Annotated in this window: 49 protein-coding genes (2 of these 49 running past the window's edge); 17 read left to right on the top strand and 32 right to left on the bottom strand. The window is 68.3% G+C overall.

What is annotated here, in order from left to right; translation table 11 throughout:
• From bcsA to HLH27_RS10915, 10 genes are all read right to left on the bottom strand, one after another.
• On the bottom strand, positions 1-4115 hold the 5' portion of the coding sequence (bcsA, locus tag HLH27_RS10960; protein ID WP_182950057.1) for a UDP-forming cellulose synthase catalytic subunit. The gene continues 571 nt to the left of window position 1, outside the view; 4115 of the gene's 4686 nt are visible here — the first part of the coding sequence; its start codon is at positions 4113-4115; its stop codon lies beyond the left edge, outside the window.
• Complete coding sequence (bcsQ, locus tag HLH27_RS10955; protein WP_182950056.1) at positions 4115-4867, bottom strand: cellulose biosynthesis protein BcsQ; 753 nt, start codon at positions 4865-4867, stop codon at positions 4115-4117. The genes bcsA and bcsQ overlap by 1 nt, the downstream gene beginning before the upstream one ends.
• 62 nt (positions 4868-4929) lie before the next feature.
• A complete protein-coding gene (locus HLH27_RS10950; RefSeq protein ID WP_182950055.1) occupies positions 4930-5472 on the bottom strand; it encodes a hypothetical protein in 543 nt (180 codons plus the stop codon).
• A 243-nt stretch (positions 5473-5715) separates the two neighbouring features.
• Positions 5716-6813, bottom strand: a complete 1098-nt coding sequence (locus tag HLH27_RS10945) for a glycosyl hydrolase family 8 (protein WP_182950054.1) — start codon at positions 6811-6813, stop codon at positions 5716-5718.
• 95 nt (positions 6814-6908) lie between these two features.
• A complete protein-coding gene (locus HLH27_RS10940; protein WP_182950053.1) occupies positions 6909-7859 on the bottom strand; it encodes an AAA family ATPase in 951 nt (316 codons plus the stop codon).
• 100 nt (positions 7860-7959) lie between these two features.
• On the bottom strand, positions 7960-8967 hold the full coding sequence (locus HLH27_RS10935) for a 4-hydroxyproline epimerase (protein WP_182950052.1): 1008 nt from the start codon (positions 8965-8967) through the stop codon (positions 7960-7962).
• 26 nt (positions 8968-8993) lie between these two features.
• Positions 8994-9881 carry a dihydrodipicolinate synthase family protein gene (locus tag HLH27_RS10930; RefSeq protein WP_182950051.1) on the bottom strand — a complete coding sequence of 296 codons (888 nt, stop codon included), beginning with the start codon at positions 9879-9881 and terminating at the stop codon, positions 8994-8996.
• 160 nt (positions 9882-10041) lie between these two features.
• The gene (locus HLH27_RS10925; RefSeq protein WP_182950050.1) at positions 10042-12393 is read right to left on the bottom strand and encodes a beta-L-arabinofuranosidase domain-containing protein; all 2352 of its coding nucleotides are present in this window, start codon (positions 12391-12393) and stop codon (positions 10042-10044) included.
• Positions 12394-12506: 113 nt separating this feature from the next.
• Complete coding sequence (locus tag HLH27_RS10920; protein WP_182950049.1) at positions 12507-14174, bottom strand: DUF885 domain-containing protein; 1668 nt, start codon at positions 14172-14174, stop codon at positions 12507-12509.
• Between the two features lie 15 nt (positions 14175-14189).
• Positions 14190-16649, bottom strand: coding sequence for a TonB-dependent receptor domain-containing protein (locus HLH27_RS10915; RefSeq protein WP_246375766.1), 2460 nt, complete (start codon positions 16647-16649; stop codon positions 14190-14192).
• 476 nt (positions 16650-17125) lie between these two features.
• Here HLH27_RS10915 and HLH27_RS10910 point away from each other — a divergent pair, with 476 nt between their 5' ends.
• Positions 17126-17791, top strand: coding sequence for a GntR family transcriptional regulator (locus HLH27_RS10910; RefSeq protein ID WP_182950048.1), 666 nt, complete (start codon positions 17126-17128; stop codon positions 17789-17791).
• 13 nt (positions 17792-17804) lie between these two features.
• On the opposite strand, the gene HLH27_RS10905 is transcribed toward HLH27_RS10910, so the two are convergent.
• From HLH27_RS10905 to HLH27_RS10880, 6 genes are all read right to left on the bottom strand, one after another.
• Positions 17805-19424 carry an APC family permease gene (locus HLH27_RS10905; protein ID WP_182950047.1) on the bottom strand — a complete coding sequence of 540 codons (1620 nt, stop codon included), beginning with the start codon at positions 19422-19424 and terminating at the stop codon, positions 17805-17807.
• Positions 19421-21013, bottom strand: a complete 1593-nt coding sequence (locus HLH27_RS10900; RefSeq protein WP_182950046.1) for an aldehyde dehydrogenase (NADP(+)) — start codon at positions 21011-21013, stop codon at positions 19421-19423. Before HLH27_RS10900 ends, HLH27_RS10905 begins: the two co-directional genes overlap by 4 nt.
• Before the next feature lie 17 nt (positions 21014-21030).
• Positions 21031-22275 (bottom strand): NAD(P)/FAD-dependent oxidoreductase, encoded by a 1245-nt coding sequence (locus tag HLH27_RS10895; RefSeq protein WP_220790375.1) that lies wholly within the window; start codon positions 22273-22275, stop codon positions 21031-21033.
• A gap of 843 nt (positions 22276-23118) precedes the next feature.
• Positions 23119-23688: a type 1 glutamine amidotransferase domain-containing protein gene (locus tag HLH27_RS10890; RefSeq protein ID WP_182950045.1), complete on the bottom strand. Its 570-nt coding sequence runs from the start codon at positions 23686-23688 to the stop codon at positions 23119-23121.
• Positions 23689-23734: 46 nt separating this feature from the next.
• Positions 23735-24295, bottom strand: a complete 561-nt coding sequence (locus tag HLH27_RS10885) for a DUF4142 domain-containing protein (protein ID WP_246375764.1) — start codon at positions 24293-24295, stop codon at positions 23735-23737.
• A gap of 326 nt (positions 24296-24621) precedes the next feature.
• Positions 24622-25023, bottom strand: a complete 402-nt coding sequence (locus HLH27_RS10880; protein ID WP_182950044.1) for a con-10 family general stress protein — start codon at positions 25021-25023, stop codon at positions 24622-24624.
• Between the two features lie 369 nt (positions 25024-25392).
• On the opposite strand from HLH27_RS10880, the gene HLH27_RS10875 reads away from it, so the two are divergent.
• Entirely contained in the window at positions 25393-25731 is a 339-nt protein-coding gene (locus HLH27_RS10875; RefSeq protein ID WP_182950043.1) for a hypothetical protein, read from the top strand.
• A gap of 63 nt (positions 25732-25794) precedes the next feature.
• On the opposite strand, the gene poxB is transcribed toward HLH27_RS10875, so the two are convergent.
• Complete coding sequence (gene poxB, locus HLH27_RS10870) at positions 25795-27531, bottom strand: ubiquinone-dependent pyruvate dehydrogenase (RefSeq protein WP_182950042.1); 1737 nt, start codon at positions 27529-27531, stop codon at positions 25795-25797.
• Positions 27532-27693: 162 nt separating this feature from the next.
• A complete protein-coding gene (locus HLH27_RS10865; RefSeq protein WP_246375762.1) occupies positions 27694-27960 on the bottom strand; it encodes a hypothetical protein in 267 nt (88 codons plus the stop codon).
• A 196-nt stretch (positions 27961-28156) separates the two neighbouring features.
• Between HLH27_RS10865 and HLH27_RS10860 the strand changes: the two genes are divergently transcribed.
• Positions 28157-29401: an MFS transporter gene (locus HLH27_RS10860; RefSeq protein WP_182950041.1), complete on the top strand. Its 1245-nt coding sequence runs from the start codon at positions 28157-28159 to the stop codon at positions 29399-29401.
• Between the two features lie 21 nt (positions 29402-29422).
• Here HLH27_RS10860 and HLH27_RS10855 read toward each other — a convergent pair whose 3' ends face one another.
• Complete coding sequence (locus HLH27_RS10855; RefSeq protein ID WP_246375760.1) at positions 29423-29872, bottom strand: Lrp/AsnC family transcriptional regulator; 450 nt, start codon at positions 29870-29872, stop codon at positions 29423-29425.
• Positions 29873-29996: 124 nt separating this feature from the next.
• On the opposite strand from HLH27_RS10855, the gene HLH27_RS10850 reads away from it, so the two are divergent.
• Together HLH27_RS10850 and HLH27_RS10845 are read left to right on the top strand one after the other, a co-directional pair.
• On the top strand, positions 29997-31085 hold the full coding sequence (locus HLH27_RS10850; protein ID WP_182950039.1) for a saccharopine dehydrogenase family protein: 1089 nt from the start codon (positions 29997-29999) through the stop codon (positions 31083-31085).
• Between the two features lie 201 nt (positions 31086-31286).
• Entirely contained in the window at positions 31287-31757 is a 471-nt protein-coding gene (locus HLH27_RS10845; protein ID WP_182950038.1) for a UrcA family protein, read from the top strand.
• 139 nt (positions 31758-31896) lie between these two features.
• On the opposite strand, the gene HLH27_RS10840 is transcribed toward HLH27_RS10845, so the two are convergent.
• Complete coding sequence (locus HLH27_RS10840) at positions 31897-33189, bottom strand: MFS transporter (protein ID WP_182950037.1); 1293 nt, start codon at positions 33187-33189, stop codon at positions 31897-31899.
• Between the two features lie 84 nt (positions 33190-33273).
• Between HLH27_RS10840 and HLH27_RS10835 the strand changes: the two genes are divergently transcribed.
• Entirely contained in the window at positions 33274-33867 is a 594-nt protein-coding gene (locus HLH27_RS10835) for a TetR/AcrR family transcriptional regulator (protein ID WP_182950036.1), read from the top strand.
• A gap of 19 nt (positions 33868-33886) precedes the next feature.
• Here HLH27_RS10835 and HLH27_RS10830 read toward each other — a convergent pair whose 3' ends face one another.
• Positions 33887-34072, bottom strand: coding sequence for a hypothetical protein (locus tag HLH27_RS10830; RefSeq protein ID WP_182950035.1), 186 nt, complete (start codon positions 34070-34072; stop codon positions 33887-33889).
• A 141-nt stretch (positions 34073-34213) separates the two neighbouring features.
• Positions 34214-34819, bottom strand: a complete 606-nt coding sequence (locus HLH27_RS10825) for a YceI family protein (RefSeq protein WP_182950034.1) — start codon at positions 34817-34819, stop codon at positions 34214-34216.
• Between the two features lie 166 nt (positions 34820-34985).
• On the opposite strand from HLH27_RS10825, the gene HLH27_RS10820 reads away from it, so the two are divergent.
• A complete protein-coding gene (locus HLH27_RS10820; protein ID WP_182950033.1) occupies positions 34986-35396 on the top strand; it encodes an NUDIX domain-containing protein in 411 nt (136 codons plus the stop codon).
• Here the strand turns inward: HLH27_RS10820 and HLH27_RS10815 are convergent.
• The 5 genes from HLH27_RS10815 to HLH27_RS10795 all read right to left on the bottom strand — a co-directional run bounded on the left by HLH27_RS10815 (position 35393) and on the right by HLH27_RS10795 (position 41343).
• On the bottom strand, positions 35393-37789 hold the full coding sequence (locus tag HLH27_RS10815) for a TonB-dependent receptor (protein ID WP_182950032.1): 2397 nt from the start codon (positions 37787-37789) through the stop codon (positions 35393-35395). The genes HLH27_RS10820 and HLH27_RS10815 overlap by 4 nt on opposite strands.
• Positions 37790-38001: 212 nt before the next feature.
• A complete protein-coding gene (locus tag HLH27_RS10810; RefSeq protein ID WP_182950031.1) occupies positions 38002-38958 on the bottom strand; it encodes an aliphatic sulfonate ABC transporter substrate-binding protein in 957 nt (318 codons plus the stop codon).
• 56 nt (positions 38959-39014) lie between these two features.
• The gene (locus HLH27_RS10805) at positions 39015-39329 is read right to left on the bottom strand and encodes an NIPSNAP family protein (protein ID WP_182950030.1); all 315 of its coding nucleotides are present in this window, start codon (positions 39327-39329) and stop codon (positions 39015-39017) included.
• On the bottom strand, positions 39326-40462 hold the full coding sequence (locus HLH27_RS10800; RefSeq protein WP_182950029.1) for an LLM class flavin-dependent oxidoreductase: 1137 nt from the start codon (positions 40460-40462) through the stop codon (positions 39326-39328). Before HLH27_RS10800 ends, HLH27_RS10805 begins: the two co-directional genes overlap by 4 nt.
• A gap of 29 nt (positions 40463-40491) precedes the next feature.
• A complete protein-coding gene (locus tag HLH27_RS10795; protein ID WP_220790374.1) occupies positions 40492-41343 on the bottom strand; it encodes an ABC transporter substrate-binding protein in 852 nt (283 codons plus the stop codon).
• Between the two features lie 180 nt (positions 41344-41523).
• On the opposite strand from HLH27_RS10795, the gene HLH27_RS10790 reads away from it, so the two are divergent.
• A complete protein-coding gene (locus tag HLH27_RS10790; protein ID WP_182950028.1) occupies positions 41524-41922 on the top strand; it encodes an ArsR/SmtB family transcription factor in 399 nt (132 codons plus the stop codon).
• A 189-nt stretch (positions 41923-42111) separates the two neighbouring features.
• A complete protein-coding gene (locus HLH27_RS10785) occupies positions 42112-42519 on the top strand; it encodes an alcohol dehydrogenase (protein WP_182950027.1) in 408 nt (135 codons plus the stop codon).
• Positions 42520-42611: 92 nt separating this feature from the next.
• Here the strand turns inward: HLH27_RS10785 and HLH27_RS17350 are convergent, their stop codons facing one another.
• The 4 genes from HLH27_RS17350 to hglS form a co-directional block, all read right to left on the bottom strand.
• On the bottom strand, positions 42612-42941 hold the full coding sequence (locus tag HLH27_RS17350) for a GNAT family N-acetyltransferase (protein ID WP_408870831.1): 330 nt from the start codon (positions 42939-42941) through the stop codon (positions 42612-42614).
• Positions 42942-43254: 313 nt separating this feature from the next.
• Positions 43255-44775, bottom strand: a complete 1521-nt coding sequence (gene amaB, locus HLH27_RS10775) for an L-piperidine-6-carboxylate dehydrogenase (RefSeq protein ID WP_182950026.1) — start codon at positions 44773-44775, stop codon at positions 43255-43257.
• Positions 44776-44852: 77 nt separating this feature from the next.
• Positions 44853-46148, bottom strand: a complete 1296-nt coding sequence (locus HLH27_RS10770) for an NAD(P)/FAD-dependent oxidoreductase (RefSeq protein ID WP_182950025.1) — start codon at positions 46146-46148, stop codon at positions 44853-44855.
• 48 nt (positions 46149-46196) lie between these two features.
• On the bottom strand, positions 46197-47576 hold the full coding sequence (hglS, locus tag HLH27_RS10765; RefSeq protein ID WP_338029888.1) for a 2-oxoadipate dioxygenase/decarboxylase HglS: 1380 nt from the start codon (positions 47574-47576) through the stop codon (positions 46197-46199).
• Between the two features lie 157 nt (positions 47577-47733).
• Between hglS and HLH27_RS10760 the strand changes: the two genes are divergently transcribed.
• The 7 genes from HLH27_RS10760 (at position 47734) to HLH27_RS10730 (ending at position 54681) form a co-directional block, all read left to right on the top strand.
• The gene (locus HLH27_RS10760) at positions 47734-48642 is read left to right on the top strand and encodes a LysR substrate-binding domain-containing protein (RefSeq protein ID WP_182950024.1); all 909 of its coding nucleotides are present in this window, start codon (positions 47734-47736) and stop codon (positions 48640-48642) included.
• A gap of 145 nt (positions 48643-48787) precedes the next feature.
• The gene (locus HLH27_RS10755) at positions 48788-49984 is read left to right on the top strand and encodes an MFS transporter (RefSeq protein ID WP_182950023.1); all 1197 of its coding nucleotides are present in this window, start codon (positions 48788-48790) and stop codon (positions 49982-49984) included.
• A gap of 899 nt (positions 49985-50883) precedes the next feature.
• Complete coding sequence (locus HLH27_RS10750; protein ID WP_182950022.1) at positions 50884-51441, top strand: hypothetical protein; 558 nt, start codon at positions 50884-50886, stop codon at positions 51439-51441.
• 136 nt (positions 51442-51577) lie between these two features.
• A complete protein-coding gene (locus tag HLH27_RS10745; RefSeq protein WP_182950021.1) occupies positions 51578-51970 on the top strand; it encodes a CidA/LrgA family protein in 393 nt (130 codons plus the stop codon).
• Positions 51967-52686, top strand: coding sequence for an LrgB family protein (locus HLH27_RS10740; RefSeq protein WP_182950020.1), 720 nt, complete (start codon positions 51967-51969; stop codon positions 52684-52686). The genes HLH27_RS10745 and HLH27_RS10740 overlap by 4 nt, the downstream gene beginning before the upstream one ends.
• Before the next feature lie 153 nt (positions 52687-52839).
• Positions 52840-53439, top strand: coding sequence for a TetR/AcrR family transcriptional regulator (locus HLH27_RS10735; RefSeq protein ID WP_182950019.1), 600 nt, complete (start codon positions 52840-52842; stop codon positions 53437-53439).
• Between the two features lie 84 nt (positions 53440-53523).
• On the top strand, positions 53524-54681 hold the full coding sequence (locus HLH27_RS10730; protein WP_182950018.1) for an iron-containing alcohol dehydrogenase: 1158 nt from the start codon (positions 53524-53526) through the stop codon (positions 54679-54681).
• Between the two features lie 105 nt (positions 54682-54786).
• Here HLH27_RS10730 and HLH27_RS10725 read toward each other — a convergent pair whose 3' ends face one another.
• Positions 54787-56277, bottom strand: coding sequence for a peptide MFS transporter (locus tag HLH27_RS10725; protein WP_182950017.1), 1491 nt, complete (start codon positions 56275-56277; stop codon positions 54787-54789).
• Positions 56278-56576: 299 nt separating this feature from the next.
• On the opposite strand from HLH27_RS10725, the gene HLH27_RS10720 reads away from it, so the two are divergent.
• A protein-coding gene (locus tag HLH27_RS10720; RefSeq protein WP_182950016.1) for an alpha/beta hydrolase family protein crosses the window boundary here: on the top strand, positions 56577-57406 show its 5' portion. The gene runs 85 nt beyond the window's last position; only the first 830 of its 915 coding nucleotides appear in the window; its start codon is at positions 56577-56579; the stop codon falls past the right edge of the window.

Below are 57406 nucleotides of genomic sequence, written 5' to 3'. Positions count from 1 at the left end.
AGGTCGTCGTCCTCGACCGCGTGGACCTGATCGGCCCCCACGACCGTGACCCGTTCGGCCGGATACCACGTATAGGACCCCAGCATGCCCATCAGGTCCAGGAACGCCGTCAGCTCGGCGCCCTGCGGACGCGGCGGGAGGACGATCGCGGTCTGCGACAGGTCGGCCATACGGGTGAACGGGAAGCCGCTATTGGCGAAATAGGCCAAATTGGGCAGCGTCGTGAAATGATAGGCCCGCCGGAAATCCAGGATGGAATCGGGGTCGATCCCCACCGAGATATCCTGAGGCATTCCGCCGCAATCGCGCCGGGCCAGCGGGCGCCCGTCGAAATAGAATTGCAGCTGGTTCTGGCCATAGATGCCCCAGATCGGCAGATGTGCCCGCTGGTGAAGCACCGGCGAGGTATCGGGGAGGAACCGGCTGATCCAGTGCGGCAGAGGTTCGGGCGAGCGCCACGAATAGCTGGTCAGGTAGACATCGTTCAGGCTGACATCGACACGGGATTGCGCCAGGTCCACGTCGTTGCCCAGCGGGGCATGGATCCTGAACTGCGCGTCGAAAGGCCGCCCCCGCCAGGTATACAGGTCGGGCGCGATGCGGAACGGTACCGCCAGCGTGCCCGGGACATATCCATGCCCCTGCAGCGCGCCCACGCTGACCAGTTCACCGAACCGCACCACGCGGTCCGTGGGCAGGAAGGCTGGTGCGTCGTACGGCTGGCGTGCGGGCACGCTGACGGGCGAGACGATCTGGGCGGACACGCTGCCCAGCGTATCGGACATGAAGGCCAGTCCGCGCGCGGCGGCGGCGAGCTCGTCGTCGCTCCGCCCCGTGACGATGAGGATGGTTCCGAACGGATCGTTGGGATTGGCGACTTCCGCCAGGGTCGGACCGCTGACCGAAACCGCCCTGGCAATGGACGCCGGCAGGCGTGCGGCCACGGCGATCGCCACCGCGTTGCCCGCTTGCGGCACATCGCCCGACACAGGGAAACTGACATGCCGGAAATCGGCGATCTTGCCGAGCCACGACGCCACCACGGCGGCAGCCTTCAGCGTCGCGACGTCGCTGGGCGACACCATGCTGACCCGGTCGGGCAGGATGACGGGCACGATCGCGCGCTCGACCGCCGCGGTGTCGAGGAACGGCGCCGGCAGCGCCGACAGCACGCGACGGGCCGGCAGGGGAGCGGTCGTCATGCTGATCGTCGACAGGCCCGAGATGTCGGCCCACAGGACGTTGCTGATCTGGTTGCCGCAGGTCTCGGTATACTGGCCGGCGAAGGTGAAATTGAGGGCGTTCTTTCCCATGAAGAAGACGGGATTGACCGCGAAGGTCAGCGGACCGAATTCGGGATGGTCGTGATTGACCGGGATAGTGCCGACATATTGGTCGTTCAGCCGGATCGTGACGCTGCTGCTCTGCGCCAGCAGCGAGGGCGACAGCGCGCCGCTCAGGGTCAGGTGGGCCGCCGTGACCAGTTGGCCGGGCGGCACGCTGAAATCGAGCCCCTGGATCGCCGCGAAGGGCGTCATGCGCAGGGATGCCGCGGCGCCGAGCTGCCGGAAGGTCCAGGTGCGCGTCGACGTGCCGGGCAGGTCGCCGTCCGCCCCGCCCGGGGTGAGCAGGGCGGACGGAGCCGGCATGCCGGTGACCGGCGCATCGGCGGTGGCCGGGCCGCCGGGCAGGCCGCCGGGCGGCACCGGTGCTGCGGTCATGTTCGGCATCGGCAGGTTGTCGTCGGGCACCGGGGGGACAGCGTTGGTGGGTAGCGCGGGCGGGGATGTTGGAGTGTGGGACACCGGGGCGGGGGCCGCGCGCGCGGATCCGGCGGCCAGGGCGAGCAGGCAGAACGCCAGCGTCATGATGCCGGTCTTGCGCGGGGTCACTGTCACGGGCTGGTACCGGTCGGCGGCGACCGATTGACTAGCCTTTTGCCGGGCAGCGATCGCGCTGGGATTATGCCGGGTGCTGGCCGGCCGGTCGCCCCGCGAGAACAGGGCGCGGATGCTGCTGATGACCATCCAGAGACTGCGCAGGGGACGATCCGGCGGATAGTCGCCCCAGTTGGTCCATGCGTCGGCGCGGCCGAAGACGAAGCGGATGATGCGGGCCTCGTCACGGATATTGGCGGGCTTCCACTCGATATTCGTCACCCCGTTCTGCACGCTCAGGACCCGGGCCGGTATCGGGGCCTCATGGTCTTCGAGAAGGACGTGGATGGGTGATCCGGCCGTGATTCCGCCGAGGTCGGCCAGGTTCAGATAGGTGCGGCAGCCGCCGCGCGAGATGTCGCTGGTCGTGCCGCGCGTGATGCGCCCGTCGGCGCCGCGCACTGTCAGCGGCAGTGCCGTATGGATGCGCGCGCCGTACCGCAGCTGCCGCGTTTCGCGGCCCACCGTGATGGCCGCCAGCACGATGATCAGGCTGACCGAGATCCACACTTCATTCATCCACAGTGCCTTGAGAACGATCGCGTCGTTATGGCCGAAAGCCAGGCGCACCGCGCCCCACAGAAGCCCGGACAACAGGAAGCCGCCGAAGACGAGCGTGGGATACAGCGCCCGCCAGTCCATGTAGGACCGGTCCAGGATGCCGCCCTTTTCAGTCACGTTGAACTTGCCGCGGCGGGGAAAGAGCATCGTCACCAGTGTGACGCGTACCAGGAACAGCGCCAGCACGGTTTCGTAGATCTCGCTCCAGAAGGAATAGCGCCAGTTCTTGTTGACCCGCGCCGAGGTCGCGATCGAATGAAAGAAATGCGGCATGGCATAGGCGAACAGTGCCTCGGGCGAGGCCGCGATCAGGGTCTGGCTGAACAGCAGGTAGGCCAGCGGCGCGGCCAGGAAAATCAGCCGCGGGATGGCGAACAGGAAGCCCGCCATGGAGGAGAAATAGCACAGCCGCTGTGCCACCGTCAGGCCCGGCCCGAGCAGCGGATTGTCCATGCGCAGGATCTGCAGCATTCCGCGCGCCCAGCGCATGCGCTGGCCGATATGCAGGATCAGACGCTCGGTCGCCAGCCCTGCCGCCAGCGGCATGCGCAGGAAGGCGGTGGACCAGCCCTTGCGCTGAAGCTTGAGCGCGGTGTGGCAGTCCTCGGTCACGGTTTCGGTGGCGATGCCGCCGACCTGGCGCAGTGCGGTGCGGCGCAGCACGGCGCACGATCCGCAGAAGAAGGCCGCGTTCCAGAAATCGTTCCCGTCCTGCAGCAGGCCGTAGAACATGTTGCCTTCGGGCGGGACGTTATGGCCGCGCGAGAGGTTCCGCTGGAACGGGTCGGGCGAATAGAAATGATGCGGCGTCTGCATCATGCCCAGGGCCGGGTCGACCAGGAACCAGCCGATCGTGACCTGGAGGAAGGCGCGGACCGGGATATGGTCGCAGTCGAAGATGGCGATATACTCGCCATGGGTCTGTTCCATGGCGTAGTTGAGGTTGCCAGCCTTGGCATGGGTATTGTCGGGGCGCGAGATGTAGCCGACGCCGGCCTGCCGGGCGAATTCCAGGAATTCCGGGCGGTGCCCGTCATCGAGGATATAGACGTTCAGCTTGTCGGCTGGCCAGTCCATCGTCGCGCAGGCCAGCACGGTGGCGCGGACGATCTGCAGGTCTTCGTTATAGGTCGGGACGTAGACGTCGATTTCCGGCCACCGCGTGGGGTCGGGGGGCATGGGCACCGGCTTGCGTTCCAGCGGCCGGATCGTCTGGAAATAGCTGAGCAGCAGCATCATCAGCGCATAGAGTTCCGCAGCGCACAGCGCGGTGCCCAGCACCGTCTGGAGGAGGGTGTTGAATTCCAGCGTTTCCGTCAGCCGCCAGGCCAGGTAGCGGAACGACACGACCAGAGACATGACCTGCAGGAACAGCGTGGCTTCGCCGCCGGGATAGCGGTTCACCACGAAGAACAGGACGATGCCCACGATCGTGACGATCATCTGCGCATCATCGGAGAGCAGGGCCATGCCGGCCATGATCGTGGCCGCGCCGCCCAGGAACACGAAGAATCCCAGGATAGCGTGGCCGTATCGCCCCTCTACCGCGCGCCGGAACGCGGCGCGCCAGGCGGCCACGGGGCCGGCCACGCCGGACGGCAGGGCGAACCGGGGCATCAGCCGCCCACCATGGCGACCAGGCGGTGGGAGATGGCGCCCAAATCGTGAGTGGCCTGCGAACGCGGGGCATAGGCGGCGACCGGCTTCTGCGCCGCCAGGGCCTCGCCCATATGTTCGTCACGATGCACGATACCGAGCAAACGCCTGCCCATCTGCGCCCCCAGACTCCGTGCGATCACCGGCCCCAGCCGGGTCATCGGGTCGAACTGATTGATGATGAAACACTGGGGCGCCGAATGGGCCGCCCCATATGTCCGCCCGGATTCGATGTCGGAAAACAGGGCCGCCGACGCCGCGTCCGCCGTCAGCACCGTTACCAGCAGGTCCACCCGGGGCAGAATGGCGTGCAGCATCGCGGACGGCCCCGGCTCGGTGTCCACGATCACCAGGGTGCGGGGATCGGCGGCAATCTGCCGCAGGGGCTCGGCCAGCAGGTCGGGGTTCTGCCGCACCCGGGCCGACATTTCGACGGATTGCGCCATGTCCATGCCGCCATAGGGCAGGATCGTGGCGCCTTCCGGCGTTTCATGGCGGATCTGGTACCAGTATTGCGGCTGGCCCAGCAGGTGGATGAAGCCCCGATTTTCGGACAATGGCACGCCCATGTGGAGCCGCAGCATGTTCTGGGGATCCAGGTCCACCGCGACGACACGATGCGACCGCAGCCGCGCCAGGTTGGCGGCGACATTGGCCACGACCGTACTCTTGCCCACGCCGCCCTTGGGAGAGACGCAGCAGATCAACGGCATCGGGCGGAATCCGCGATAACGCGGGACGTCATGAGGTCAGGCAATCAGGTATGATCCAGCGTTCAGCGAAACATGTCGCGCAGGGTGTGGTCCTTGCGGCTGGCCGGAGCGGGGCCGCGCAGCACGGCGAACATGTCCGACAGCGTCATGCGCCGCGAATCCTCGGCCGGGGCGCCACGGTCTGCTGCCGTGGGACGCGCGCGAAACGCCGCGAAATCGTCCTGGGCAGGCGCAGCCGAAGGCGGCGAGACCGGCGCGGATGGCGGGGGAGACGGCGAGACGGGCGGCGGTGATCCGGCCATGGGAAACCACGCGGGATCGGGCGCCGCTTCATGCGGGGGGAGCGGCGGAACGGCGGCCGGTGGTGGCTCGGCGCCGAGCGGCCCGGTGATATCGGGCAGCGGCATGCCCGGCGCCGGAGGGGCGCTTTCGGCCGGGATGGCGTTCACGTTATCGAACGTCCAGTAGGGCAACCCCGGCTCGCCCACCGCGGTGCGCAGTCCCGAGACATCACGGTCGTCCCCCTGCTGCGGCTGCGGCGTTGTCGCCGACATGGAGAGGGCGGCCTTGACCAGAGGGAATTCCGAACCGAGATCAGCGCTCATGATGACATTCCAACCCTGATGCCTGCGTCGAAGCGCAGTCATGGCGGCACGTGGCGTGGCCCCTCGGGACGAGGTGCAAACCAACAGTGCGCGACGAAGCCCCCACCATGATGAGCAAACACAAAGGGAACCCTAAAATCAAACACAAAGGGGTTCAAAAAAATAAAAAATCCGGGGCCGGGCGAACCGTATCCGTTTATGCCAAACGGCAACATCCGCACCGGGCAGTCCGGCGGCCGTGGATCAGAACATGCCGCCGTCATGCTGCACGATCTCGGACGCCATGCCGTCCAGCACCAGCGAGGACAGCATGGTCAGCGAGGCCGAGTAATAGTCGGGACTGGCGGCCATCGCCGGGAAATCCACGGTGGCGGTGCCCGGCATGTTGAGCAATCCGCTGGCGATGCCGACGGCGTAGAATCCCGGCGGCGCGTTGTAGGGCGATCGCTCGCCGTTGCGCAGGTTGACCCATGCCGGCATCGTGCCGGCCCCCCACGCATTCCAGTACGTGCGAAAGACCACCCGCAGGCCCGGATCGAGCAGGCCCGCCCATTGCAGGTACAGCGGCACCCGCACCGCATCGAACGAGAACCGTGGCGGTTGCGGGCGGGCGATGGAAACGGCGCCGCCTGCCGCGGCTACCTGGATCCAGTCCGGGGGCAGGTTCCACCGTCCAAAGCCGGCCTGATGGATCAGCGCCAGCCCGTCGCGGATCACCCGCAGCCATGTCTCGCGGTCATCGAGTTCCGCCGCCGCCATCAGCGAGGGCATGACGTAATAGGACAGGTTCACGGTGGCCGCGTCCGGCGTCGAGAATCCGTACAGCCCGGGCAGCAGCACCTTGCGGCCACCGATTGCCGCCACGATGCGTCCCCGGAGCGCGGCGTAGATGGCGCGGGCGGCGTCTGTCAGGTCGGGGCGATTCCATTTCCGCCCTGCCAGGGTCAGGGCCAGCGCGATCAGCAGGTCGCCGTCGGTGGCGTTGTTATGGTCGGGGACGTGGGGCATGGAGCCGGGCAGGTAATGCCAGGCATGCAGGGCATCTTCGTTGCGTTTCAGGACCTTGCAGGTCCAGGCGGCCATGGTGTCGAACATGGGCTGGTCGTTGAAGGCCTGGGCGAAGAGGAGGCCGTACCCCTGCCCTTCGCTGTGGGACGCGCCGCCGTTGCCGGTGTCGACGACCCGCCCGTCGGCGCGCACGTAACGCTGGCGATAGAGCGACCAGTCCGCCGGCGTGGCCGCCATGGCCCGGCCCCCCAGCGCGTTCGGGCCCAGCGCGCTGAGACAGAGACCGCCCGCGGTAGCGTGAAACAGGCCGCGCCTGGCGAGGAGGTGGGTCATGGTTTCGGGCCACTCGATTGGGATACGGACTTCACGCCGTGCCACGTTATCCGCCATGCGGCAACCCGCGCGCGGACGAAGCAGGGGGCGTAACCCTAACCCCGCCCCCATCTTTCCGCCTGCTCTTCCACAATGGTTTCCACCATACGCTTCAGCACACGCATATCCCCGGAGAAATGCCTCTCGAGGGCTTCGCGCTCGATACCGTCCAATCTGAACCACTTGCGGGACAGTCCGAGATCCTCGGCAATTGCGGCCATCAGGTTGTTCGCCAGCGCATGGACGTGGGAGGAATCAGGCCGGCTGACGTGAATCACCTGGCACCTGGACCGCAAGGGGGCCGACACCATCGACAGGCTGTTGGCGGTGAGAACCCAATGGATGCGGGAGACGTCGACGCCGGTGCCCAGGAATGCGTCCCTGAAGGTCCTGGCCTCTCGCATGTCCAGGAAGGGGAGCAGGGCATTTTGCACGCATCCATGCTGTCCGCCTTTCGGGGCCTTATCCACCTCGTCCAGGATGATGACTAGGTTCGCCGTCTCGGTCCGGGCCATGAATTCCACGATGGCCGAGGGCCTGGAATCCCCGAATGTCTGGTGAGTTCCGTTGAACGCGAAGCCCTCGGGCATGGAGCCGACATTCATGGCCATGACCGCGTAGCCGAGGGTCTGGGCATAGGCACGGGCGACCGTAGATTTTCCGCATCCCGGGGGCCCGACCAGCAGGATGGGGCGGGTCGGGCCCGACTGGCCCCATCTGGGCCGCCTCAGGTCGGAGGATGCCATGGCCCTGACCGCATCCACGGCATGGGGACAGCGTTCCTCAACCGCGCGGACACGCTCGGCCACGCATCCGGGCTGGTGGATTGCGATGGGGAAGCCCAGCCGTCGCACCGCTGCGTACGGGTCGGCGGTCATCCGGCGAGCCGGTTTGGGGAACTGATATTCGCGGGCCAGGACATAAGCCGTCTGGCCGGGGATGTAGGGGTATTTCTCGTGTTCAGCCGATTCGGCCAACAGATCTTCCAGATTGGATTCCGACATCATTCGCCTTCATGTGACCGTTCCCTGGTTGGAATTGGGACGGTCGTATGAGGTGAAGATTGTGGATCATGCCGCCCTTGTATCATGGGTGGCCCCCCGCCTGCTAGATAACCTGGAAACCGTGACGGAACTGGTCTTCCGGCTCGATCCAGATCGTATTGAAACCCGTCGAGATGGCCGAGCCCTCGATAAGCGGGACGATCGCGGGGATGGGGCCGGCGGGGGACGGGATCGTCGTTTCGGACTCGATCGTCCCGATGAAACGGCTGTGGATATAGCTTTCGTGGACGAAGGGTTCGCCCGGCGCCAGCAGGCCCTTGTGGTGGAGGTGCGCTAGCCTGGCGGACGTCCCGGTGCCGCAGGGGCTGCGGTCGATCGCGTTGTCGCCGTAGAACACGGCGTTGCGGCTGCCCGCGCGCGTCAGGCCGCGATCGGCCCACAGGACATGGCTGACGCCCTCGATCGCCGGATCGGCCGGGTGCACGGGGTGGAACCGGGCGCGCACGGCCTCGCGCACCTGGGGGGAGAGTTCGAGGATGCGCCGGGCCCCCAGCGCGTCCAGCCCCGTATAGGCGCCCTGGGGTTCGACGATCGCGTAGTAATTGCCGCCATAGGCCACATCGACGGTCAGTGCGTCCAGCCCCGGGACCTCGATCCCGATGCCGGTGGCGGCGACGTAGGCCGGCACGTTGCGGATGCGCACGCCGGTCACGCGACCCTGGTTTTCGGTGTATTCGATATCGATCATGCCGGCGGGCACTTCGAGACGCAGCCGGCCGGGCACGCGCGGGTGGAGCAGGCCGTGCTCCAGCCCGAACGTGACGAGGCCGATCGTGCCATGGCCGCACATCGGCAGGCAGCCGCTGGTTTCGATGAACAGGATGCCCCCGTCACTGTCCTCGCGCGAAGGGGGATAGAGGAAGCCACCGGACATCATGCTGTGGCCGCGCGGCTCGAAACACAGGCCGGTCCGGATCCAGTCGAACCGCGCCAGGAAATCCAGGCGGCGTTCGCCCATCGTGGCGCCGCGCAGCAGCGGGGCGCCGCCCGCGACCAGGCGGACCGGATTGCCAGCCGTGTGGCCATCGATGCAAAAGAACGTGTGCCGCATGCCTGCCTCCCCTACCGCCGACGGTATCAGATCGGCCGGTGGGCGGCTGCATGCTCGACCATGCGGGTCACCGCGTCGCGGCGCGCGCCGGCGAGCTTCAGGCGCGGCAGGCGCACCCGCTCGCTGCCCCGGCCCATGATCTGCTCGGCCAGCTTGATCGCCTGCACCAGGTCGTGCGCGGCGTCGAGATGGAGCAGCGGCATGAACCAGCGATAGATCCGCAGCGCGGTCACCATGTCGCCGCCCGCCAGGGCCGCGACCAGCGCCACGGATTCACGCGGGAAGGCGCTGGTCAGTCCGGAAATCCAGCCTGCCGCCCCCAGCACCAGCCCTTCGAGCGCCACGTCGTCCAGCCCCGCCATGATCACGTAGCGATCGCCGAATGCGTTGCGGATATCGGTATAGCGGCAGGTGTCGGACGTGCTTTCCTTGACGGCCTGGATGGTCGGGACGTCGGTGAGGCGCGACAGGACGTCCAGCCCGATTTCGACCCGATAGGCCGTGGGGTTGTTGTAGAGCATGATCGGCAGCCCGGTCGCGCCCCCGACCAGGCGGAAATGATGCTCGAGTTCGGCCGGAGTGGGCACGTAGACCATCGCCGGCAGCACCATCAGCCCGTCGGCGCCGATCCGTTCCGCCTGGCGGGCGAAGGCGACCGCGCGGAGGGTCGTCAGTTCCGAAACGCCGACGATCAGCGGCACGCGGCCGGCCACGACCTCGCGGGCGGCTTCCAGCACCTGGATCTTCTCGGCCGGTTCCAGCGAATTGTTTTCGCCGCATGTCCCCATGACGACCAGGCCGTGCACGCCGTCACGGATCAGGTCGTCGAGCACCCGCTGCGTCTGGGGGATGTCGATCGACAGGTCCTCGGTGAACTGGGTCGTCGCCGCCGGAAATACGCCCGTCCATTCCATGATTCTCGTTCTCCATTCGGGCGCACTGATCGTCGCCGATTTCGTCTATCGTATACGTAACACAATCGGATCGACCCGGGAAGGTCGCGCGGAATTTTACAGGTTATTCTTTAAATAGTTGAAATTTATCATGATATTCAGACCTGGGCGCCCTGCCCGCTCAGGCAGGGACGAGCGCCAGGCCGTAAATATCGCCAACGCCGCGCTCGCCGGCGGGCTGGAACGCGATGGTGACCGTCCGCCCCCGGCGGGTCAGCGCCCGGGGCAGCGCGTAGCGGCGGGTCACGAAGACACCGGGATTGCGCCTGGGCAGCGCCTCGGTCGCCACCACCTGCCCGTCGAGCAGGATGTGGAACAGGCGGCACACATCGTCGTCGTAATAATCGATCTGGAGGTCCGCCGCCCGGCCGTGCGTTTCCAGCCGCACCGACAGGCTGTCCGCCGCCCAGCCCGGCCGGCCGAGCCGGCGGATCGGTGCCAGGCCGCGCCCGGCGAGGGCGTGGCGGGCCTGGGACCCCGGGTCGTCCGGGTCGATCCGATCGAGGAGCGGGACATTGGGCGGGGGCGGCGCGAACTGCCGTTGCAGGACCTGGCGCCGGTCTTCGGTCCAGGCTTCGGGGGCCACGCAGGGCAGGCACGGGGCGCTCAGCCGGTCGTGCTGCGGCGTGAACGGGCGCAGAAGCAATGGTCCGTCGGCGCCCGGCACCTGGAAGAGCAGGCCCTCGCGGTCCAGCGGGCGTACGGCCTGCAACGGGTCGCGCGCCAGCACGACGGGCACCGGGCCCCGATAGGGAAATTCGCCGCGCGCCGGGCCGAGATCGGCGCAGAGCAGGACCGGGCCGCGCAGGAACGAGACGGTGTCCCCCTGCCGGGCCGGTGCCGCGACGCGCAGGGGAAGAGCGATCGTGTAGGCCAGGCGATCGCCGGCCCGCCAGGTGCGGCGGATGCGGACATAGCCGTCGGGGTCGGCCGTGCCATCGACCGGCTGGCCGTTGACCGCCAGCCGGTGGCCGCCGGACCAGGCGGGCAGGCGCAGGGCGATGGTCAGCGGGGAGCGGTCGCCCATCCGCTCGACCGTGACGGCGATTTCTCCGTCTCGGGGATAGCGTGTGTCCAGCGTCAGGTGGGCCCGGCGTTCCGGCCAGGCCAGGCTGGAGGGGATGAAGAGATTGATCGCCAGCTCGTCCCGGCCGCGCTGCCACCAGATGGCTTCGCCGTGCCGGGCATGGCTTTCCAGCCCCGTGCCGACGCAGCACCAGAAATCGTCGTGCGGCGTGGAATAGTTGCGCGCCGCGCCGACGCCCATCGGCATCATGTACGCGAACATGCCGGTGCGCGGATGCTGCTGGGCGAGGATGTGGTTGATATGGGCGTGTTCGTAATAGTCGAAATGGCGGCCGTGCGGCGCCCAGGCATGCACATGGCATGTCAGCTTGAGCATGTTGTAGGTGGCGCAGGTTTCGCAGGTGCGCTCGCCGGGATGCGCGGCCGCGCTGTCGGGGGCGGTGAAATATTCGCGGTCGCCCGTGCCGCCGCAGGCCTGGAGATGATGCCGCGTCACGGCCTCCCACAGCGTTTCGGCGGCGGTGCGGTAGCGGGCCTGGCCGGTGAGTTCGTACAGGCGGGCCTGCCCGATCGTCTTGGCGATCAGCGTGTTGGCGTGCTGGCCGTCCAGCGCGGCGTGGCCGCGTTGCAGCGGGCCGAGGGTGCGCGTGTCGTCGATGCGGGCCGCAAGGGCCGCCCAGCGCCGGTTGCCGGTCCGCGCGGCGAGTTCTGCCATGCTCTCGTTCAGGCCGCCATATTCGCAGCCCAGGACGGTCTGCATCCTATCATCGTCGAGTGTGGACAGGACGCCGTCGAGATAGCCGGCCAGCCCTTCGGCCACCGTGCGGGCCTGCGGGACGGCGCACAGGGATTCGGCATCCAGCAGGCCGGCGAACAGTTTGTGCCAGTTGTACAGCGGGGCCCAGCCCTCGTTGAGGGTGAAGGGACGGGCGCGGATCGTGCCGCGCCGGATTTCCTCGAAGATCAGGCGGCCGGGCTCGATCCGGCCGTCGCGGCGGCGGGTGAAGGCGCCGACATAGCCGTCGCCGGCCTGGTGCTGGCAGCGGGCGAGTTCCGCGACGATGGCCGTGACGCGGGCGCGGGCGTCGGGATCGTCGGTCTGGGCGTGGAGCAGGCTGAGTGCGCTGAGAACGTGGCCGAGCGTGTGGCCGGCGATGGAATCGGCCTCCCACCCGCCATAGGGCGGGGCCCTGGGCGGTAGGCCGGCCTGGACGTGGTAGCCGTGCAGCAGGCGGTCGGGGTCGAGCGAGAGAAGATAGGCCCGGTTGGTGTGCAGCGCATCCAGATAGGGCGAGGGCAGCAGCCGGACCTGCGACCGGGGGAAGGCGGAGCAGGTTGCGTCGGCCGGTGCGGCGCCGGCCGGCAGGGGGATGCCGAGCGACGCGGCGGCGTGCAGGAGGCGTCGCCGGGTAGTGGTGGGACGGAGGGTGGCGGGGCGGTGCGTCACGGTTCTGCATCCTTCGCGGGGATGATTGCGCCGGATGGGAGGGGGGTATGAGGGGGGTGGCGGGTTGGACGGTGGGGGGCGGCCGCGCGGTCGGCGCGACCGCCCCGGCAGGATCAGGGCACGACCTCGCCCGTGACGCCCAGCGATTCCTCCACCAGAGGCCAGGGCAGGATGCCGGCGCGATACATCGCCTGGAGCGTCTCGGGCACCACGGCCTCCACGCTGCCGGTCGTGGCCTGGGCGCGGGCGGCGATCAGGCGGTCGAGAAGCAGCTTGCCGGTGATGTAGCTGGTCCCGTATCCGGGCTGGCGCAGGTAGAGAAGCTGTTCGAAACCGACCAGGGCCGATGTGGGGTCGGAATAGTGCCTCGGCGTCCAGGATGCGTGGAACTTGCCCGCCTCGGCCAGGGTGATCCTGTTGGCCTGGACGTAGAGGGACGCGAGACCGCGGGCCGCGCGGTTGGCCGCCATGATCCAGACCAGTTCGCGCCCGCGCGGCTCGTCGTCATAGAAGCCGGAGCGCATGACGATTTCCTCGAACGCCGTGGCGAAGCCTTCCGACCGGGCGGCGTAGATATTGAACAGCGGCGCGCCCCGGCGCACCGGGTCGGGATTGGTGTCGTGCGCGATCCGCGCCAGTTCCACCCAGTGGATGTCGTGCGAATAGAGCGGCACCGGGTCGAGCGCCGTGACGTTGGTGAAGAAATCGCGCTTGTCCGGCGGGACGTAGCCGATCTTCTGCGCTTGCAAGTACGTCCGGTTATAGGGCGTATCCGCGATCAGGCCCTTCGCGACCAGGAAATCGATATATCTGGTCAGCCGGGCCTGGTCGAAGGCCGCGTAGGCTTCCGGCGAGCGGGTCTTTTCCAGCGGCGGCAGGCCGCGATTGTGGAGTTCCTCCTCCGCCAGGCCGGCCCAGGCCCGGGCCAGCTCGCGCCGCAGCAGGGCCACCTGCTCGGTCCAGTCATAGGGCACGAGCTGGACGTTTTTCATGTACCAATTGTAGTTTTCGATACCGATGCCCGAGGGGCCGGTCTTGCCGGGGGCCTGCTTGCGTACCCAGTCGCGGAAGGACTGCGTGGCCGCCAGCGCGGCCTGCGCCGCCTGGCGGGTTTCGACCGGGGCGTCGACCAGGCTGGCCGGGACATGGCCTTCATGCGTGCGCATCCGCAGCGTGCCGTCGAGCAGGCCGGACAGGGCCTTGATCTGCGCGGTCAGGGCATGGTCGCCGTAGCGCCACAGGTCGGCGGCGTTGCCTGTTGCCAGCCAGGTCCGGGCGCGATCCAGCAGGGGCGCGACCGTGCGCAGGCGCGCGGCCAGGTCTTTCGCACCCTGGTCGTCCAGCGGCCAGGACCATGCGAACAGGTCGATCTGGTCGGCCCACTGGGCCTCGTGCGCCGGGACGTCGCTTTCCTCGGCGAAGACGGTGGCGTAGAAGGACGGGTCGCGGGCCCAGGGGCGCAGGACCCGCAGGTTGAAATCCAGCCCGTTGATCTCTGCCATGATCAGCTTGAGGTCGACCGCCGAGGTGACGTCGGTATAGCGGGCCTGGTCCGCCGCCGTGCGGCGGCGGAACCGGTCGAGCCCCGCCTGCCAGCGGGCCAGGGAGGCCGGGCTGTAATCCGCCACGCCGCCATTGCGCGCCGGGGCGGCGAAAGCGCGCCATTCGTCGAAGAGGGACACGACCTCGCCGGCCGGCATCGGGTCGGCCGCCGCCGGGGCGGCCAGGGCGGCCGCGAGCAGGTATCCGCACAGGGGGGCCGCGAGCAGGTATGTCTTCATGGTTCTTGTCATGCCTCAGAATTCCGCCGAAATCGTTCCAAAATACTCGCGCGGGGCGGCCTGGTAAAGAATGGGGTTGTCGTCGCCCGACATTGCCGCCGTGCCGTACAGGCCGCCGAAATAATTCTGGTTGAACAGGTTGCTGACCGAGAACGTCGCCTTGAAATTCTTCAGGGCCCGGCCGATCTTTCCGAAATTGTAGGAAGCGTTCAGGGACGATGTCCAGAATGACGGGACGTGCACATCGTTGGTGTAGGTCATGGCCATGGCGCTGTTATACGACGTGTTGAAGCTGACATTCGCATTGCGCCAGCTGTAGCTGACATTCACCTTGTACATGAACTTTGGATAGAAAACCTGGTGTTTTCCCTTCAGGTCGATCGTCGTCCCGCCATAGGGGACGCTGCGCGACTGGTATTGCGCGTCGTTCCAGCTGAAGCCGTTGATGATCTCGAGCCCTTCGAACGGGCGGACCACGGCCATGACGTCGGCGCCGTTCATCGTCTCGCGCCCGACATTGAGATAGGCGCTGTAGCTGTTGTTGACCGGGCCGGTGCTGACGGCCGCCAGGCGGTTGTAGTAGTCGGTATGATAGAAATCGACGCTGCCGGAAAAGATCTTGGAATTGTAGCGGTAGCCGACGACGTAGTTCCAGGTTCTCTCGGGCCGGAGCTTGTTCTTGTTCTCGTCGAAGACGGTCTGTGCCGCGTTGCTGGAATTGCCCAGGCCGCCCCAGGGCGTGCCGCCGCTGGTCTGCGTGGCGTAGTCGTAGACCCGCATGTTCTCCGCGATGTCCCAATACAGCTCGTGATGATCGAGGAAGAAATAATCGAAGGCGAAATGGGGGAGGAACGCGTTGGAGGCCGTCATGCTGCCCGAGACCGGATGGGCGTAGTAGGTGCCCCATGTCGCCGCGAGCTTTTCGGTATTGTCGACCGTGGTGCCGCCGTGGGTGGTCTGGGTCAGGGACCGGAAGCCGCCCTCCAGCGTCATGTTCGGCATGATGTGCCAGACATCCTTGAGGTAGAACTGGAAGGTGTTCGTATTGAACGAATCGGCCCACCATGTCGTCGCCTGGCTGGCCTTGAAGCCGCTGAGGGTGGCGTGGGGGCTGTCGACGCCATCTTCATACAGGCGCGTGGGGTAATTGAAGCGGTCGTTCTGGTACCAGATGCCGGTCTGGATGTCGTTCTGGCGGAGCTTGATCAGGAAGCTCTGCGTGAAGCCCAGGCGCCTGACGTCCGGGTGGCCCATCTGGAGCGCCATGGGGACGCCGGATGTCGGCGAGGTGAGGAAATTGTTGGTGCCGCCGTAATCGCCGTTGGTCACATGGCCGTAGGCGACGGTGGTGGAGGTGACATTGTCGAAGAGTTTGTATTCGTTGATGAGGGAGCTGAGATAGTTGCGCTGCACCTGCGAGCCGTCCCAGAAGAAATTGCCGATTTCGTCGGGCGTGAGGATGCCCTGCACCGAGGCGGGGACCGTGCCGTTCTGCGCGGCGATCGCCCATTCCTTCGCCTTCTGGTAGTTGGGCTTGAACATGGCGACCTGGCCGATCTTCTCCCACATGTTCTTCGTCATGGTCAGGAAGTTGTACTGGGTGAAATCGGAATAATCGAAGACCGCCGTCAGCTTGCCGCGATTGCCCAGATAGGGCTGGACGAGCTTGACGTTTGCCTGCTCCTCGCGCTGGTCGCCGTAGCCTTTCCACAGATCCTGTGCCGTGCGGGCGAAGGAGACATAGAATTTGGTGCCGGTGGAATTGAGGATTCCGCTGTCGGCGCGGGCATAGGTGCGAAAGCCGTTATAGCTGCCGAAGCTCTGGTCGATCCGGCCGCCCGCGCGGTCCTTGGGGTCGGACGAGGTGAAGGTCAGCGCGCCGCCCAGCGTCTGGCCCGAGGGCATGTCGACCGCGCCGGCGCCCTGGGACACCGACATGGATTGCAGGTTCTCCTGGATTTCGATCTGGTCGATATTGAGGCCGGACCAGTTGTGGAACCCGAAGCCGCCCATGGGGATATTGTCGATCGTGCCGCCGAGCTGCGACTGGTTGAAGCCGCGGACATAGAAGGTGCTTGCCGCCGTATCGAGGCCCAGCGCATCGGACGAGCCGAAGCTGACGCCCGGCGCGGTCAGGGCCAGGATCTTCAGCGGGCTGGAGCCGGCCGTGAACTGGTCCATCATGCGCCGGCCGACCACGACGTTCGCGCCGCGCGAGATATTGCGCGAGGCGGTGACGTTGACGTCTTCATTGCTGGCGGCCGGGGCCCGCCTGGCGGGCTGCGGGCGCTGGGTGGCCCGGGCGGGCGCGGCCTTGCCGGGCGTGGCCCGGCCCGTGCCCTGCTGCGCGGGCGCCGCATGCCTGGGACGGGGATCGGCCATTGCGGTGCCGAACAGGGCGGTGGAACAGAGAAGGGAACTGCCCACCGTCATCCGAAGCAGAAAGGTCGCTTTCTTCCATTCGGCTTTTTTCATTCCGATGATCCTGCCTTTTGTCGCATCCGACTTGTCGTTTATCGTATACGTTCTGATGTGGCAAGGGATTTCGCCCCTCTTTTCCGCACCCTGGCGACGGGGCGGCCGTGCGGGGGGTGGCCGGATGGCCCGGGAACCGGGTGTGGGGGGGGCGGGGGCTGCCCCCCTGTGCCCCCCGGGTGCCTGCATGGGTGCCGCCGTCGGGTGTAGAACCCATGTTTTCGTGTATCGTATATTTTCTTCCAATCGGTCGCTTACATGCTGTATCCTGTGCGGGCGACCGGTTCTCGCTTTATAAACGCATGCCCTGTGGGACGTTATTTGAAGAATAGAAGAGATTTTCTTTCCGCAGCCCGGCGCGGCGACGATTGTATTTCGAGGCGATCTTTTGGTATTGGCTGCGGTGTGGCCGCATCACGCATGGAGGCCTGCGCGCGGGCCTGTCCGCGACGCGGGCCATGAAAGACAAACCGGGTATGAAGTTCGAATCCGCCGAAGCGACTGTTCTGGACGTCCGTTCGATCGCCGACCAGCTTTACGGCCTGCTGCGCGAGCGCATCCTGTCGGGCGAACTGGAAGCGGATTCTCCCATTCGCCAGGATGTCGTGGCGAGCGCGCTGAATATCAGCAAGATTCCGCTGCGCGAGGCGCTGGCGCGGCTGGAACAGGATGGGCTGATCCGCTCTTTTCCCAAGCGGGGCTTCTTCGTTGCGCCGCTTTCGGCGGAAGAGGCCGAGGATGTGTACCGGCTGCGCCTGAAGCTGGAGCCCGATGCCGCGTCGGCCGCGTGCATGGTGGCCGATGCGCGCGAGCAGGCGGCGGCCCGTGCCGCCCTTGCCGCGCTGGAGGATGCGCTGAAGGTCGAGGACCCGGCGCATGGGCAGTATAATCGCGGGTTTCATCTGGCGCTGGTTCGCCCCGGGGCGGCGCGCATTACCGTCCATATCATCGAGACGCTGAACGTGATCGCCGACCGGTATGTGCGCATCCACCTGCGCCCCGAGGGGCGGGACCAGCGGGCGAACCGCGAGCACCAGGCCATTCTGGACGCGTGGCTGGCGCGCGACCGCCGGACCGTGGGGACGCTGCTGAAGGCGCATATCCGCGATACCCAGCGCGACCTGCAAGGCCAGTTGAAATAGCCTGCCGGGGCGGTTACGGGGCCGCCCCCACGCCGGCCGCGCATTCTGCCGCGACGCGCGGGAGGCCCGGATGGGACAGGCCGGGGTGGGAGAGGCCGCTGCGGCGGCCCCAGCCATAGATGGCCAGGGCTAGTGCCGCCACCGCCAGGTCGTCGGCGGGCCATGCGATCCACCCCATGCCGCCGCGCGCGCCGGCGCCGGACAGGGCCAGCAGCGCGGCCAGCCAGGCCAGCAGCCACCCGGCGCCGCGCAGGGCGGGTACCGCGGCCGCCCTGCCCCGCGCGCGGGCCTGGACGACGAGGAAGGCGACCACCAGCACCAGTTGCAGCGCCAGCAGCCACGACAATGTCGCCCAGCCGGTCCAGTAGACGATCAGCGTCGCGATGACGAAGGCGGCCGGGGCGAGGAGGCCGAAGCCGCGCACGCGGAACGGGCGCGGCATGTGCGGCGCGTTGACGCGCAGCGCCGCCGCCGTGACGGGGGCGAGGGCGTAGCTCATCATCAACGCCGAGGATACGACGCCGATCAGCGCCTGCCATGACGGGAAGGGCAGCGTCCAGAACAGGCTGAGGGCGAAGGTGAGGCGCAGGGCGGGAACGGGCACGCCCGATGCCGCGTCGATGCGGGCGAACCGGCGGAAGAAGGTGCCGCCCCGTGCCCAGGCGTAGAGCACGCGCGGGTTCGACGACATGTAGATGTTGCCGGTGCCCGTGGGGGAGAGGATGGCGTCGCCCACCACCAGCGCGCCCAGCCATGCCAGCCCCAGCGCCAGGGCGATATCGTGGAACGGCAGGCCGAAATGCCGGTCGGCCGCATCCCACCCGTCTGCCAGCAGGGTGGCGGGGATGGCGCCGATGAAGGCTGTCTGCAACAGCACGTAGACGAGCGTGGAGAGCAGCACCGACGCGATCAGGGCGATGGGAATGGTGCGCTGCGGTTTGCGGACCTCGCTGGCCACCGCGATGATGGGGGTGAGGCCGAGATAGGCGAAGATGATTCCGCCGGTGGAGATGGCGCCTTCCACCCCCGCCAGGCCGTGGGTGGAAAAGCCGTGGCTGGTGAAATTGCCCGGGTCGAGATGGGCCAGCAGCAGGATCGCCACCAGGCCCGGCACGCAGAATTTGAAGAGGGTGACGATATTGTTGACCAGCGCGAAGGTCGCGATCCCCGACCGGTTGACCCGGTAGAGGCCGTACAGCACCGCCGCCTGCGCCAGCCAGCCGGCCAGGGTGGGGTCGCCCGCCGCATCGCGCGTCAGCCCCGCGACCCAGGCGCCGGCATATTGGCGGGCGGCGACGATTTCGATCGCGATCAGGCTGGAAAAGGCGATGACGGTGGTGAGGCCCATCAGGAAACCGCACGCCGCGCCATGGGAATAATCGGGATAGCGCACGACGCCGCCGGCATGCGGCAGGGCGGCCCCCAGTTCGCAATAGACCAGGCCCAGCAGCAGCACCGCCGCGCCGCCGACCACCCAGGAGAGGATGCTGGCCGGCCCCGCCATGGTCGCGACATGGGCCGCCGCGAACAGCCAGCCCGAGCCGAAGATCGAACCGAACCCGATCAGGGTGAGGTCGAGCAGGCCCAGCGACTGGCGGAAGCCTTCGTCCCCTGCCCTGCCCTGCGCGTTCATGCCGGCACCAGGGCGCCGTCGCGCAGGCAGGGCCGGCCGGACGGCGCGTCGTCACGCAGGCGTTCGGGCAGCAGCGCGCGCGGCAGGTCCTGGTAGCAGACCGGCCGCAGGAACCGTTCGATCGCCCCGGTGCCGACCGATGTCGACCTGCCGTCGGACGTTGCGGGGAACGGGCCGCCATGCACCATCGCCGGGCAGACCTCGACCCCCGTCGGCCAGCCATTGGCCAGGATGCGGCCGGCCTTGCGCTCCAGCACCGGCATCAGCGCCCGGGCGGCGGGCAGGTCGTCCTCGGCCAGCCACAGCGTGGCCGTGAGCTGGCCCTCCAGCCGTTCGGTGAGGGCCTGCATCGCCGCCATGTCGGGGCAGGCGACCAGCAGCGAGACGGCGCCGAAGACCTCCTCGGCCAGGTGGGGGTGGGCGGCGAAAGTTTGCGCGTCGGTGCGAAACAGGGCGGCGCGGCAACGATTGGGCCCGTCATTGTGCGGGCCGCGCGCCAGCAGGCTGACGCCCGGCGTGTCGGCCAGCCGCCGCACCCCGGCATCGAACGCGCGGTGGATGCCCGCCGTCAGCATCGGCGCGCCCGGGCTTTCCGCCAGCCGGGCCGCCGCCGTGGCGACGAATGCCTCCAGATCCGGGCCTTCCACGGCGACCAGCAGGCCGGGATTGGTGCAGAACTGGCCGCTGCCTGCCGTGAGGGACGCGGCGAAGCCCTGTGCGATCTCTGCCGCGCCGTTCGCCAGGGCGCCGGGCAGCAGATAGACGGGGTTGATGCTGCTCATTTCCGCAAAGACGGGGATGGGGACCGGGCGGGCGGCGGCCAGGCGCATCAGGGCCAGGCCGCCGGCGCGGGAACCCGTGAAGCCGACGGCGGCGATATGGGGATCGGCCACCAGCTGGGCGCCCGGCGCATGGTCGGGGCCGCCCAGCAGGGAAAACACGCCCTCGGGCATGTCGCATTGGCGGGCGGCGTGCAGGATGGCGCGGCCGACCAGTTCGCCGGTGCCCGGGTGGGCGGGGTGGGCGCGGGCCACGACTGGGCAGCCGGCGGCGAGGGCCGAGGCCGTGTCGCCCCCCGCCACCGAGAAGGCCAGCGGGAAATTGCCGGCGCCGAACACCGCCACCGGGCCGAGCCCGACATGCCCCTGGCGCAGGTCGGCCCGGGGCAGCGGCCGGCGGTCGGGGCGGGCGCCGTCGAGACGCGGAAGGGCGTCGAGCCCCGCGCGCACCAGGTCCGCGAACAGGCGCAGCTGGCCGGTGGTGCGGGCGGTTTCGCCCACGATGCGGGCGCGGGGCAGGCCGGTTTCGGCGCAGGCGCGGTCGGTCAGGACGTCGCCCAGTGCCGCGATAGTGTCGGCTATGGCTTCGAGAAAGGCCGCGCGGTCCGCGACGGGGCGCAGGCGGTAGGGGTCGAATGCCCGGGCCGCAAGGGCCGCGGCGCGCTGCACGTGCCCGGCGGCGGCGCAGGAGAACAGGCCGGGCAGCGGCAGGCCGGTCGCGGGATCGGTGGCGGTGAAGGTCGCATCCGTGCGGACCGTGTCGAAGCCGATCAGCAGGTCGCCGGTGATGGCGGAGGGTGCGGGAAGCATGAGGGGCGTCTCCGGTATCAGAAGCGGTCGGGGCGGAACGGGTGCAGGCGGGGCGGAAGCGGGGCGCCGGTCATGACCGGGACGAGGGCCTCGGCCGTCGCGGCCGCCAGGGTCAGGCCCAGGTGATTGTGCCCGAAGGCGGCATGGAGGCCCGGTGCCGTGCCCAGCCTGCCGATTGCCGGCAGGTAGTCGGGGAGCGTGGGGCGGGCGCCGGCCCAGCGCGCGAACGGCGAGGCGACCGGCAGGCCCAGTTGCGCGACATGCCGTTCCAGGATCTGCCATTTGCGCGGATCGAACGGGGCGTCGTCGCGGGTGAATTCGACGAACGAGGTGGCCCGCAGGCGGGGGCCGAACCGGGTGACGACGAGCGCCCGGTCCTCGAACACCACATTGGGGAGGGTCCAGACGCCGCCATGGTCCCATTCCACATGATAGCCGCGCTCGGCGATCAGGGGGACGCGCATGCCCGACCTGGCCAGCAGGGCGCGCGTGCCGATGCCGCCGCTGACCAGGACGAGATCGGGCGCCAGGATCGTGCCGTCCGCCAGGTGTACCGCCGTGCCGTGCCGCCCGGGCCGCAGGTGCGTGGCCGTGGTCGCCCGCCAGATGCCGCCGCGCGCGATGAAGCGGCTTTCCATGGCATGCAGCAGGGCCGTGATGTCGGTGACATGGGCCGTCCGGCCGTAGTGGCGGCCGGCGGCCGGCGGCACCTGCAGCGCCGCGGCGAATGCCGCCAGTTGCGCGGGCGGCAGGGGCGTGGCGGCCACGCCCGTCAGGGGGTCGGCGTGGGGCGGCGCGCCGGGCATGGTGCGCGCGTCTTCCCACAGCTTGATGGTGCCGTCGCAAGACAGCAGGTCGGGGCGGCCGAGATCGGCCGCCAGCCGCTGCCAGGCCGGCAGGGCGTCGGCCATCAGGCCGCGCAGCGCCGCCGTGCCGGCCCGCGCCCGCCCCGGCGTGCAGCACGCCAGGAAGCGCAGCGTCCACGGCAGCCAGGTGCCGACATGGCGCCAGCCGATATCCAGCGGCCCGCGCGGATACAGGCGGCGCGGCACGTCGCGCAGCGTGCCCGGGCCGGCCAGGGGGACGGTTTGTTCGCACGCGATATGACCGGCATTGCCCCATGAGGGCGGCGGCGGGTCGCATCGCGGATCGACCAGCGCGACGTCGAGTCCGCATGCCAGCAGGCGCAGCGCGCAGGCCCGGCCGACGATGCCGCCGCCGACCACGACCGCCGTGCGCGGCGGGGAAACGGAGGGTGTCATCGCCGCCGGCCCGGACACCGAAACGAGATAGGCATGAGGAAATCGCACCTTCCCGGCTGGCCAGCGTGGCTGGCGCTTCGATACGTTGCAGTTGCGCTACGTATACGATAAACGAATTTCGGGATCAGGCAAGGCGGGAGTGCGGGGCCGATCGCCGGTGGGCGCGTTTGCCAAGCCCCTGTTGTCGTTGGGTGTTGGGGAGGATGCTCAGGGCGCTGCCCTGAAACCCGCCAAAGGGCAGTCCCCTCCGTTGGCATTCCATCGGCCGGTCCGGCCGATGGAACCTTGGCCAACTCCGCCCTTTGGAAACCCGTTCGTTATCCGATGTTGGCCAGGGTTCTGTCGTTCGGACCGGCCGATGGAACGCCAATGGAGGGAGGCGCCCCGGGCGTTGGCAATAGCCGAGGACAACAGCGTCTTTGCCGGCGGGCTGCCGTGCCGTTTCACGGCCGGCTTGCCTTGTCGCGCGGGACGTTCTTTTCGGTTCGGGATTGCGATCGGACCAGCAGGACCATGATGGCGAGAACGGCGACCAGCGATGGGCCGTCATGGTGCCGAAACCAGGCGAACGCCCTGAAAAGACCTTCAGTCACGATGGGCCCCCATGAGGCCGTTCGAACCGCATGGGGGGCCGGGGTCGTCGGGCGGCAGGTCGCGGATGGCGTCGCGGAGCGTGGCCGTGTGCATGGGGTTCGACATGATGAGACCTCCCGGCCCTGAGCGCGCACGGTCCGGCGCGATCGGTCCGGTTCCGTCACGATCAGTCTGGGCGATCGTTGTCGGACAGACAAGTATCCGTCGGGATTGCGCGACCTGCGGGGGCGGATGGGGCTTGCGGCTGCGTCACGGCGATGACGGGGGCGGGACCGTGGGTGCGTTCGCGAACAGGTGGACGATGGCGGTGCAGAAAGCGGGCAGGTCGTCCGGCCTGCGGGAAGTGACCAGGGGGCCGTCGGTCACGACCTCCTCATCCACCCAGTGCGCGCCGGCGTTTGTGAGGTCGGTGCGCAGGGAGGGCCAGGAGGTCATGCGGTGTCCGGCGACGCCGCCGGCCTCGATCAGCGTCCAGGCGCCGTGGCAGATGGCCGCGATCGGTTTGCCGGCCTCGACGAAATGCCGCACGAACGCCACCGAGGCGGGGTCGATGCGCAGCTGGTCGGGGTTGGTCGTGCCGCCGGGGAGCACGAGCCCGTCGAATGCCTCGGCCCTGGCGTCCATCACCGGCCGTTCGACCGGGTAGGTGCGGGCCGGGTGGACGTCGGCCTGCATGGCCTGGATTTCCGCCCGCCCGGGCGAGACCAGGACCGTGAAGGCGCCGGCCTCGCGCAGGGCCTCGCCGGGTTTGACGAGTTCCACTTCCTCGACCCCGTCGGTCGCCAGGATCGCGATGGTTCGTCCGCTCAGTTCCGCCATGTCGTCGTCTCCCGTGCCCGCAAGGGCCTGTTCGAAAAACCCGCGATCAGTCGTGCGTGATCGGCAGGGCGCGCGCCATGCGCAGATGGTCGTTGAGGGTGGGCAGCGCGTGGGTGGCGAAGTCGCGCAGGGCCTGGTCTTCCTTGCCCTCGCCATATCGGGTGAAGAGGGATACCGCGTCTTCGTGCGCCGCGATCTGCTGGGTGCGGTAGGTGCGGTCGAAGCCCAGCCCCTTGAGGGTGCGCAACTGGTCCAGCTTGGTTTCGTGCGACTGGTCCAGCTCGGTCGGCGGGGCCGCGATGCCGCTGCGGCCGGCGATTGCGGCCTTGAGCTGGGCGGTCGTGGCCTGATGGTCCTTGAGCATGCGTTGCGCGAAGGTGCGCACCGCGGCATCGGTGCTGTTGGACAGCGCCAGCCTGGCGGACTGGATTTCGAACATGTCGCTGAGGGCCGCCGTGCGCACGAAATCGTCGGTCGAGGGGCTGACCCCCAGCAGCGAATTGACGCCCGAGCGCTCGGCCGCCGATTGGGCCTGCGCCGGGCCGCCGCCCGCCAGCGCGATGAGGATCGCCGCACCGGCCATGGTCCGGAAAGCGCGATTTGTCATGGACATGACGATTTCCTTCGACTGGATAATCGGTTTTCCGACGTCGGCAGGTGCCGAACGCCGTGCCCGGCCGCCCGGGACGGGGGCGGATGAGCACGGCGCCCCGTGCAATCGGAAAAGCCCCAGCCGCCGGCCGGTTTTCAAAAAATCTTTACACCAGTTTGTGAGAATCGTCCGGAAAGGGAGTTTTCGGCCGCGTGCGGGGTACGCGCCGAAACCCGGCCGACGCCGTGCGCCTGCCGGGTTTCGTGCCCGGGGGCCGCCGTGGCGGCCCCCCGATCGCGCATGGCGGCCGGAGCGGGGGCCCCGGCCGCCATGAAGCGGCCTTACATGCCCTTGTGGGAATGTGAGGCCTGGCCGCCCTTGCGGCCGGCTTCCGACGCCTTTGCGGGGTCGTCGGCGAAATTGCCCGATTTGTGTTCGGTGCTGCCGGTCGTGTGGCTGCCGGGGGTCTGGCCGCTGGTGCTGTGGCCGCCGTGGCTGTGTTCGCCGCCCTTGCGGCCGGCCTCGGCCGCCTTGGCGGGATCGTCGGCGAAATTGCCCGATTTGTGTTCGGCGCCGCCGGTGGTGTGGCTGGCGGCGGTGTGGCTGTGCTGGCCGCCCTTGCGGCCGGCCTCGGCTGCCCTTTCATGGTCCTGGGCGAAATTGCCCGGATTGTGGCTGGCCCCGCCGCTGCTGCGGTCGGCGGCGCGGACGAGAGAGGAATTGAATTTGTCGAAGAGGATCATGACATGCTCCTGTTGTCCAAGGTCGAGCCGTGCATCACGCTGCACCATCCCGGACGACGCGGCCCATGGGGAGTCCCATACACCCCTGCCCTGTCCGTTTCAAAATTTTCTTTTTTTCAAAAGGACATTTTCGAATTTATTGGAAATTACCCATGTCGCTGATATCGCGCGGATCATGGATGGGTGCCCTGTCGGCCTCGCTGCGCGCATTTGGAGGGCAAGGGGTTGGGAATGCGGGGAATCTTTCCATTCTTTCCACTTTCTTCATTATTTTTTTTAATTTCGGTGTCCGGGGAAAGATCGGGCGTATCGGCCGTTCCTGTCCCTGAGGCCCGCGATGCCGCGGCATCTGGCGCGATGGAGGATTCCATGACCCGTTTCGTGAACCCTGTCCTGTTTGCCATGGGACTGTCGGTCGCCGCGATTGCGGCCGGGTGGGCGCAGGAGAGCCCGTCCGCGCCGGCTCCGGCGACCTCTTCCGCGCCTTCTTCCCTTCCTGCTACCGTCCCTTCCTCCCCCTCCTCGTCCCATGCGCATGAGCGGACGTGCATGGCCATGAAGGAGCGGAGCCGGACGGGGCCCTGCCCGTTGAAGGACCCGAGCAACAAGGCGATTCCGGGCGTGAGCGGGCGGGCATCGGCCCCCGCGCCGGTGCCGGCGAAGACGCCGCCGCCGGTCGCGCCGCAGGACCGGCCCGACGGGCCGTAGCGCATGACGGTCGGGAAGGGTGGCCGGATGAGCGGGGCCCCGTGACGGACCCCGCCCGCCCGTTCAGCGTTTCAGGAGATTGGTCTTTGCGAGATCGAGGATCTCGTCCCCCCGGCCGTTCATGATGGCGCGGAGGATGTAGAGGCTGAAGCCCTTGACCTGTTCGGCCTTGATCGTCGGTGGCAAGGAGAGTTCCTGCGTCGCGGTTACGACATCCAGCAGGGCCGGGCCGTCATGGGCCATGATTTCGGCCACCGCGCCCGGCAGGTCGCCCGGGTCTTCCACCCGCAGGGCGTGGATGCCCATGGCCCGCGCCATGGCCGCGAAATCGGGATTCTGGAGGTCCACGCCGACATCGACGAAGCCGGCCGCCTTCATTTCCAGCGCCACGAAGCCCAGCACGCCGTTGTTGAAGATGACGATCTTGACCGGCAGTTTCTGCTGCGTCAGCGTGATCAGGTCGCCCATCAGCATGGTGAACCCGCCATCGCCCGAGAACGACACCACCTGCCGCCCCGGCTGCGCGGCCTGGATGCCGATCGCGTGCGCCATGGCGTTGGCCATGGAGCCGTGGACCCACGACCCGACCAGGCGGCGGCGGCCGTTCATCTTGAGGTAGCGGGCGGCCCAGATGGTGGGGGTGCCGACATCGGCGGTGAAGACCGCGTCGTCGGACGCGGCCTCGCTGACCAGGCGGGCGAGATATTGGGGGTGGATCGGCTTGCGGCCCGGCGTGCCGGTTGCCAGGTCGTCCAGCCCCTCGCGGGCCTTGGCATACTGGGCGAGGCTGGTGTCGAGATGCGTGCGGTCGGTCTTGACCGTCAGTTTCGGCAGCAATGCGGCGAGGGTGGCGCCGACATCGCCGACCAGCCCCAAATCGAGCTTGCAGCGGCGACCCAGATTTTCCGGCCGGATGTCGACCTGGGCGATGCGGGCGTCGGTCGGCAGGAACTGCTTGTAGGGGAAATCGGTGCCGAGCATCAGCAGCAGGTCGCAGGCCTGCATGGCGGCGTAGCCGGAAGAGAAGCCGATGAAGCCCGTCATGCCGACATCGTAGGGATTGTCGTATTCCACCCATTCCTTGCCGCCCAGCGCGTGCACGGTCGGGCTTTTGAGGGCTTCGGCCAGTTGCATGAGCGGCGCGTGGGCGCCGGCACAGCCGCGCCCGCAGAACAGGGTGATGCGCGCGGCACCGTTGAGCATGTCGGCCAGGGCGTCGATCTCGGCTTCCGCCGGCAGCACGCGGGGCTGCGGCGGCAGCAGGCCCCGGCGCGCGGCGTGGGCGCGCGGGGGTGCCGGGCGCAGCGCGACGTCGCCCGGGATGACCACGACCGCGACGCCGCGCTGCCCGACGGCCGCGCGGATCGCGTTTTCCAGCACGTAGGGCAGTTGGGAGGGGTCGGAGACCAGTTCGCAATAATGGCTGCATTCGCGGAACAGGTTCTGCGGATGGGTTTCCTGGAAATAGCCGCCGCCGATTTCGGCGGAGGGGATCTGCGCCGCGATGGCCAGCACCGGGGTGCGGCTGCGATGGGCGTCGAACAGGCCGTTGATGAGGTGGAGATTGCCCGGGCCGCAGGAGCCCGCGCAGACGGCCAGGCCGTTGGTGATCTGGGCCTCGCCCGATGCCGCGAAGGCCGCGACTTCCTCGTGGCGCACATGCACCCATTCGATGGCCGGGCGCAGGCGCAGGGCCTCGGTCAATCCGTTGAGGCTGTCGCCCACGATGCCGAAGATGCGGCTGACGCCGGCTTCGACGAGGGTATCGGCGATCAGGTCGGCGACGGTGCTGGCCGGCATTCACTCTCTCCCGCAAGGCATGACCAGGTCGGTGAACCGTTTAACCGGCCTATCAGTTCCGCATGAAAATGGGCAGGCCCGCATTGGGAATGTCCGCATGCGCGGTGAGCATGTCGTGCGAAGGGCGTGCGGGCGGGTGTGGCGGCGTGCCGTTGCGGGCGGTCAGCCGCGGGGTTTCTTCCTGCCCGATCGCGATGGGTGGAACATGGCGCGGCAGCGGGGGGAGAGCTGGTCGATCTTCTTCTTCATGCAGGCCGTGACCTTGTCCTCGTTGGGGATAGCGAAGGTGCACAGCTTGATCGCGTCGCCCCGGCAGGCCGCGCTCTGTTCCTCGCGCGTTGCGGCGTGGGCGGCGCCCAGGGACAGCAGGGCGAGGGCGGACAGGGTGGACAGGGCGCGGGCCGACAGGGCGCGGGCGGGAAGTTTCAAATCTCGTCTCCTCCGTGATCGGGCCCCGGGGTGGCGGTGGGGCCGGGCGTTACGGCGGCAGGGCCTGGCTTCTTCAACGCTTGCCGGGGCCGGGAGTTCGGGGGGAGCGGGGTGGCGCCGTTTGCGTTGCGGGGCGGGTTGCGGCCATAGTTCGCGGCAGTTTCAGAATGTTGACGACGGGAGCGGGGCATTGGGAGTGGGGAGTGCCGGTCCGGGGCGGATCATGCTGGTGGCCGGGGCGTGTATCGGCAATTTCCTCGAATTCTACAGTTTCCTTGCCTATGCCTATTTCGCCCCCATGATCGGGGAGGCCTTCTTTCCCGACAGCAGCGGCGGGCTGAACGGGCTGTTGCGGACCATGCTGGTGTTCGCGGCCGGGTTCGTCGCCCGGCCCGTGGGGGCGATTGCCATCGGGCGCTATGCCGCGCGGCGGGGGCGGCGGCGGGCGATGATGCTGTCCTTCCTGCTGATGGCGCTGGGGCTGGCGCTGCTGGCCGCCACGCCGCCGGCGCGGGCGATCGGGGCGTGGGCGCCGCTGCTGGTGCTGCTGGCGCGGATCGTGCAGGGATTTTCGGAAGGCGGCGAGATCGGGCCCGTGACGGCGCTGCTGTTCGATGCCGCGCCGCCGGGACAGGGCGGGCTTTATGGCTCGCTGCAATATCTGACGCAGTTGCTCGGCTCGCTCGCCGCCGTCACCGTGGGGCTGGTGCTGTCGGTGGTGCTGACGCACGACCAGCTTTACGACTGGGGCTGGCGCATTCCCTTCGCGCTGGGGCTTGTGATCGTCCCCGCCGGGTTTGCCCTGCGCTGGGTGGCCGCCGCCCTGCCGCACGGCAGGCCGCAGGTGCGCGGTGCCCGGCCGCCCGGGCTGGTGGTGGCGCTGATTGCGCTGACCGTCGCCGGGGGCACGGTTTCGACCTATCTGCGCCATTTCGGCGTCAGCTACGCGGTCTCGGTCCTGCATCTGTCGCCGCGGGTGGGGATGCTGGCCAATGTGGCGGGGATGCTGGCGGGGCTGGCCATGGTGCCGCTGGGCTGGTGGGTGGCGCTGCGGTCGCACCATCTGCGGGGGCTGATCGGGGTGCTGATGGCGCTGACGGGGGTGCTGAGCGTGCCGCTGTACCATTACGCCATCGAACGGCCCGGGCTGGCCAGCCAGCTGCTGCTGAATTGCGGCCTGTTCGCGCTGTCCAGCCTGACGCTGGTGCCGTTGTGGCAGGCCATGCTGGAATCGCTGCCCTCGGCCAGCCGGGTGCTGCTGTTCGGCTTTGTCTATGCCACCACCGTTTCGCTGTTCGGCGGGTTTACGCCCTCGGTCGTGACGTGGCTGATCGGGCGGACCGGGGATGCGATGATGGCGGGCTATCTGATGGCCCTGGCCTATGGCGTGCAGGCGGCGGCGTGGTACGGGTTGAGCCGCATGGGCTCTCGCAGGGCGTGACCGGGCCTGCGCGGCGGCGCGTCAGGCGGGCGGTGCGGGTGGGCGGCGGCGGAAGCGGGTGGAGAGGATGATGGCGGAGGTGGTGCGTTCCACCCCGTCCAGCATGCCGATCCGGTCGATGACGCGGTTGATGGTTTCGGTCGAGCCCGCGCCGACGATGGCGATCATGTCCACCATGCCGCTGACGGCGTGCAGTTCGCGGATTTCGCGGATCGGGCGCAAGGCGGCCTCGACCGACGCCGCGTGGCGGGGGGTGACCGTGATCATGACATGGGCGCGCACCGCATCGGCTTCGTGCGCCGGGGTGATGGTGGTGTAGCCCGCGATCAGGCCCGCGCGTTCCATCCGCTCGATCCGGCTTTGCACCGTCGTGCGCGACAGGCCGACGCGTCGGGCCAGGGCGACGGTGGAGAGGCGCGCATTGCCCTCCAGCAGGGCGAGCAGGGCCCTGTCGGTTTCGTCAGGTTGCATAATGCCGATCATATCCGACATTCTGCCGAAGGAAAGCGCCGATCGCGCGGCAGTCCGCCCATTGTGTCCGGCGGCGATCCTTCGTTCCATTTCCGTATCGCAATACGGTTCGGGAATGATGGGCATGAAGAAGATACTCGTGGTTGGTGCCGGCAAGATCGGTTCGACGATTGCGGATTTCCTGGATGCGACCGGCGATTATGCCGTGACGCTGATCGACCGGGACCAGCCGGGGCTGGATCGCGCCGATGTGGGGCCGCAGGTGCGCCGGGTGCGGGTGGATATCGCCCGCGAGGGGGCGCTGGGGCCGCTGATGGAGGGGCATTATGCCGTGCTCTCGGCCGCGCCGTATCATCTGACCACCGTCATCGCCACCGCCGCCGCTGCCGCCGGGATCCATTATCTGGACCTGACGGAAGACGTGGCCAGCACCCGTGCCGTGCGTGCGCTGGCGGCCGGGGCGCAATCGGCCTTTATCCCGCAATGCGGGCTGGCGCCGGGTTTCGTTTCCATCGTCGCGCACGACATCGCGCAGCGGTTCGAGCGGCTGGACACGATTCATCTGCGCGTCGGCGCGCTGCCGGAATTTCCCTCCAACGCGCTGGGCTACAACCTGACCTGGAGCACCGACGGCGTCATCAACGAATATATCGAGCCCTGCGAGGCCATCGTGGGCGGCGAGCGGCACATGGTGCCGGCGCTGGAAGGGCTGGAGACGCTGGGCGTCGACGGCGTGACCTATGAGGCGTTCAACACGTCGGGCGGCCTCGGCTCGCTCTGCGAGACCTATGCCGGGGCGGTGCGGGAGCTGAATTATCGCACCATCCGTTATCCCGGCCACGCGCAGGCGATGAAGATGCTGCTGCGCGACCTGCGGCTGGCGGAACGGCGCGATCTGTTCAAGGATATTCTGGAATATGCGCTGCCGGTCACGCAGCAGGATATCGTGCTGGTCTTCGTCACCGTTTCCGGCTGGCGCGACGGGCGGCTGACGCAGGAGAGCTTTGTCCGCCGCATCTATGGCGAGGTGGTGAACGGGCGGCCGCGCACCGCGATCCAGATCACCACCGCCGGGGCGATCTGCGCGGTGCTGGACCTGCTGAAGGACGGGCACCTGCCCGCGCAGGGGGTGATCCGGCAGGAGGATATCGCGCTGGGGGCGTTCCTGGAAAACCGGTTCGGGCGTGTGTATCAGGGCGGCCGCCACGGCTGAGTGCGCCGGCGCGCCGGGCCCCGCCCGGCGCGCGGGGGCATGCGCCCGCTGCGTGACGGGCGGCATGGCCACGCCGAATGCGATCTGGTTCCGGCGCCCGTGCGCGCCTACAGAATAGGGCGTCCAGCCGCCCGGCCGGGCGTATTTCCGGGGGGTGGCGGCACCGAATTTCTTCCAGGTCTATCTTGGAGCGCGTGTGTCATGACCAATCCCGTACGGATGATGTGTGCGGCGCCTGTCGAAGCCGTTCCGGCGAAAGCGTTTGTCGGGCAGCCGGATTTGCGCCCCGTGCCCCGCCGCCGCGCCGGGCTGCTGGGGATCGGGCTGCTGATCCTGGCCGGGCTGGCGCCGGCGGTGGCGCCGCATCCCGCATGGGCGCAGGGCGTTGCCACGCCCGAGGATATCACGGTCGAAGGCGGGGCCGAGGTGGAGCGGATTGCCGTGCCCTATCATCGGGCCGAACTGGCATATGGCACGAACGCCCGGTACCTGATGAGCCGGATCGACCAAGCGGCGCTGACGGTCTGCGGCGACAGTCCGGCCGTGGGGCTGGAAATTCGCCGGGCGATCGAGCGGTCGGACTGCCGGCGCGATGCCGTGATGCGGGCGGTCCGGGATGTGAACGACGCCAATCTGTACCAGGTCGCGGCGCGGTACGACCTGCCGCAATGAGGTGTTTCTCAGGGCTCTGCCCTGAAACCCGCCAAGGGGCAGTCCCCTCCGTTGGCATTCCATCGGCCGTTCCGGCCGACGGAACCTTGGCCAACTCCGCCCTTTGGAAACCCGTTCGTTATCAAATGATGGGGGGCGGTTACGAGCGGGCCTGTGCCGGGAGGGCGGCGGACGCGGGCGCGCGGCCGATGCCCAGTGCCATCAGCGCCGCCAGCACGCCCGCGCAGCCGGCCAGCACCAGCATGTCGCGATAGCTGCCCTGGGCCTGCCGCAGCAGCCCGGCCAGCGACGCGGCGCAGGCGGCGCCGATCTGGTGGCCGAACACCACCCAGCCGAAGACCACGGGTGCCGCGCGCTCGCCGAAGGCCGCGGTGGCCAGGCGCAGGGTCGGCGGTACGGTGGCGATCCAGTCCAGCCCGTAGAAGATTCCGAATATCGTCAGGCTGGCCGGCGAGAAATCGCAGAACGGCAGGACGACCAGCGACAGGCCGCGCAGGCCGTAATAGGAGAAGAGCAGCCAGCGTGCGTCCATCCGGTCGGTCAGCCAGCCGGAGAGGGTGGTGCCCAGCAGGTCGCACAGGCCCATCATGGCCAGGTAGCCCGCCGCCGGGACCTCGCCGATTCCGTGATCGGCGCAGATGGCGATGAAATGGGTGCCGATCAGGCCGTTGGTGGTGAAGCCGCAGACGAAAAAGGTGAGGAACAGGAACCAGAAATCGCGTCTGGGCACCGCGTCGCGCAATGCGCCCACCGCCATGTGCAGCGGGTGGCGGTCGGGCGGCGGCGGGGGCACGTAGTCGGGCGGTGCCCCGTGCGGCAGAAGGCCCAGCCGTTCGGGGTGTTCGGGCATGAACAATGCGACCAGCGGGGCCAGCACCAGGCAGGCGATGCTGACGGCCACGACCGGCGCGCGCCAGCCGTGATCGTGCGCCAGGGCCGCCAGCGCGGGCAGGAAGAACAGCGAGCCTGTCGCCGTGCTGGCCGCCAGCAGCCCCATGATGGTGCCGCGCCGGGTGACGAACCAGCGATTGACCACCGTCGCCCCCAGCACCATCGCCACCGCCCCGGTGCCCAAACCGGTGAGCACGCCCCAGGTGAGGAAGAACTGCCACGGCCGGGTCATGAACAGGGACAGGACGCTGGCGCCGCCGATCAGCAGCAATGCGCCGGACAGGGTGCGGCGGATGCCCACCGCCTGCATCAGCGCCGCCGAGAACGGGCCGACGAAACCGTAGAGGAAGATGCCGAACGCCGCCGTGGCCGAGATCGCGACGCGGTTCCAGCCCAGTTCCATCTGGAGCGGCATCATGAGCACGCCCGGCGTGGCGCGCACGCCGGCGGACACCAGCAGGGAGACGAAGGTGAGCCCGACCACCACCACGAAGGCGCGCGCGGGCCGGGAAACCTTGCCGGGGGGTGAGATCGTGCGCATATGACTGACCGGTTGGTTGCGTTGCTGGTGGCAGGTGCGTCAGGTTACGTACCGATCGGTAACATCGTCAAGCGGGTTCTGCTCATGTCCTCTTCTCCGTCCCCTGCCCGACGCCCGAGCGCGGCGGAGCGTATCCGGCAATCGGCGCGCGACCTGTTCTATCGGCAGGGGATCCGGGCCGTGGGGGTGGAGGAGATCGTGCAGACGGCGGGCGTGACCAAGCCGTCGCTCTATCGGGCCTTTCGCTCGAAGGACGGGTTGGCCGCGGCATTCCTGGCCGATTACCAGTGCTCTTTCTGGGAGCGGGTCGCCGCTGCGCGGGCGGCGCATCCCGACGATGCGCGCGCGCAGGTGCTGGCCTATTTCGACGCGCTGGCCGCGCGTTCCGCTGCCGCCGATTATCGGGGCTGCGCGCTGACCAATGCCATTCTGGACTATCCCGACCGGGCGCACCCGGTGCGGCAGGAGGCCGCGCGCCTGAAGCACGAGGTGCGGGACTGGCTGGTGGAGCGCGCCCGGCAGATGGGGGCGGCCGACGCGGACGCGCTGGCGGACGGGCTGGTCCTGCTGATGGAGGGGGCCTTTGTCGTGGGGCAGGCCTATCCGCCGCCGGGCCCGGCGGCGCGGGTGGGGGAATGCGCGCGCCTGCTGGTCGACGCGCAGTGCGGGAGGCGGTAGGCGGGCGGGACCTGGGCGCCTAGCGGCGGCTCAGGTCGCACAGTGCGTCGATCTTGTCGGCCAGGGCGGCGATGCCCTGGCGCAGGATGTCGGGTGTCTGCGGGGTGGATTGGGCGCGCCGGTTGATCTGTTCCACATCCGACTGGATTTCGGCCAGGAGCAGGCTGGCTTCCGACATAATGCCATCTTCGTCACCACGTCGCATGTCCGGTATCCCTCTGTCCTGAACGGATCGCCATCCTAGGGGGGAGAGCGGGAGATGGCGATACCCGTGCATCGCCATCATACCACAATCGAAACGTACCGTGGCAGGTTTTCATGCCGCGCGGTGCATGGGGGCCGAGGGTCAGTCCTGCTTTTCGAAGGCGCCGGCGATGCGCAGGGTGACCTCGTCGCTGACATAGGGCACGTATTTGCTGACGCCGAAATCGCTGCGCCTGACGGTGCCCGTGGCCTCGAAGCCCGTCGTGTATTTCTTGTCCAGCGGGTTCACGCCGGCGCCGATGAAATGGACCTTCAGCGTCTCGGGCTTCGTCACGCCGTGGATCGTCAGGTTGCCGGCCACGATGGCGTCGCTCTTGCCCGTCAGCTTCACGCCGGTCGAGACGAAGGTGGCGTTGGGGAATTTGTCGGCGTCGAACCATTCGGCGCCCTTCAGTTCGCCGTTCAGCACGTCGCTGGTGGTCTGCACCGAGGCGATGGGGATGGTGACCGACAGGCTGGAGGCGGCCGGGTTCTTCACGTTCAGGTCCAGCGTGCCCGACACGGTGGAGAACAGGCCCGCATAATTGGTGAAGCCGAAATGCAGGACCGAGAAGCCGACCTGGGTATGGCCGGGTTCGACCGCGTAATGGCCCGACTGTACCTCGGCCGGGGCGGTTGCCGCCCCTGCGGCGAGGGGAAGGCCGGCAAGGGCCAGGGCCGTGAAAAGCGAACAGGCGCTGCGCTTCATGAAGACGAACTCCGCAATCTGGAACAATTCATGCCGGACGGTTGGGCGGGCGGTGCCCTGTCGTTCGGCTCCATCCACACATAGCGGACGCGCCGCAATACAATAACAAAAATGCCGGAAACGGATCGTTTCCATTTTTGTCCCTCTTCTGGTTATGGTGGCGGCCATGACTGACAGCATTCTCCCCTCCCCCCGCGTGGGCTGCGGCGCCGCCATCCTGGACGACGGCAGGCTGCTGCTGGTCCTGCGCCGGCGCGAGCCGGAGGCCGGCCATTGGGGGCTGCCGGGCGGCAAGCTGGACCCCTACGAGACGGTTGCCGATGCCGTGATCCGCGAGATCGGGGAGGAGCTGGGCATCGTCATCGGCCTGACCCGGCTGCTGTGCGTCGTCGACCAGATCGACCGGGCGCGTGCCAGCCATTGGGTTGCCCCGGTCTTTCTGGCCGCCATCCGCGACGGCATCCCGGCGATCCGCGAGCCGGATGCGCTGGCGGACTGGGGGTGGTTTTCGCTGGGGGCGCTGCCGGCGCCGCTGACCGAGGCGACGCGGCAGGCGGTGGCGGCACTGGCGCGCTAGAACTGGTAGGCGCCCTGGAGGAAGAAGCTGCGGGGCTGGCCGTAGGTGAAGGCGGTGACGCCGTTGAAGGGCGTGATCGACAGCGTTCGATAGCCGGTATTGGCCACGTTGAGCACCGAGGCGTCGAAGGACAGGCGCCGGGTCTTCAGCGGGAACCATGTCACATGCGCGTTGACGAGGCTGTATGCGCGCTGCTGCAACAGGTCGTCCTGCGTCTGGGTTGCGACCGAGGTGAAGAAATACTGTTTCGTATAAAGCTGGAAATCGCCGCCGAGGGTGACGCTGCCGCGCGGCAGGGGAATATTGTAGTTGATGTAGCCGGTCAGGCTGATATGCGGCGAGCGCGGGATGCGGGCGCCCAATATGCCGTCGGAGGGGGATTCCTGCGACGTGTAGCGCGCGTGCAGGATGCCGATATTGCTGCCCACATGCAGCCCGGCGACGGGTGCGGCGTCGAGCTGGACCTCCGCGCCCTGGATGAGGGCGGCCCCGGCATTCTTGTAGATGACTGCCGTAATGCCCGAGCCGATCGATGTCGGCACGTTGACGAGGGCGTTGGTGTAATCGTAGCGGAAGATATCGGCGTTGGCCGTCAGCTTGTGGCCGAACCACTGGCTCTTGACGCCCAGTTCGTAGGAATTGATCGCCTCGGGGTTGAGCTGGAAGATCTGCACGGCTGAAATGGTCTGGCCGGGGACGCGCGTGTATCCGCTGAAGCCGTAATTTCCCGGCATCTTGCCCGATGCGAAGCGGAAATAGGCCATCGCGTCGCGGGTGAAGGCGTAGTCGAGCGTGAAATCGGCTGTCCAGTTGCGGAAAGTATTGTGATCACGTGGCGCATAGGTCAGCGGTGCGTTGCCGGGGATCTGCCGCAGGTCGGTTCCCGTGGCCGGGCCGCTGGCGGGGGATGCGGCGTAATAGCGTTCCTGGATGTCGATATGTTCGATCGACCAGCGGACGCCGGCGCTGGCCTTGAGCTTTTTCGTGATCTGGTAGGAACTGTTGGCGAAGGCCGAGCCGCTTTTCCAGTTCTGGTCGTAATGGTAATTGCTGTAGGGGGGAACCGACAGAGGCTGCTGCACGCCCGCCGCGTTGACGGGGTAGGCGTAATAGGCCGTGGCGTTGAGGCTGTTCAGATGTTCGAGAAACCCGTAGAGGCCGGCCATCCAGAGAAAGCGCCGTTCCTTGGGGGAGGCGATATGCAGTTCCTCGGTAGCCTGCCAGTAATTTCCGGTGTTGAGGGAACGGATATAGGGCACCTGCCCCGGGGGCGGTGCGAGGTCGGGGTAGCTTTGGCCCTGCGTGCGGTCGTTGGTTTCGGCCGCCGTGATCGAGGTCAGCGTATAGCCGGGTTTCGTCAGGGTTATGCGCGACAGGCCGCCATATTCGCGCAGGGCCTCGGGGGCGGGAATGGTGTAGACCTGATCGTATTTCAGGTGGGGAACCGACTGGGGCGTGTTGTAGCCCGGCATGTAGACCGTGGCCGGGTTGCCGAACCCGCCGCCCATGGTCGTGGAATCGGCGACATAGGGTTGCGGCAGGACGGTGCCTTCGTAGCGGCGGAAATGGGCGTTCAGCAGGATCTTGAGGTCGTCGTCGGGCGTGATCAGCAACTGGCCGCGCGCGGCGGTGTCCAGGCCGCCGCCGGGGCGGGTGCCGTCGTAGAGATTCTTCTGCCAGCCATCGGTATTGTCGGCATAGAACGAGAACCGGCCGGCGACCTTGCCGGGGATCAGGGTGCCGCCGACGGCAGCTTGCTCCTGCGAATGGTTGAAGCTTCCGTAACCAAATTTCACGAACCCGCTGCGGCTGAATTCGGGCGCGCGGGAGATATAGTCGATGGCCCCGCCATTGGCGTTCTTGCCCCACAGGGTGCCCTGTGGGCCGCGCAGGATTTCGGCCTGTGCGAGATCGAAAAGCGGGAAGCCCTGGTTATAGACGTTGGCGATATACACGTCGTCGTAATAGATGCCGACCGGGTTGACGCTGTTGGCGACCGTGCTGTTGGTGCCGATGCCGCGGATGAACCAGCGGGGGCGCTCCGGCCCTTCGGTGGGTTGGGCCTGTGCGTTCGGCACGAACTTGACCACGTCGCTGGTGCGGTTGAACTGCGCGTCCCTGAGCATCTGGTCCGCCGTGACGACCGAGAGGGTGATCGGCACGTCCTGCATCGGCTGGCTGCGACGCTGCGCGACCACGGCGACACTTTCCTCGGCCGGGGGTGTGGCCGGCGGTGGCGCGGGCTTGTGGGCGGGGCGGGCGGGCGCCGGACGGGCCTTGTGCGCCGGCCGGTCGGTTGGGGCCGCCGCCGCGCGGTCGGAGGGGAGGCCCGCACAGATCGCCCCGAGCGTGAACGCAAGCGTGGAGGCAGATGAAAACAGAGGCGACCTCATCTTGTATTCCTTGGCGACGGGGCTGACGGGGGCCGGACGGCGATGCGTGCTGTATTCACTTTTATTTTTGTGTAATTTATATCACACGCATTGGTAGGATGCCTTTTCGGCGTGGTCAATATATATTTTTATATACTATTCGGGCGCGTGAAGGCGGCCGGGCGCCGGATTTCGGCGGACCGGGCCCGGTTGCGTGCCGTCTGCGGCGGACTTCAGCGTGCGGCTGGGAATTCCACGATTGCGGATGCGAGATCGGGGCGCTGGGCGATGATGTGATTCGCCACGTAGCAATCGGCGATGCGGGCGATCTGCGCGACATCGGCGGCCGTGGGCGCATGGGTGGGGACGGCGTTGTTCCTGCCCAGTGCCGGTGCGGTGTCGGGAGGGAGGCCCATGATGGCGGCCCAGATGGCGCCCGCCTGGTCGGGGTGGGCCACGGCCCAGCGATTATCCTCTTCGAGCGCCGCAAGGACGATGCGCAGGAGGGCGGGCCTGTGGGCGACGAAATTGCGGCTGGCGATGGTCGTGATGGCGTTGTCGGACCGGATGGCGCCGCCATCGGCCAGGATGCGGGCGTGGCCGTCGCGCAGGGCCAGGGTCAGGTATGGGTCCCACGTCGCCCACGCATCGACATAGCCGGCATCGAACGCGCCGGCGGCCGTATTGGGGGGAAGATAGACCCGCTTGACGCGCGCGGGGTCGAGCCCGGCGGTTTCCAGCGCCCGGAGCAGCAGGTATTCGCCCGTTCCGCCCTTGTTGACGGCCACCTTGCGGCCGGCCAGCTGCGCGATGGTCGTGATGGGCGCGTCTGCCTTGACGACGATTGCCTCGGCCCCCGCCGCCATCTTCTGATACGCGAAGAGGGCGATCGGCGCGCCGGCGGCCAGGGCCGCCACGCTGGAGGTCGAGCCGCCGACGGTGATGTCGATCGCATCGGCGGCCAGGGCCTGCACGGCCGGGGCCGCGGCGGCGAACGGGCCGGCCCATTGCGTGGCGACGCCCTGGGCCGCCAGCGCGCGCTCGATCGTGCCGCGCGCCTTGCTCAGGGTCAGGTCGCTGGCCCCTTTCAGCCAGCCGATCCGCACCGCAGCGGGCGCGTCGGCCGCGCGGCCTGCGCCGCGCCCCAGAAGCAGCATGGCGGCCGAGAACAGGGCCGTTCGTCTGTTCATGCCGTGCATGTGCCGCCTCGCGCCTTTGGGGATCATGGGTCGGGGAAGGCGCCGGCCTAGCGCATGGGCGAGAAGGCCGTGGGGCGGAGGATTCGGCTGCGCATCGTCTGCACGTAGCCGGCCGCCCTGGCGCGGAAGGCCTGCCAGCGGGGGTCCTGCTCCATGGCCTGCCGCCGCCGCTCGCGATCGGCCAGGTCTTCATAGCGCCAGATATGCACGACTTCGTTGACGGTTCCGATATCGGTCGTGAACCAGCCGACGAGGTGGCCGAGATGGCTGACCTGCAATTCCATGCCCTCGGCCACGTACAGGTCGAGATAATCTTTCACATGGGCGGGATGGATGGCGTAGGTGCGTTCGTCGAGGATCATCGGGATGCTCCGGGCGTCTGATCGGATGCGCGGTCGAACAGGGTCGACCAGGTGAAGCGTTTCGCCGACCGTTCCGCGCGTTCGACGGGCAGCCGGGGCAGGACCATTTCGCCGAAACGATAGGCTTCTTCCAGCAATGGCATGCCGGAGAGGATAAAGGTATCCACCCCGACCGCGCGATAGGCTTCCATGGTGCGGATCACGGTATCGGGCGAGCCGACGATGGCCGTTCCCGGACCCGGGCGGACCAGGCCGATGCCGGACCACAGGTTGGGTGCGACCTCCAGCGCGCGCGGCGATGGCGGCTTGATGCCGCCGTGCAAGGCGGACATGCGCTGCTGGCCGACGGAATCGGTATTCCTGAGCAGGGCCTGGTTCGCGCGGATCGAGTCCTCATCCATCTGGTCGTAGAGGAACGACGCGGCCTCCCACGCTTCCGCGTCCGTGCGGCGGACGATGACATAGAGCCTGATGCCGAAAGAGAGTGTTCGGCCCGCGCGTTCGGCCGCCTGGCGCACCTGTGCGATCTTGGCGCCCATCTGCTCGGGGGTTTCGCCCCATGACAGGTAGGTATCGACATGGCGGGCGGCGACCGCGATCGCGGCATCGGACGAGCCGCCGAACCAGAGCGGCGGCGGCGCGATGGAGGTGCCGACGGGCATGGCGACCCGCGCGTCGGTCACCTTCACGTAGGGGCCGGAATGGGTCACCGTTTCGCCGCGCATCAGCCGGTGCCAGACGGCCAGATATTCGTCGGCCATGTCGTAGCGCGCGTCGTGGGCGAGATCCATGCCGTAGGCGCCGAGCATCCGGGCGTCGCCGGACACGATGTTCAGCATCAGGCGGCCGTTGGAAAATTCCTGGAGGGTGGCGGCCATCTTGGCCAGCAGCGTGACCGGGACCAGGCCGGGATGAATCGCGACCAGGAACTTCATGCGCTCGGTCAGGGGCAGCAGGGCCGAGGCGAGAACCCAGACATCGTGCGAGCCGGTTGCGAACAGCGCGCCGGTATAGCCCAGATGGTCGTATGCCAGGGCCAGTTGCCGGAAATAGCCGTAATCGACCTGGCGCGATCCCTCCGGCCGCCATGGATAGGCGCCGTCGGGCGCGCACATATACCAGAGGACGTTCATGATCTTCTCCGACTTTGGGGCGCCCCGCGTCAGGGGCGATGGGGCCGGCGTGCGGCGGCCGCGACGCTGACCGGGGCCGGGAGCGCGCCGTGGCGGTACAGGATATCCGCCTCCTGCTGCTGTTCGGCCAGGATGGGGGCGTCGGCGGGCGTCATGCGCCAGTCGCGGGCGGACACGATGCGGCGCCATGCCCCGATATCGTCGGGGTCGTCGGTTTCGGCCAGCAGCCTTGCCGCGCGGTCGGGGTCGGCCGCGATCTGCTGCCCAAGCAGCGCCAGCCGTTCGACAAACCGGTCGAGCGCGGCGTCGGGGAGGCGGCCGCGCAGGGTCCAGAAGACCGAGCGGTTGGGGATGAAATCGCCGCATCGGGCCAGCAGGCGGATGGTGCCGTCGGCGAGTGCGCGGTCGAGATGCGGGGCCATTGCGATCCAGGCATCGACCTCGCCGCGATTCAGCGCCCGCATGGAGGCGGCCGGCGAGAGTTCCACCCGGACGACGTCGGACAGGGCCAGGCCGGCATCTTCGAGGACGCGGGCCAGGAGATAGGTATGGAACGAGCCGTCGAGCAGCGCGATCCGCCTGCCGCGCAGGTCTGCCGCCCGCATCGGCGCGGCATCGGCCCCGACGACGAGCGCCCCGTTGGCCGGCCGGGGGGCCGAGGCGGCGAGGTAGGCGATGTCGGCGCCCTCGGCCTGTGCCAGGATGGGTGGGGTCGATCCCGTGCCGCAGATATCGATTTCGCCCGTGGCCAGCAGGGCGGCGCTGGCCCGGCCCTCGGCATAGGGAACGAAGGCGGCGTCCAGACCGTCGAGAAAACCGGGCCACTGGGCGGCGAGGAACAGATGCAGGTTATTGGGATGGTTTCCGATACGCATGGTCATGGACTGGCCCCCTCCCCCTCGTTTCCGCGATGGCTGCGTTGCTCGACAGCGAGAAAGCTCCGGGGCTATTCTCGGAGGCATCTCTCAATGGCATCGTGGTTAATATATAATTTTATATAACGTTCCCCGTGACGCAGCGTCAAGCGGGGCGGTGCGGCGTGATCGCGGGGTGGGGTTGGCATGAAGGCATCAGTCATCTGTCGGGATATCGGGGCTGCCAGCGCCTTCATGCGCGTGCTCGGCAACCCGTATCGGCTCGCGATCTTGTGCCTGCTGCTGGAGGGGGAACTGTCGGTGATGCAGATCGAGACGATGCTCGACATTCATCAGCCCACGCTCTCGCAGCAATTGACGACGTTGCGGGAGGCCGGCCTGATTGCCTCGCGGCGGGAGGCGAAACATGTCTTCTACCGGGTGGCCGACCCGCGTGTGGCGCCGATCGTCGGCACGTTGCGCAACTTCTATTCGGAACTGCTGCCGCCCGAGACCTATCTGGTCACGGGCGCGGATACGCAGGATCGCGCGACGCTGGCCGAAATCCGGGCCATGGCGCGGCTGAGCGAGCGCGAATCCATGTGATGCCGGCGGTCGGACGCGGCGGGTGGCATGGCGGATTTGCGGTCGTGAAATCTGCATGGCACGTCGTGAAATAGCGCATGACTTGGGAAAGATCGTTTTGCCAAAATCATGTATAACTGTTTGCCGTCATGATGCGTTGCGCGCTGGGGGAGGTTCCCGCACCCTGCCCGGAGAATGAAGGAGCTTCGCATGGTCCGTTTTTCTCCGCGCGCCGTCGCGGCATTTGCCGCCGTGGCCGGGTTCTCGATGATGTCTCTCGCGGCGCGTGCCGATGAGAAGGCGCCCATCATGAGTGCCGAGGCGCCCGTCGTTCCTGCGGCGGTTGCCGCGATCTCGCCGGTCAATCTTGCCGGTATCGTGAATTACTGTATCGAGACCAGCCTTGTCTCGCATGCCGATGGGGATGCCCTTCAGACGTCGCTGAACGCGAAGACGAATGCCGTGCCGCCGGGCCAGGCGGGCAATGTGGATTATGCGGTCGGGTCGAGCGGAGAGTTTGTCGTTGCCGGTGCGGTTTCGACGATCACGAAGCTGAGCCTGCCCGACCAGGGCAAGATCTGCACGGCGGCCGTGGCGCGGGCGAAGTCGCTTATCTAGAGCAGGTCTGCTTTATTCCGCTATCGAGGCTGTTTCAAAAGCCCCGGTAGCGGCGGCCTGACGACGGATTTGCCGGGCGTGTTCCGTATTATCTAATCCGGAAAGGTCTCTACCTGCCGTTGGTATATCCTGAAATCTGCGCGCATGTAGGTTGCCAGGGCATTGCGGTGATCGTTGGTGTCGGTATGGAGCCATATGCGGCGAGGCCCATATGACCATATCGCGCGCAGTGCCCGGTCCAGGAGATATCGGCCGAGTCCGCGCCTTTGCAGGGCCGGGACAATTCCAAAGTGAACGAGTTCGACATCGGGCGGGCCCACGCCTTCGAATTCGCACAGGCCAACGGCTTCGTCATTCCGTCTGAGAACGTAAACATGGGTCGAGGCGGCATCGAGAAACCGGACCAGTGCGCCATGAGACATATGGAGGCGGTGATCCCACTGCACGTCGTCGCCGATCGCACGATATAACAGGAGACAGGCTTCGGCGCCGGGCACGTCTCTTGTCATGGACGTTTCGGGATCTGGTGGGTGAACGGGCTCGCCGCGTGGCGGTTCTGTCATTTGCAGGCAGGTGACAAGCAGATCGACCACAAGCGGGCCTAGCATGCACGTTTTGCCCGCATTGGGCTTCGAAGGCGTTTGCAAACGCGGCCTGCGGGGTGGGAGGCGTTTGGTCGCCCCTGCTGTCTTCACTTATGGCGGCGGTCGGGGCATTTCGCCCCGACCTGCCGTGTCAGCCGATGTCGAAGGTGACGCCCTGGGCCAGCGGGAGGGTGCGGCCGTAATTGATGGCGTTGGTCTGGCGGCGCATATAGGCGCGCCAGGCGTCGGAGCCGGATTCGCGGCCGCCGCCGGTTTCCTTCTCGCCGCCGAAGGCGCCGCCGATTTCGGCGCCGGAGGGGCCCATGTTGACGTTGGCGATGCCGCAATCGGAGCCCGAACCGGACAGGAACTGCTCGATCTCGCGCAGATCGTTGCCGAAGATGGAGGAGGACAGGCCCTGGGGCACGTCGTTCTGCAACGCGATGGCGTCTTCCAGATCGGTGTATTTGAGAACATACAGGATCGGGGCGAAGGTTTCCTGACGGACCGGGCCGGTCTGGGCGGGCATTTCCACCAGGGCGGGGCGGGCGTAGAACGAGCCGGGGCCGTTGACGTCGACCCGGCCGCCGCCATGCACGATGCCGCCATGGGCCGTGGCGTCGCGCAGGGTGGCCTGCATGGCCTCGAACGACGCGCCGTCGATCAGCGGGCCCACCAGCGCGTCGCTGTCGATCGGGCTGCCGACCGAGATGCGCTGGTAGACCTGCGTCAGGCGGGGCACCAGCGCGTCATAGACGCTTTCGTGCACGATCAGGCGGCGCAGGGTGGTGCAGCGCTGACCGGCCGTGCCCATGGCGCCGAAGGCCACCGCGCGCAGCGTCAGTTCCAGGTCGGCCGACGGCGTGACGATGGAGGCGTTGTTGCCGCCCAGTTCCAGGATCGACTTGCCGAAGCGGCGCGCCACGCGCTCGCCCACGACGCGGCCCATGCGGGTGGAGCCGGTGGCCGAGACGACCGGCACGCGCGGGTCGTCCACCAGCAGTTCGCCGATCTCGCGCCCGCCGATCAGCAGCGTGCCGAGACCCGCCGGCGCGTCGTCGCCGAAGCGGGACACCGCGCGGTCGAACAGGGCCTGCACCGCCAGCGCGGTCAGCGGGGTCTTTTCCGAAGGTTTCCACACCACCGGGTCGCCGCAGACGAAGGCCAGCGCCGCGTTCCACGACCAGACCGCCACCGGGAAATTGAAGGCCGAGATCACGCCGACCACGCCCGCCGGGTGCCATTGCTCGGTCAGGCGGTGATCCGGGCGTTCCGACTGGATCGTCAGGCCGTAGAGCTGGCGCGACAGGCCGACCGCGAAGTCGCAGATATCGATCATTTCCTGGACCTCGCCCAGGCCCTCGGACACTACCTTGCCGACCTCGAGCGTGACCAGGCGGCCCAGCGCGGCCTTGCTGGCGCGCAGTTCCTCGCCCAGCAGGCGCACCAGCTCGCCACGGCGCGGCGCGGGGACGCGGCGCCATGCCTTGAAGGCCTCGGCCGCCGCGCCGATCGTGCGGCGCGCGTCGTCCGCGCTGCTTTCGACCACCCGCGCGATTTCCTCGCCCGTCACGGGGGAGCGCACGGCCAGCGTGCCGCCCGTGAACCGCGCGGCCGGGACGCCCAGGCGTACCAGCAGGTCGTGCACCTCGGAAGCTATCAGGTTTGTCATCGTCTCTTCGCTTTCTTGCTTCATGCGTGCTGGGTTCTTTGTTCTTTTTCTTCAGAAAAAGAAGAGCCCTTTCCTTCCTAAAATCGCGCCGCGACCAGATGCGCGGCGGCCGAGCCATATTCGTACAATGCCTCTCGCGCCCATCTTGCGCGTGCCGGGACGGCGTTCGTGACCGGCAGGGGCAGTTCGGACTCGGATACCACGCCGCGCGTGAAATCGGCCAGCACGCGGCCGAAGACCGTGCCGGGGGCGATGCCGCGCCCGTTATAGCCGCTGATGGACACCACGTTTTCCGCCGGGCGATGCAGGCGGGGCAGGTCGTCGACCGTCATGCCGATGCTGCCGAACCATTCGCTCTCGAACCCTATCCCCGCGAGCTGGGGGTAGATCCGCGCCAGGGCGCGGGCCGCCCAGTGCCGGTGCACGGCCTGCCCTGCCCCGCGCAGCGCGCCCACGCTGCCGATGACCAGGCGGCCGGCGCGGTCGAGCCGGAAGGAGGTCAGGATGTTCTTCGTATCCCACGCGCCCTGCTTCTTCGGCAGGACCGTGGCCAGTTGGGCGGCGTCCAGCGGTACCGTGGCGATGTTGAAATAGGGCAGATGGATCAGCTCGGTCCGGATTTCGGGCCACAGCGTAGCGGTATCGGCCTTCGTATACGCGTTGGTGGCCACGATGATCTTTTCGACGCGCACGCTGCCGGAGCCGGTCCGCAGGCGCCAGCGTCCGGCTTCCTGCGCCGCGGAGAGGACGGGGCTGGCGGTGTGAATCCGTGCCCCTGCCCCCAGGGCCGCCGCCGCCAGGCCGCGCGCGTAGGCCAGCGGCTGGATGGTGCCGGCCCGGGCGTCCAGCAGCGCGCCGGCATAGGCGCGGCTGCCGACCTTCTCGCGCGTTTCGTCGCGGTCCAGCAGGCGGACGGGGGCGCCCAGGCGCTGCCACTGGCGCGTGCGTTCCTTGAGGCTGACCAGGCCCATATTGCCCACCCCGCAATGCAGCGTGCCGGTATGTTCGGCCTCGCACGCCATGCCGTGCTGCGCCACCAGGTCGAACACCACGGAGGGCGCGTCGCCCAGCAGGCGGAGGATGCGCGGGCCGTGGACCGGCCCCAGGCCGGCGATGACGTTGCTGGGCATGACCCACAGGCCGGCATTGACCAGCCCGACATTGCGGCCGGAGCCGCCGAACCCGACCTCCTCGGCCTCCAGCACCACCACCGACACGCCGGCCGAGGCCAGGTGGAGGGCGGCCGACAGGCCGGTATAGCCCGCGCCGACGATGGCGATGTCGGCCTCGATATCCCCGGCCAGGGGCATGGTGGCGGGCGGAGGGGGAGCAGAGTGCTCCCACAATCCATGGCTGCGGGGGTCGTTTTTCATCGGTGGCTTCTTGGGGTTCTTTTCATCGGGGGCCGCGATGGCCCCGGATCACGCGGAGGCCGCGCCGTGCAGGGCGTGGCGGGTGGCGGCGATGGATTGGTCCTGGATCGCCGCGTAGAGGGTGCATTCGTCCTGCACCGCGGCGCCCAGCGCGGCCTCGAAGCCCGCGCGGTCGGCGTTGGCCGCGTAGTCCGCCCCGCCGCCGCCGCCCAGGTTGGAGCGGAAGATGCCGGCCGCGCTGACGGGCAAGAAGTCCTCGTAGGTGATGGGCGTGGCCACGGCCGCGCCGGCGCGCACCAGGTCGTCGATCGGGGCGTCGGCCGACAGGCCCGGCGGCAGGGAGGCGCCGGCCGGGGCGTAGCGGAAATAGGCGAGGCCCTGCGTGCGCAGTTCGTCCTCGGAATCCGGAAACCGGGTGAAGGCGCGTTGCAGCCGCGTGGCATAGGGCTGGTCGGCCGGCCCGTCGTCGCGCGCCGTGCGCAGCAGGCGGTCGTACAGGGCCCGGCCCTTCGGGGTCAGGGCCATGCCGCGCTGTTCGATCTCGCCGAAGCGGGCGGTGTGGCAGCCACCCTGGCCCGTGCCGGCGTCGTCGCGGAACAGGATCGGTTCCTCCAGCGCCGCGAAGCTGGTCTGGCGCAGCAGGATCGGGCAGGCGCGGCGGGGCGGGCCCTCGACCACGTCCTTGGCCCGCATGCCGCAGGCGGGCATTTCGGCCTGGGCCGCGTCGATATCCAGCGTGCGGGGCGTGAGGTGGTTGATATGCGGGCCCTTGAAGCACACCACGTCCGCGATCAGGCGATGTGCGTCGTGCAGGCGGCGGTAGGTGGCGGCGCTGACCGTGGCCTCGCGGTGCCAGCGGAAGGTTTCCAGCGCCTCGCGCACGAACAGGTCGGCCTGCGCGTCGGCAAGGCCGCCTTCGGCCTCGGCTTGCGCGATCAGGGCCAGCGCGCCGGGGGTGAAGATGTGCCGGGCCGCGAGGATGCGTTCGGCCTCGGCCCGCAGGGCGGTGTCCGCGATCAGGTCCAGCCGCAGCAGGGAGGTGAAGACACGGAACGGATTGCGGGCCAGGGCCGCGTCGTCCACCGGCCGGAAGGCGGTGGAATGGACCGGGATGCCCGCCGCCGACAGGTCGTAATAGCCCACCGGGGCCATGCCCATGACGGCGAACAGGCGGCGCATGGTGGCCAGTTCGGCCGCCGTGCCCAGCCGGATGGCGCCGTGGCGTTCCACATCCAGCCGGTCCAGCGCGCCGGTGGCCGCCAGCCGAGCCCTGAGGGCCGGGTCGGCTTGCAGGACCTGTGCGTTGATGCGCGCCACCAGGTCGGTCAGCGTGCCGTATTGCGGTACTTCCTGACGGTACATGTCCGACATGGCCCGCGCGAAGCGGGCCCGGATTTCGTCCGCGCTGATCATCCCGGTCTTGTTCACACCATCCCCGCCCCGTCGGGGTACCGCTGCGCGGCATGCCTCTTATTCCGATTCCACATCATTCGCGAGGGCGCGTCGCCTTTCAAACGATAAAGGAAGCTGACATCATGCGGATCTGGAATGACCCGCCCCACGCGCAACCTGGTCCCGGGCCGACATGGCGACTCCACGACGTTTCCTGCCCCCTACCCTGCTGCTGCATTCCTTCGAGGCGGCGGCGCGGCTGGAGAGCTTTACCGCCGCCGCGCGGGAGCTGCACCTGACGCAGAGCGCGATCAGCCGGCATATCCGCGCGCTGGAGCAGCAATTGGGGGCCGGGCTGTTTGTCCGCGACCGGCAGACGGTGCGCCTGACGCTGGCGGGCGAGGCCTATGCCCGCGAGGTTCGCGATGCGCTGCGCCATATCGCCACCGCCACGCTGGGCTTTCGTGCCAACCCGACCGGGGGGGCCGTCAACCTGGGCGTGCTGCCGACCTTCGGTGCCCAGTGGCTGGCCCCCCGGCTGCCGGATTTCATGCGTGCGCACCCGGACATTACGATCAACCTGATGTCCCGGCCCCTGCCCTTCGATTTTTCGGGCGATACACTGCATGCCGCCATCCATTTCGGCGCGGCCGAGTGGACGGGGGCGGAGGTGGATTTCCTGATGGCGGAAGAGGTGGTGGCGACGTGCAGCCCGGCGCTGCTGGCCCGCCATGCCTTTCGCACCCCCGCCGACCTGCTGGGGGCGCCGCTGCTGCATCTGGTCTCACGCCCCGACGCGTGGGAGAGGTGGTTTGCCGCGCAGGGGGTGGAGGCGCTGAAGGTGCACGGCATGTTGTGCGACCAGTTCGCCTTCATCGCGCAGGCCGCCGCCGCCGGGGCGGGGGTTGCGCTGCTGCCGCGCTTTCTGGTCGCGGACCTGCTGGAGAGCGGGCGGCTGGTGGAGCTGCCGGGCGGGATGCTGCGCAGCGAGGGGGCCTATTACCTGGCCTATCCGCCGAACCATGGCAGCTACGGACCCTTTCGGACCTTTCGCGACTGGCTGCTGAAGGCTGCCGGGGCGGCAGGGGGGGAAGCGGGGTAAAGGGGGCCGGGGCCCCGGGTGCCGGGCGGGGTTCAGCCTTTCGCAAACTGGCTATTTCGTTCCGGCGGCGGGGATGCCAGAAGGGTTTTCGAAGAATCGGCGTCAGACCGTATTTTCCGTTTCTGTATTCGCGACAGGTCCCCCCATGCTTTTCAAGACCCTGCCGACCAGTGCCGTCATCGGCCTGTGGGCGTTGTTTGCCTGTACCTTCACGGCGCTGACCAGCGAAGTGGCGCCTGTCGGCATCCTGATCGAGATGGCGCAGGGTTTCCGCATTCCCGAGGGCGAGGCGGGGCTGGCCGTCAGCGCCTTTGCGCTGATGGTGGCGCTGGGCGCCGTGCCGCTGACGATCATGACCGCGCATATCGACCGCAAGCGGCTGATGCTGGTTTCGCTGTCCGGCTATGTGCTGTCGAACCTGGTGATGGCGGTGGCGCCGACCTTTGCGCTGCTGTGCGCCGGGCGGCTGATCGGGGGGCTGGCGCATGCGCTGCTGATGTCGATCGTTTCGGCCTATGCCGCGCGGCTGGTGCCGCAGAGCATGACGGGGCGGGCCATTTCGTTCGTCTATGGCGGGACCTCGCTGGGGGCCATCCTGGGCGTGCCGGGGGCGGCGGCGGTGGGGCATCTGGCGGGGTGGCGGACCGCCATGTTCGTCATGACCGCGCTGGCCGCCGTGCTGACGCTGTGCATTGCGTTTTTCCTGCCGCCGGTTTCGGCCGCCGCGCATGTGCGCAACAGCCTGCCGGGGGTTGCGTCGCGGAAGGTCATGCGGATCTTCCTGGTCGTGGTGGCGGTGGATGCCGTGTTCTTCTTCGCGCACAACCTGCTGTACACCTATGTGGCGCCGCTGCTGCTGGACCATGGGCTGACGAGCGGCACGCTGAGCATCGCCCTGCTGCTGACGGGGGCGCTGAGCATTCTCGGCCTGTGGGGGGCCGGGCAGTTCGTGGACCGCAACCCGGGGGCCGGGCTGCTGGGCGGCGGGCTGGCCATGCTGATCGGCATGGGGCTGATGTACGGGCATATCCTGTCCGGCTGGGCGGCGGTGGGGGCCGTGGGGCTGTGGTGCATCGGCTATTCGGCCATCATCCCCTTCGTGATGTCCGGTGCGATCCGGGCCCGGGCGACGCGCCCGGACGTGGCCGGCGCCGCGATCAATGCCGCCAGCAACGTAGGTATTCTGCTGGGGTCGGCCGCCGGCGGGCAGGTGCTGACCCATGCCGGGTTCGGCGTGCTGACGCCGCTGGCCGTTGCCGTGGCGCTGGGGGGGATTCTGCTGGGCTTCTGCAATCCCGCCGCGTTTCCGCACAGCCTGCCGCCTGCCGGGCATGATGAGTGAGGCGGTGTGAGCGGGCCGGTGCGGGAAGCGGTTCGTCACGATGTCACAATTATTTCATGGCCGGGGTGTCGTCGATCGGATAAGAGCGACCCGCTGTGCAAAACCCCCCTTGGCCGGGCCTTCGGGCCCGGCCTCTTTTTTTTGTGCGGGCCTTTTGCCGGGGTTGCGAGAACAAACCGGGAAGAACAGGGCAAGCTTGGTCCGATTCAAGCGCCAGTGGCGTCTGCCCACAGAGTTATCCAGAGGGGTATCCCCGGAATCTGTGGATAATCGTCGGGAGGGGGCCGAGGGGGGCGAGTGGAGAAATGGCGGTTTTCCGCCATTCTTGGATTGATTTCATCCGTCTGCCGAAAGGCCCTTGATTCCGTGTCAATTTTATGACTGCCCCGGGTGGAAAACCATTCACAGCCGGAGGGGGATGTGGGTGCGGGTATCGTGGTGACGGGGCGTCTTTTCGCCCTGCCCGCCGATGCGATGCCGGAGGGGCGCGGCGGCGGAACAAACCAAGAAAGGCGGGGTTCGGCGCGTTGCGGCCTGTTCCGGGACAAGCCATCCACAGAGTTATCCAGAAGGGTACCCCCGGAATCTGTGGATAATCGTCGGGAGGGGGCCGAGGGGGGCGATTCCGAAAATGGCTGTTTTCTGCCGTTTTTGCGCAGTCAAGAGAGGAAGCGCCGAATATCGGCGATTCCGGTACGCTTTTTGGTGCCGCCGTCGGGCGAAACAATTCACAGCTTGACGACGATTCACGCTTGACTCCCCAAGGGGGCCGATTGGCGGCGGATTCTTTGCGAATCCGGCCGGGCCGCGACGGGGGCGGCCTTTGATTTCGGGTTTCGGCGCCGCCGGGTATAGAATCGGGCACGCATCCAAAGCGATACAGGAAGGCTGACGGCATCATGGCAAGCGCGAGACCCTTCGTCATCCCCTCTCTGGCCGCGCTGCTGGTCGGGCTTGCCCTGTCGGCCCCCGCGCTGGCGGACGCGCCGCCTGCGGCCGCGCCGCTGCCGCCGGATTGCGCGGCGGGGGCGCCGCCACTGCCCGAGGCGCTGCGCGGATGGGCGGTGCCCGCGCACATGGCGGCGGCCGGCACCGTGTCGGCGCTGGATCACGCCGTGCTGGCACCCGGGCAGGCGGTGATGCTGGCGCTGCGGGCGACGCCGGATGTGAGCTATGCCCTGCAGCCGGACGAGCCGGGCGGGACGGTGAGTTCGGGCGGCATGGTGGCCTTCGACGCGCCTGTGGCCGGGACCTACCGGGTGATGCTGAACGCCCGCGCGTGGCTGGATGTGGTGCGCGGGGGGAGTGCCGTTGCCTCGACCCACCACGAGCACGGGCCGGCATGCAGCAGCATCGGCAAGATGGTCGATTTTGCGCTGCCGGCCGGGCGCGCGATCATCCAGCTGAGCGGCAGCGGGACGCCGGAAATCGAGATCATGGTGGTGGCGGCGCCGTAGGGCGAGGCGCGCGGGGGGCGGATCGAGAGCGTTCGGGCGGGTTCGGGCGGTCTCGGCTGTCGCATTTTCGCGATCATGTTGTTATCCCGTGCGAACCGGTCCTCCGGCGAGGGGACCTGCACCAGGGGAGGCCGCGATGCCGTCGGCGATGCTCGTTCTTGTCGGATGCCAGCTTGTGGGCGAATTGCTGCGCGCCACGTTTCAGGTGCCGATTCCCGGCCCGGTCATCGGCATGTTCCTGCTGGCGCTGGTGCTGGGCATCCGCGCGAAGCGGACCGGCACCGGGCGGACGCCCGCGCCGCTGAAGCCCGTGGCGGAGGGGCTGATCGCCAATATGGGCCTGCTGTTCGTGCCCGCCGGGGTGGGAATCATTGCCGAGGCCGGGGTGATCCGCAAGGAATGGCTGCCGATCGTGGTGGCGGTTGCGGGGTCGACGATCCTGAGCCTGATCGTGACCGCGCTGGTCATGCACTGGACGCTGCGGCCCGCCCATGCCGACGGCGCCGACCATGAGGGGGGCGTGTCGTGAACGCGGCCCTGCATCATCTGTGGACGCCGCTTTCGGCCACGCCGCTGCTGTGGCTGGTGGTGACGCTGGCGGCCTATGTCGTCGGCCGGCAGGTGCAGCGGGCCTGCGGCGGGTCGCCCTTTGCCAGCCCGGTGCTGATCGCGATCCTGATCGTGGGCGCGACGCTGCTGGGGACCGGGACCACCTACGACACCTATTTTGCCGGTGCGCAGTTCATCCATTTCCTGCTGGGACCGGTGACGGTGGCGCTGGCGGTGCCGCTGGCGGAGAATTTCGCGCTGGTGCGGCGCCATCTGTCGAGCATCGGCCTTGCGCTGCTGGCCGGGTCCCTGACCTCGGTGATCAGCGGGGTGGGGCTGGTCTGGCTGCTGGGGGGGTCGCGCAGCGTGGCGCTGTCGATGGCGCCCAAGGCGGTGACGACGCCGATTGCCATGGCGGTGTCGGACCAGATCGGCGGGGTGCCGGCGCTGACCGCGTCGCTGGCGATCCTGGGTGGTATCCTGGCCGCCATCATCGGGCGGCATATGCTGGCGCGCTTCCAGATCGACGACTGGCGGGCGCATGGGCTGGCCGCCGGGGTGGCCGGCAGCGGGATCGCCGCCGCGCAGGTGGCCGCGCTGGACGAGGTGGGGGCGGCCTTCGCCGCGCTGGGGATCGGGCTGAACGGGCTGCTGACGGCGCTGCTGGTTCCGCTGCTGGCGGCGCTGTGGCGGTAGGGTAAGGGCGGCCGGGGGGCCGCTGCGGCGCGGCTGGGCGCCGGGCGTTTCGGCCCGGTGTTTCCGGTCGGGTGTTTCTGGTGGGGTCTCCGAGGGTATTTCGGAGCATGGGTGCACTAGACGACTGGTCTAATGCGGGATAGTCTGCCGGGCATGAACGCAGCTTCCGTCCATCACGATGTGCGCCGCCATATCCTGGATACGGCGCGGCCGATCATCGGCAGCAAGGGATTTTCGGCGGTCGGGCTGAATGAGATCCTGTGTGCCGCGGAGATTCCCAAAGGGTCGTTCTATCATTACTTCGCCTCGAAGGAGGCGTTCGGCGAGGCGTTGCTGGAGCAGTATTTCACGGCCTATCTGGCGCGGATCGACGGGTTGCTGGAGCAGCGGGAGGGCACCGCCGGCACGCGGTTCATGACCTATCTGGGCCAGTGGCGCGATGCGCATGTCGCCGGGACGGTGCACGACCATTGCCTGGCCGTGAAGCTGGGTGCCGAGGTCTGCGACCTGTCGGAGCGGATGCGGCTGATCCTGCAGGACGGGGCGACCGCCGTGGTGGACCGGCTGGCCCGTTTTATCGTCGCCGGGCGGCAGGATGGATCGCTGCCCGTGGCGGAGGAGGCGCGGCCGCTGGCGGCTGCCGTGTACCAGCTATGGCTGGGGGCGACGCTGCTGGCGAAATTTACCCGCGACCGGCAGCCGTTCGACGATGCCATGGCGGCCACCCGCCGGATGCTGGGCCTGCCGGCCTGACCTGAATTTTTACCGGAGCGGAGGTCGGGGCCGGGCCCCGCTTGCGCACGATTGCGCCGGGTTGCCCGGCGGCGAGGAGACACCATGCAGAATTTCGAATTCTACAATCCGACCCGGATCCTGTTCGGCAAGGGTACGATCGCGCAGCTTGCCGACCATGTGCCGGCCGAGGCGCGGGTGCTGGTGCTGTATGGCGGTGCCAGCGCCGAGAAGAACGGCACGCTGGCCGAGGTGCGTGCCGCGCTGGGTGCGCGCACGGTGCGCGAATTCGGCGGGATCGAGGCCAACCCGACCTATGAGACGCTGATGCGGGCGGTTGCGGCCATTCGTGCCGAGGGGCTGGATTTTCTGCTGGCGGTCGGCGGTGGATCGGTGATCGACGGCACGAAGTTCGTCGCCGCCGCCGTGAACCATGAGGGCGACGCATGGGACATCCTGCGCACCCATGGGGCCGACGTGACCGGGGCGCTGCCGTTCGGCAGTGTGCTGACGCTGCCGGCCACCGGGTCGGAGATGAACAGTTTCAGCGTCATTTCCCGCGCGGAGACGAAGGAGAAGCTGGCCTTCGGCAGCCCGTACGTCTTTCCGCGCTTCTCGGTTCTGGACCCGGAGAAGACCTATACGCTGCCGGTGCGGCAAGTGGCCAACGGGGTGGCCGATGCCTTTACGCACATCATGGAGCAATATCTGACCTATCCGGCCGGGGGCATGGCGCAGGACCGTTTTGCCGAAGGGCTGCTGCTGAGCCTGATCGAGATCGGGCCCAAGGTGCTGGCCGACCCGCACGATTACGATCTGCGCGCGAACCTGATGTGGATTGCGACCCTGGCGCTGAACGGGCTGATCGGTGCCGGTGTGCCGCAGGACTGGGCGACGCACATGATCGGCCACGAGCTGACGGCGCGCCACGATATCGACCATGCCCGCACGCTGGCCATCGTGCTGCCCGCCATGCTGCGCGTGCGCCGCGAGGCCAAGCGCGGCAAGCTGCTGCAATATGCCGAGCGGGTGTGGAACCTGCGCGAGGGCACCGAGGACGAGCGGATCGATGCCGCGATCGCGCGGACGCGGGCCTTCTTCGAAAGCCTGGACATTCCGACCCGCCTGTCGGCCTACGGGCTGGGCACCGAGACCATCGACGGGGTGATCGGGCAACTGGAACAGCATGGCATGACGGCGCTGGGCGAACACCAGGATGTGACGCTGGATGTCAGCCGGCGCGTGCTGGAAGCCAGCCTCTGAGACCGGGTCAGGCCAGGGCGCTGCCCTGGCCCCGGTCGTTTGGCAGCCGCTGAGGGTGCAGGCCCAAGGCTGCCGAACGGATCGGACGTTTTTTGGTTCTTTTTTTCAAAAAGGAACGGAAGCCGCGACATGCTGGCGATCCCACCGCCGTGCCAGCGGCAGCAGGGCCGCGAACAGGACCACGATCAGGCCGGCGGCGATGGCAAGGGTGAGGAACAGGCCGGCATAGGCCTGGGCCCCTGCCGCCGGGTGGGTGGGGGCGCCGGCGGCGAGGTTGGCGACCATGCTGCCGACATACATGGCAACGCCCATGGCCAGCAGGTACGAGCCCATCATGAACCCGCCCATGGCGGCGGGGACGTAGCGGGCGATCACGGCCAGGCCCAGCCCGCCGACCAGCAGTTCGCCCACCGCCAGCGCGCAATAGGCCGCGACCATGAACCAGGGCGAGACCAGCCCGGTGCCGCCCGACAGCGCGCCCAGCCACCAGATGACGAAGGCCAGCGTGACCAGGCTGTAGCCGAGGACGAATTTGCGCGCGATCGGCAGGTCGCGCCCCTGCCGGGCCAGGCGGCGGTAGAGGAAGGCCAGGATGGGGCTGGCCACCATGATCCAGATCGGGTTGAGGGCCTGGAACTGGCCGGCCGACATGTGAAACAGCGTGAACCCGCCCAGCGTGACGTCGCCGCGCACCGCGCGCAGGGCGAACAGGGTCAGCGACGTTGCGATCTGCTGGTAGAACACGAAATAGATCATGCCCTGGATCGACAGCATGTAGGCCATGCGCAGGCCCGGGCGCTGGGCCGGGGCCGCGCGGCGGTAGATGACCGCCCACATGGCCAGCACCGCCAGCGCGGCCAGCCACACGCAGGCCCGCGCCACGGAGGGGCGGTCGAGGACCAGGTGCAGGCCCGTGATCGTGGCCGCCATGCCCAGCAGCAGGCAGGCCACCGGGCCCGCCGCCAATGGCAGGAAATCGGGCGCCGAGCCGACATGGCGCAGCCGGCTGCGCAGGACCGTATAGACGCACAGGCCGAACAGCAGCCCGCCGGAGCAGGTGGCGAAGGAGGCGGCCGGGCCGAAATGGTCCTGCAACACGGGGGTCAGCAGGATCGATGCCGTGGAGCCGACATTGACGGCCATGTAGTAGAGAGTGAAGGCGGAATCGAGCGCCGTGTCGTCGCCTTCGTAGATGCGGCGGACCAGGTTGGCGGCGTTGGGCTTGAAGAACCCGTTGCCGGTCGCGATCAGCGCCATGGCCAGCGTCATGAGCCCCACATGGACCGTGGCCACCGCCAGCGCGGCATAGCCGCCCATCATGCAGGTGGCGCCCAGCAGCATGGCCCGGCGCGACCCCAGCACCCGGTCGCCCACCCAGCCGCCGACCACCGGCAGGGCATAGGCCATGGCCGCGAAGGCGCCCATCAGCAGGTTGGCCCGGGCATCGGCCATGCCGAGCTGGCGCACCATGAACAGCAGCAGCACGGCCTGCATGCCGTAATAGCCGAACCGCTCCCACAATTCGATCGCGACCACGACGGCGAAGGAGGAAGACCGCGTGGGCCGCGAGGAAACGGAAGAAGGGGCAGAGGGCATGAGGGTCCTGACAGGTGATCGGCGCATGGGGCAATGGGGTTGCGGGACCGCCCCGGTCGCGCCCGGGCGCGAGAGGGTGGTGGGTTCCCGTTGCGAATAGACGATCTGCCCGGGCGGGCAAGCGGGTGCGGGGCCGGGCGGCTTCACGAGACCGTTTTAACCGTTTCGACGCCGAACGGAAGCGGGGCGCACCCATTCGGCGCCGGCACGCGGGCAATGCGGCGCCGCCGCTGGCCCGGCCTGCCCGATATCGGCATGGTGCGCGGATGGCCCCATGGCGGGCGCGGAAAGGAGCAGGGATGGAACAGAGCCACGCGGACGCGGCGGGGCGTGCTGCGCACACGGTGGGCTATCGCGGCCTGACGGTCCACGATGCGGTGCAGGATGCGGCGATTGCGCTGGCGATTTTGTACCCCGCCGCCGGGACGCCCCAGCGGCGCCGGTTCGGCCCCTATTTCCTGCCCCTGAGCGACGGCCCGGTGGCGGGGGGCGACCGGCCGCTGGTCGTGCTGTCGCACGGCAATGGGGGGTCGCCCTGGGTTTATCGCGACCTGGCGATGGCGCTGGCGGCGCGCGGCTTCGTGATCGCCATGCCGAAACATCCCGGCAACAGCCTGAACGATGACGGGCTGGCCCGCACGCAGGCCAATCTGGAAAACCGCCCCCGGCATGTGTGCCTGAGCATTGCCGCCGCCTTTGCCGACCCGGTGGTGGGCCCTGCCCTGCGGCCCGGGCGGGTGGCGCTGATCGGCCATTCGCTGGGCACCTATACGGTGCTGGCGGCGGCGGGCGGGCAGCCCTGGAGCGGGGGGCGCGGCGCGGACGACCCGCCGCGCCGCATTGCCGTGACGCATGACCGGCACGTGCGCGCGCTGGTGCTGCTGGCGCCGGCGACCGGATGGTTTCGCCCGGCCGGCGCGCTGTCGGCGGTGCGCTGCCCGATTCTGATGCGCACGGCGGCCGAGGACGATGTGACGCCGCCGGCGCTGGCCGATATCGTGATGCGGGGGGTGCCCGACCCGGCGCTGGTCGATAACCGGTGCGTGCCGGGGGCGGGGCATTTCTCGTTTCTCAGCCCCTTCCCCGCGAACATGGTGCGCCCGGATTTTGCGCCGTCGCAGGACCCGCC

Source organism: Gluconacetobacter takamatsuzukensis (genome assembly GCF_014174275.1).
In the GTDB taxonomy this organism is placed as follows: Bacteria; Pseudomonadota; Alphaproteobacteria; order Acetobacterales; family Acetobacteraceae; genus Gluconacetobacter; species Gluconacetobacter takamatsuzukensis.
Note: the sequence above shows the minus strand (reverse complement) of the source record. Positions and strands in the feature narration are given on the sequence as shown.

Bases quoted from the DNA above. Each gene is read 5' to 3' on its own strand.
- bcsQ (WP_182950056.1), bottom strand. From the start codon at position 4,867: ATGCCGTTGATCTGCTGCGTCTCTCCCAAGGGCGGCGTGGGCAAGAGT.
- HLH27_RS10950 (WP_182950055.1), bottom strand. From the start codon at position 5,472: ATGAGCGCTGATCTCGGTTCGGAATTCCCTCTGGTCAAGGCCGCCCTC.
- HLH27_RS10945 (WP_182950054.1), bottom strand. From the start codon at position 6,813: ATGACCCACCTCCTCGCCAGGCGCGGCCTGTTTCACGCTACCGCGGGC.
- HLH27_RS10940 (WP_182950053.1), bottom strand. From the start codon at position 7,859: ATGATGTCGGAATCCAATCTGGAAGATCTGTTGGCCGAATCGGCTGAA.
- HLH27_RS10935 (WP_182950052.1), bottom strand. From the start codon at position 8,967: ATGCGGCACACGTTCTTTTGCATCGATGGCCACACGGCTGGCAATCCG.
- HLH27_RS10930 (WP_182950051.1), bottom strand. From the start codon at position 9,881: ATGGAATGGACGGGCGTATTTCCGGCGGCGACGACCCAGTTCACCGAG.
- HLH27_RS10920 (WP_182950049.1), bottom strand. From the start codon at position 14,174: ATGAAGACATACCTGCTCGCGGCCCCCCTGTGCGGATACCTGCTCGCG.
- HLH27_RS10915 (WP_246375766.1), bottom strand. From the start codon at position 16,649: ATGAAAAAAGCCGAATGGAAGAAAGCGACCTTTCTGCTTCGGATGACG.
- HLH27_RS10910 (WP_182950048.1), top strand. From the start codon at position 17,126: ATGAAGTTCGAATCCGCCGAAGCGACTGTTCTGGACGTCCGTTCGATC.
- HLH27_RS10905 (WP_182950047.1), bottom strand. From the start codon at position 19,424: ATGAACGCGCAGGGCAGGGCAGGGGACGAAGGCTTCCGCCAGTCGCTG.
- HLH27_RS10900 (WP_182950046.1), bottom strand. From the start codon at position 21,013: ATGCTTCCCGCACCCTCCGCCATCACCGGCGACCTGCTGATCGGCTTC.
- HLH27_RS10895 (WP_220790375.1), bottom strand. From the start codon at position 22,275: ATGACACCCTCCGTTTCCCCGCCGCGCACGGCGGTCGTGGTCGGCGGC.
- HLH27_RS10890 (WP_182950045.1), bottom strand. From the start codon at position 23,688: ATGGCGGAACTGAGCGGACGAACCATCGCGATCCTGGCGACCGACGGG.
- HLH27_RS10885 (WP_246375764.1), bottom strand. From the start codon at position 24,295: ATGACAAATCGCGCTTTCCGGACCATGGCCGGTGCGGCGATCCTCATC.
- HLH27_RS10880 (WP_182950044.1), bottom strand. From the start codon at position 25,023: ATGATCCTCTTCGACAAATTCAATTCCTCTCTCGTCCGCGCCGCCGAC.
- HLH27_RS10875 (WP_182950043.1), top strand. From the start codon at position 25,393: ATGACCCGTTTCGTGAACCCTGTCCTGTTTGCCATGGGACTGTCGGTC.
- poxB (WP_182950042.1), bottom strand. From the start codon at position 27,531: ATGCCGGCCAGCACCGTCGCCGACCTGATCGCCGATACCCTCGTCGAA.
- HLH27_RS10855 (WP_246375760.1), bottom strand. From the start codon at position 29,872: ATGCAACCTGACGAAACCGACAGGGCCCTGCTCGCCCTGCTGGAGGGC.
- HLH27_RS10850 (WP_182950039.1), top strand. From the start codon at position 29,997: ATGAAGAAGATACTCGTGGTTGGTGCCGGCAAGATCGGTTCGACGATT.
- HLH27_RS10845 (WP_182950038.1), top strand. From the start codon at position 31,287: ATGACCAATCCCGTACGGATGATGTGTGCGGCGCCTGTCGAAGCCGTT.
- HLH27_RS10840 (WP_182950037.1), bottom strand. From the start codon at position 33,189: ATGCGCACGATCTCACCCCCCGGCAAGGTTTCCCGGCCCGCGCGCGCC.
- HLH27_RS10835 (WP_182950036.1), top strand. From the start codon at position 33,274: ATGTCCTCTTCTCCGTCCCCTGCCCGACGCCCGAGCGCGGCGGAGCGT.
- HLH27_RS10830 (WP_182950035.1), bottom strand. From the start codon at position 34,072: ATGCGACGTGGTGACGAAGATGGCATTATGTCGGAAGCCAGCCTGCTC.
- HLH27_RS10825 (WP_182950034.1), bottom strand. From the start codon at position 34,819: ATGAAGCGCAGCGCCTGTTCGCTTTTCACGGCCCTGGCCCTTGCCGGC.
- HLH27_RS10820 (WP_182950033.1), top strand. From the start codon at position 34,986: ATGACTGACAGCATTCTCCCCTCCCCCCGCGTGGGCTGCGGCGCCGCC.
- HLH27_RS10815 (WP_182950032.1), bottom strand. From the start codon at position 37,789: ATGAGGTCGCCTCTGTTTTCATCTGCCTCCACGCTTGCGTTCACGCTC.
- HLH27_RS10810 (WP_182950031.1), bottom strand. From the start codon at position 38,958: ATGAACAGACGAACGGCCCTGTTCTCGGCCGCCATGCTGCTTCTGGGG.
- HLH27_RS10805 (WP_182950030.1), bottom strand. From the start codon at position 39,329: ATGATCCTCGACGAACGCACCTACGCCATCCATCCCGCCCATGTGAAA.
- HLH27_RS10800 (WP_182950029.1), bottom strand. From the start codon at position 40,462: ATGAACGTCCTCTGGTATATGTGCGCGCCCGACGGCGCCTATCCATGG.
- HLH27_RS10795 (WP_220790374.1), bottom strand. From the start codon at position 41,343: ATGACCATGCGTATCGGAAACCATCCCAATAACCTGCATCTGTTCCTC.
- HLH27_RS10790 (WP_182950028.1), top strand. From the start codon at position 41,524: ATGAAGGCATCAGTCATCTGTCGGGATATCGGGGCTGCCAGCGCCTTC.
- HLH27_RS10785 (WP_182950027.1), top strand. From the start codon at position 42,112: ATGGTCCGTTTTTCTCCGCGCGCCGTCGCGGCATTTGCCGCCGTGGCC.
- HLH27_RS17350 (WP_408870831.1), bottom strand. From the start codon at position 42,941: ATGTCTCATGGCGCACTGGTCCGGTTTCTCGATGCCGCCTCGACCCAT.
- amaB (WP_182950026.1), bottom strand. From the start codon at position 44,775: ATGACAAACCTGATAGCTTCCGAGGTGCACGACCTGCTGGTACGCCTG.
- HLH27_RS10770 (WP_182950025.1), bottom strand. From the start codon at position 46,148: ATGAAAAACGACCCCCGCAGCCATGGATTGTGGGAGCACTCTGCTCCC.
- HLH27_RS10760 (WP_182950024.1), top strand. From the start codon at position 47,734: ATGGCGACTCCACGACGTTTCCTGCCCCCTACCCTGCTGCTGCATTCC.
- HLH27_RS10755 (WP_182950023.1), top strand. From the start codon at position 48,788: ATGCTTTTCAAGACCCTGCCGACCAGTGCCGTCATCGGCCTGTGGGCG.
- HLH27_RS10750 (WP_182950022.1), top strand. From the start codon at position 50,884: ATGGCAAGCGCGAGACCCTTCGTCATCCCCTCTCTGGCCGCGCTGCTG.
- HLH27_RS10745 (WP_182950021.1), top strand. From the start codon at position 51,578: ATGCCGTCGGCGATGCTCGTTCTTGTCGGATGCCAGCTTGTGGGCGAA.
- HLH27_RS10735 (WP_182950019.1), top strand. From the start codon at position 52,840: ATGAACGCAGCTTCCGTCCATCACGATGTGCGCCGCCATATCCTGGAT.
- HLH27_RS10730 (WP_182950018.1), top strand. From the start codon at position 53,524: ATGCAGAATTTCGAATTCTACAATCCGACCCGGATCCTGTTCGGCAAG.
- HLH27_RS10725 (WP_182950017.1), bottom strand. From the start codon at position 56,277: ATGCCCTCTGCCCCTTCTTCCGTTTCCTCGCGGCCCACGCGGTCTTCC.